This is a genomic window from Pandoraea bronchicola (assembly GCF_902459805.1).
Classification (GTDB): Bacteria; Pseudomonadota; Gammaproteobacteria; order Burkholderiales; family Burkholderiaceae; genus Pandoraea; species Pandoraea bronchicola.
On record NZ_CABPST010000003.1, the window covers coordinates 455,929 to 511,647 of the forward strand.

The window sequence follows — 55,719 nt, forward strand, 5'->3', positions numbered from 1 at the left end:
TTGACGCCGTTGAAATCGACATCGCCGCACAGCTTGCCTTCGTCGTCACGATTCATACCCACGTCGATCACCGCTGCGCCCGGCTTGACCATGTCGGCCGTGACGATGTTGCGCCTTCCCACGGCGGCGACGATTACGTCGGCATTGCGGGTGTGAGCGGCCAGATCGCGCGTCTTGCTATTGCAGATCGTGACGGTGGCACCAGCCTGAAGCAGCATCATCGCCATCGGCTTACCAACGATGTTGGACGCACCGATCACCACGGCCACGGCCCCACGCAGCGGGAAGTCCACCGATTCGAGCATTTTCATGCAGCCATACGGCGTGCAGGGACGGAACAGGGGCGCGCCGGTCATCAGGGCGCCGGCGTTCGAGACGTGGAAGCCGTCGACATCCTTTTCCGGGGCGATGGCCTCGAGCACCTTGTGGCTGTCGATGTGTTTGGGCAGGGGCAGTTGCACGAGGATGCCGTTGATCTTCGGATCGCGGTTGAGTTCGTCGATACGGGCAAGCAAGGCGTTCTCCGTCAGGTCTGCCGGATAGCGGTCGAGCGACGAATACAGGCCGTTGTCTCCGCAAGCCTTGACCTTGTTACGCACATAAACCTGGCTGGCAGGGTCCTCTCCGACTAGAACCACGGCGAGACCGGGCTGATGGCCGCGAGCGGTGAGGGCGGCGGCGCGCGTGGCAACTTCAGCGCGAATGCGTTTGGCGAGGGCGTTGCCGTCGATGAGGGTGGCGGTCATGATGCGTGGGTATCGTGTGAAGGATGGGGGCTGGCCCAAAGGGCCGGATACGGCAGCGCCGGTCAGGCGGGTGACGGACGCAAAGACCGTATTATAACGGCGCGCCGAAACGGGCGGGAGAGGGGGAGCGGCCCGGAACGGGTATTCAGGTATCTGCCTTCAGCCGTTACCCGACGGTCTTGGGGACGAAGTGCTTCGTCAAACCGGCGTCGCTCGATGTCGCTGGCGAGCAACGCCATACGCAGACCGACCGGTCGGCGATCCTCCGGCCGGTAATCCGACACCTGTCGGTGCATTGACGAGGTGCCATGCCTGCAGCGGTCTGCGCCTTGCGCAGGGGGTAGTCAGGGTTAAGGGCGAGGTGATCCGCTTGAGCGCTTGGAGAGTGCAAGGCGGAGCAAATCGGCGACGGTATTGACGTTGAGCTTCTCCATGATGTTGGCGCGGTGCGCCTCGACCGTTTTGATGCTGATGCCAAGATCGTCGGCGATCTGCTTGTTCAGGCGGCCGGCAATAATGCGCTCAAGCACCTGATGTTCGCGGCTTGTGAGCTTGGAAAGCAGGTCCTCGGCGGCTTGCTGCTCACGTTGACTGCTGGCGTCTTGCCGGGCCTTGGACAGCATACGCTCGACTTGGGCGCGAAGTTCCGCCTCGTCGAAAGGCTTTTCGATGAAGTCCATCGCGCCTTTCTTCATCGTGTCGACCGCCATCGGCACGTCGCCGTGGCCGGTGACGAAGATGATCGGAATGTTGAAGCGGTTTTCGACCAGCTTTTCCTGTAGCTCCAGCCCGCTCATGCCCGGCATGCGGACGTCGAGAATCAGGCAGCCGACCTGATGTCCGTTGTAGTGCGAAAGAAATTCCTCTGCGCTTGCAAAGCCTCGCACATGGTAGCCATTGGCTTCGAGAAGCCAGCGAAGCGAGTCGCGGACGGCCTCGTCGTCATCGACAACGAAGACGGTTTCTTGGTCAATATTGCTGTTGGGTGTCGTCATAGTCCTCCCCCGGATCCGGATGTCGTATCGCCTTCTAACGGTAACAGAATACAAAATGTACAACCATTCCGCACGCCGTCGATTTCATTGTTTTCTACCCAAAGACGGCCGTGGTGCGATTCGATGATCGAACGGCAGATATTCAGGCCCATGCCCATGCCGTCCGACTTCGTGCTAAAAAACGGTTCAAACAATCGTTCGATGGTCGCTTCGTCGACGCCGGGTCCGTGATCCGAGACCTGGAATTCGACCGATTTGTCCCGACGTTCCACGTGCAGACGTACCGTAGAGTCCCGTCGTTGGCCCGGCGGCGGCGTGTAGCCGTGCATGGCCTCGGCGGCATTCTTGAGCAGGTTGACAATCACCTGCTCGATGAGCACCGGGTCGACGTTGATCTGCGGCAGCCCTGCCGGCAACTCGGTGACGATACGGATGCGGCGTTTGCGCGCCTCGATCTCGGCGAGGCCCACGGCATCTGCCACGATCTCATAAATCGATGACGGTTGGCGCTTGGGTTCGCTGCGTTTCACGAATGCGCGAATCCGCTTGATGATCATGCCCGCACGAACCGCCTGCTGGGACGTTTTCTCCAGCGCGGGCAATAGCGTTTCCGGCGACGTTCTGCCGGCGCGCACGAGGGCCGCAGTGCCCATGCAGTAGTTATTGATGGCGGCGAGCGGCTGATTCAGTTCGTGAGCGAGCGATGAGGCCATCTCACCCATCGTCGTCAGACGTCCCGTGAACTGCAGGCGCTCTTCCTCTTGACGGGCCAGTTCTTCGGCATGGCGCCGCGCAGTGATGTCGGTCGCCACCTGCAACTGCGCCAAATGGCCATCCACCCACTGAATATATTGGCGTCGGACTTCGAACCATTTCTGGTGCGTAGGCAGATAGATTTCCTGTGTCTCCGCGGCAGTGTCGGTGAGCGAGGCGGCAGGCAAACCGGCAAATGCATCAACCATGTCGATGTGGTCGAGCGAGGCCGGGGAGAGTTCGCCGCCGCCTGACAACTCCAGGTGGCCTTCTGGGCGCGTGCCGAACAACTGGCGGTAGTAGCGGTTCGCGAATAGCAGCTCGGCCTTGTCGACGGCGAGCACGGACACCGACGCGTCAAGGCTTTCGAGCACGGTGGTAAACCGTTCGTGGGCTGCGGCGAGTTCCTCGCGCGCTCGCTTCGGCTCGCTGATGTCGGTCAGCGACGACATCCAGCCTGTCTGACGGCCATGCGCATCCACGAGCGGCGAGACGAACATGCGTGCGTAGAAAATCGTACCGTCCTTGCGCTGCACACGAATTTCGAAACCGTGCGAGGGAGCCTTGCCACGCAGCGTCATGTCGATGCGGCGCTGCATCTCATGGATGTCATCCTTGGGCCAGTAAGGATAGGGCGGAGCCCGGTTCATGAGATCGGCCTCGTCCCAGCCCGTCATCCGGCAGAACGCGGGGTTCACATAGGTGATGTGGCCCTGAAGATCGAGCACGCGCATGCCGATCACGATGGAGTTTTCCATCGCACGCCTGAACGACGTCTCGTTGAACAGCGCCTGTTGTGCCTCGAACCGCTGGCGTGTATGCCGCCAGAGACTCCAGAGACTCCATAGGACGAAGCAGGACAACCCGGCAATCAGCCAGACGAGTGTGTTGTTGACGAAGTTGCCGACCGCTGGATACGAGTAGATCCGCACGGCAAGACTGTGGCCGGGTGGATCGAGCAGCAACTCGTACGAGACGTCGCGAGGCAGGGGCGGGCGTGTCGATGTCGTCGCCAGCTCGTTGTTGTGTGTGTCGATGAACGACACCTTGAATTTGTCGCCCAGCTCCTGCGGCAACTCGTGAATCAGCAGGCCCTCCACGGAGTACACGGCGCTGATCGTGCCGAGGAATTCACGCTCGCGCAGCACGGGGACCTGCACGACGATGTAGCTTGCCCCTGAGGCGTCGTAGATCAGCGTGGAGTAGGCCGAACGGCGCGAATCGCGCGCTGCGCGAAACGCGACCAGGAGCTCATCCTCCATCGGATGCTGAGCCGACCCCTGCAAACGCGAGGCGAATGGCGAGTCGGCCGGCACCGCCCACTTCGGGCGTTGGGATGCATCGAGCCAGTTCATGAAGACGATGTCCGCATGATTCTGCATCAGCTCGCTCGCCGTATTCTGAAAGTGCGCGACGTCCTGCGGCTTTGCCGCCGTATCGCGAGCGAGGGAGCTGATCTGGTCTTGAATGGCCAGCATATTGAGGCGGATCTGCTGCTGCGCCCATGCCACATTCCGATACAGCGTGTCCTGCTGCTGCTCTGTCTCTCGCCGATTCAGGCTCCACAGGATCAAACTCATCACCACGAGGAAGATCACAATGGAGACGAGCGGAACCAGCAGGTAGTAATGCGACTCCGCGAACCCTTGCAACCACCGGTTGGAGCGGGCAGGCGTAGTGGCGGACCGGGACGGCGGAGCGGAATTGGCAAGGCGTGGCGAAAGCATGGCGAGATTGTAGCGCAGGCCAGCCGGTTTCCCGCTGCCCGAACTTGATACGAATGCTTTTCGGATGTGTCCGATGTTTTTGGTAAGACGACAGCGCAAAGTGCTGCTGAGACCGATCGGTACGCTTCTAAATCGTGGTGTGATAGTGCCAGCAACCCCTTGATTTTATGTGCACTGCAGCAGAATTCCGTATTGTGAAATTTGCTATCGTAATCTGAAATTTCGCTTGCGGAGGCAGGAATAACCTTCGTACAATGCCCCGGTAAAAAAGCCGGTGGGCCCGTCCATGAAGCGGGTATCGACCGTTACGCCAACCCGCTAACGACAGACAAGGAGACACCATGTCCGCCGTACCTGAAGAAGCCCTGAAGATCGTGTCCCCTGCGGACGCTGATCCCCAAGAAACGCAAGAATGGCTGGCCTCGCTCGAAGGCGTGCTGGCTGCGGAGGGCCCGGAACGTGCCCACTATCTGCTCGAGAAGCTGATCGAGTTCGCCCGCATTAATGGCGAACATCTCCCGTTCTCGGCTAACACCCCCTATATCAACACCATCCCCGTCGACCAGCAGGCCCGTATTCCGGGCGATCAGGATATCGAGCACAAGATCCGCTCGTACACCCGCTGGAATGCGATCGCGATGGTGCTGCGCGCCGGTAAGGACACGAACGTCGGTGGCCACATCGCTTCGTTCGCCTCGGCAGCCACGCTTTACGACGTCGGTTTCAACCACTTCTGGCACGCACCGTCCGACAAACACGGGGGCGATCTGGTCTTCGTGCAGGGGCACTCGTCGCCGGGCGTGTACAGCCGCGCATTCCTGCTGGGCCGTCTGGAAATGACGCAGCTCGAGAACTTCCGTCAGGAAGTCGACGGCGGCGGTCTGTCGTCGTACCCGCACCCGTGGCTGATGCCGGACTTCTGGCAGTTCCCGACGGTGTCGATGGGGCTGGGCCCGATCATGGCGATCTACCAGGCCCGCTTCATGAAGTATCTCGAGTCGCGCAATATCGTGAAGACCGACGGCCGCAAGGTCTGGGCGTTCCTTGGCGATGGCGAGACGGACGAGCCGGAATCGCTCGGTGCCATCGGCATGGCTGGTCGCGAGCAGCTCGACAACCTCGTATTCGTGATCAACTGTAACTTGCAGCGCCTGGATGGCCCGGTGCGCGGCAACGGCAAGATCATCCAGGAACTCGAGTCGGAATTCCGTGGTGCCGGCTGGAATGTCATCAAGGTCATCTGGGGCAGCCGCTGGGATTCGCTGCTCGCACGCGACAAGAAGGGCCTGTTGATGAAGCGCATGATGGAGTGCGTGGACGGCGAGTACCAGACGTACAAGTCGAAGGATGGCGCCTACGTTCGCGAGAACTTCTTCAACACGCCGGAACTCAAGGCGATGGTTGCCGACTGGTCCGACGAAGACATCTGGGCGCTGAACCGCGGCGGCCACGATCCGCACAAGATCTACGCGGCCTATCAGTCCGCCACGCAGCACAAGGGTCAGCCGACCGTCATCCTGGCCAAGACCATCAAGGGTTATGGCATGGGCGAAGCCGGTCAGGCCATGAACATCACCCACCAGCAAAAGAAGATGCCGGTGGAGTCGCTCAAGAAGTTCCGTGACCAGTTCAAGCTGCCAATCACGGACGATCAGATTGCCGACGTGCCGTACCTGAAATTCGAGGAAGGCTCGAAGGAACTGGAATACATGCGCGCTCGCCGCATGGAACTGGGGGGCTACCTGCCGCAGCGCCGCACCAAGGCCGCTTCGCTGCCGGTGCCCGCACTGGCCGCATTCGACGCGCTGCTCAAGGCGACGGCCGAAGGCCGCGAGATCTCGACGACGATGGCGTTCGTGCGTATTCTCAATGTCCTGCTCAAGGACAAGGCACTGGGTCAGCGTATCGTGCCGATCGTGCCGGATGAGTCGCGCACCTTCGGTATGGAAGGCCTGTTCCGCCAGATCGGTATCTGGAGCCAGGTCGGTCAGCGTTACATCCCGCAGGATCAGGATCAACTGATGTTCTACCGCGAATCCGAGAGCGGTCAGATTCTGCAGGAAGGCATCAACGAAGCCGGTGGTATGTGCGACTGGATCGCTGCCGCGACGTCGTATTCGACGCACGGCGAGACGATGATCCCGTTCTACATCTTCTATTCGATGTTCGGCTTCCAGCGCATTGGCGATCTGGCATGGGCAGCCGGCGACATGCGCGCTCGCGGCTTCCTCGTGGGTGGCACTGCCGGTCGTACGACCCTGAACGGCGAAGGGCTCCAGCACGAAGACGGCCACTCGCTGCTGTGGGCGTCGTCGATCCCGAACTGCCTGCCGTACGATCCGACGTTCGCGTACGAACTCGCCGTGATCGTTCAGGATGGTCTGCGCCGCATGGTGCAGGATCAGGAAGACGTGTACTACTACCTGACCGTGATGAACGAAAACTACGCGCATCCGGCCATGCCGGAAGGCGTGGAGCAGGACATCCTGAAGGGGATGTACGCATTCCGTCGCGGTGCGGATGACAGCAAGGCACCGCGCGTGCAACTGCTGGGTTCGGGCACGATCTTCAACGAAGTCATCGCCGCTGCCGAAATGCTCAAGAACGATTGGGGTGTCGAATCGGATCTGTGGAGCTGCCCGAGCTTCACGGAGCTGGCCCGCGAAGGCAATGACGTCGCGCGCTACAATCTGCTGCACCCGACCGAGACGGCGCGTCTGACGCATGTCGAAAAGTGCCTGAACGACACCCGTGGTCCGGTCATCGCATCGACCGACTACATCCGCACGTACGCTGACCAGATTCGTCCGTTCGTGCGTGGCCGTTACGTGGTGCTTGGCACCGACGGCTATGGCCGCTCGGATACGCGTGAGAAGCTGCGTCACTTCTTCGAGGTGGATCGTAACTGGGTCACGGTCGCTGCCCTCAAGGCGCTGGCCGATGAAGGCACGCTGCCGGCGAGCAAGGTCGCCGAAGCGATTGCCAAGTACAACCTGGATCCGAACAAACCCAACCCGATGACCGTCTAAAGGCCGCTTCGCGCGGCGTGCGCGACCGTCAGCCGCCCCCTGGCGGCAGGCGGGCGCACGCCGCACGTCAAGCGCAGCCCCGAGGAGACTGTGGAAAATGAGTCAAGTGATCGAAGTGAAAGTCCCGGATATCGGTGACTTCAAGGACTTGCCCGTCATCGACGTGCTGGTCAAGGCGGGCGACAAGATCGATGCCGAGCAGGCCCTGATCACGCTGGAGTCGGACAAGGCCACGATGGATGTGCCAAGCCCGGCCGCCGGTACCATCAAGGCGCTGAGTCTGAAGGTCGGCGATGAAGTATCCGAGGGTTCCCTCATTCTGACGCTCGAGACGGCGAACGGCTCGGGCGCACAGGCCAGTGGAGCGGCTGCACCTGCGGCTGCCCCGCAAGCTGCCGCACCCGCCGCGGCGCCCGCAGCAGCCCCGGCAGCCGCACCCGCTGCCAGCGGTGCGACGAGCCAGATCGACGTAAAGGTGCCGGACATCGGCGGTTACGACAATGTCCCTGTGATCGATGTGCTCGTGAAGGTGGGCGACACCGTCACGGCTGAGCAATCGCTCGTCACGCTGGAATCCGACAAGGCGTCGATGGACGTGCCGAGCCCAGCGGCAGGTGTCGTCAAGGAATTGAAGGTCAAGGTGGGCGACAAGGTGTCTGAAGGCACGTTGATCGTTGTGCTCGAAGGCGCTGCACCGGCTGCCCCGGCCAAGGCCGCAGCGCCTGCGGCAGCCCCGGCTCCGGCCCAGAGCATCGCCCCGGCAGCGCCGGCGCCTGCCGCGGCTGCGGCACCTGCGGCCGCACCGGTGGCTCCCGCCCCCGTAGCAGGTCATCAGCCAATCAGCCACGCTAGCCCGTCGGTGCGTAAATTCGCCCGCGAACTGGGCGTGGACGTGACGCAGGTGAAGGGCACCGGGCCGAAGGGCCGCGTGGTCGCCGACGACGTGCGCAACTTCATCAAGAGCGCGCTCGCGGGCAACCGCCCGGCGGCCGCAGGTGCAGCATCGGCAGGGGGCGGCGAACTGAATCTGCTGCCGTGGCCGAAGGTCGACTTCTCGAAGTTCGGCCCGGTCGAGCCGAAGGCGCTCTCGCGTATCAAGAAGATCTCGGGCGCGAATCTGCATCGCAACTGGGTCATGATTCCGCACGTCACGAACAACGACGAAGCGGATATCGGCGAACTCGAAGCCTTCCGCGTGCAGTTGAACAAGGAAAACGAAAAGGCCGGCGTCAAGGTGACGATGCTCGCTTTCGTGATCAAGGCCTGTGTCCTGGCCCTGAAGAAGTTCCCGACGTTCAATGCGAGTCTCGACGGCGACAACCTCGTCTTCAAGCAATACTTCCATATCGGCTTCGCGGCGGATACGCCCAACGGTCTCGTTGTGCCGGTCGTTCGCGATGCGGACAAGAAGGGTGTGTTCGAAATCGCGCGTGAGACCTCGGAACTGGCCAAGCTCGCCCGTGAAGGCAAGCTCAAGCCGGATCAGATGCAGGGGGGCTGTTTCTCGATCTCGTCGCTCGGCGGTATCGGCGGCACAACCTTCACGCCGATCATCAACGCACCGGAAGTGGCCATTCTCGGCTTGTCGCGTTCGTATCAGAAACCGGTGTGGGACGAGCGCAAGCAACAGTTCCTGCCGCAACTGACGCTGCCGTTGTCGTTGTCCTACGATCACCGCGTGATCGACGGCGCCGAAGCCGCGCGCTTCAACGCTTACCTGGGCCAACTGTTGCAGGACTTCCGTCGCGCAATGCTGTAACAGGCAGACGCCGCCGGCTGCACGTAAGTGCAAACCGGCGGCGCTCGCGCGACAGCTTCAGGATCTGGACGGGGAGGGGCATCATGACCACCGTGGTAGTCGTCAAGAAGGCAGGTGAGATCGCCATTGCTGCCGATTCGCTTGTAACGTTCGGCGACACAAGACTCTCACAATCGTACGAGGAGAATCGCAAGGTTTTTCTCGTGGGCGATTCCTATGTCGGTCTTGCCGGCACGACCGCGCACTTTCCGGTCATGCGCGCCATTCTTTCCGGCATGGCAGACGAATGCCGTCTGCACTCGCGTGACGAAGTGTTCCGCACGTTCTGCCGCGTCCATCAGAAGCTTAAGGAAGAGTATTTCCTCAACACGAAGGAAGAGGAAGACGATCCGTACGAGTCGTCGCAGATCACCAGCGTGATCGCGAATCCGACCGGCATCTACGGGGTTTATTCCTACCGGGAAGTGTTTGTTTTCGATCGGTTCTGGGGGATCGGCTCGGGGCGCAACTTCGCGCTCGGTGCCATGTACGCCCTCTACGACCAGGATCTGAGCGCTAGCGCCATCGCCGAAGCGGGCGTGAAGGCAGGGGCAGAGTTCGACAAGAGTTCCGCCGGCCCGTTTCAGGTGCATGCGTTTCCGATCGATACCACCATCAAGTCATAAATGCGACAGGGAGACCCCGCATGAGTCTCATCGAAGTCAAGGTGCCGGACATCGGCGCAGAGGGCGTGGATGTCATCGAAGTGATGATCAAGCCCGGCGACAAGATCGCCAAGGAAGCATCGCTCATTACGCTGGAATCCGACAAGGCTTCCATGGAAGTGCCTTCCGAAGTGTCGGGCACGGTCAAGGAAGTGAAGATCAAGGTAGGCGACAAGGCTAGCCAAGGCACGCTGATCGCGCTTATCGAAGCCGACGACGCAGGGGCTGCCAAGGCCGCTGCCCCGGCTGCGGCGTCCGCACCGTCGACGCCTACGCCTGCTGCGCCCGCGGCAGCCGCCGCGCCCGCAGCGCAATCGAGTGCGCCGGCGCCGGTCGCTGCCAAGCATAGCGGCGGCGCTGACACCGAATGCGACGTGCTCGTGCTGGGCGCCGGTCCGGGGGGATACTCGGCCGCGTTCCGCAGTGCTGACCTGGGCCGCAAGACGGTGCTCGTCGAGCGCTATGCAACGCTTGGCGGCGTCTGCCTGAATGTGGGTTGCATCCCGTCGAAGGCGCTGCTCCACACAGCAGCCGTCCTCGAAGAGGCGCAGTCGCTGGGGCATCACGGTATCTCGTTCGGTAAGCCCGAAGTCGATCTCGACAAGCTGCGCGCCTACAAGGAAAGCGTTGTCGGAAAGCTTACGGGCGGTCTGGCCGGCATGGCCAAGATGCGTAAGGTGGAAGTCGTGCGCGGCGTGGGCAGGTTCCTCGACCCGAACCACATCGAAGTCGTGGCTGAAGACGGCAGCAAGCGCACGGTGAAGTTTGCGCAGGCCATCATCGCTGCGGGTTCGCAAGCGGTGAAGCTGCCGTTCCTGCCGGAAGATCCGCGCATCGTTGATTCGACCGGCGCGCTCGAGCTGCGTCAATTGCCGAAGAAGATGTTGGTCATCGGCGGCGGCATCATCGGTCTGGAAATGGCGACGGTCTACAGCGCACTGGGTACCGAGATCGACGTCGTGGAAATGCTCGACGGCCTGATGCAAGGGGCTGACCGTGATCTCGTCAAGGTCTGGGAAAAGATGAACGCGAAGCGCTTCGGCCGCGTCATGCTCAAGACCAAGACCGTGGGTGCCGAAGCCAAGCCCGATGGCATCTACGTGAAGTTCGAGGGCGAGGCTGCGCCGGCTGAGCCGCAGCGCTACGACCTCGTGCTGGTCGCTGTGGGCCGCAGCCCGAACGGCAAGAAGATCGGTGCCGAGAACGCGGGCGTGTCGGTGGGGGATCGCGGGTTTATCTCGGTCGACAAGCAGATGCGCACCAACGTGCCGAACATCTTTGCGATCGGTGACATCGTGGGGCAGCCGATGCTTGCTCACAAGGCCGTGCACGAAGCGCATGTGGCCGCGGAAGCTGCTGCGGGCGAGAAAGCTTACTTTGACGCCATCCAGATTCCATCGGTCGCTTATACCGATCCGGAAGTGGCTTGGGCCGGCAAGACGGAAGATCAACTGAAGGCCGAGGGCGTGAAGTACGGCAAAGCCGTGTTCCCGTGGGCGGCATCGGGCCGCGCTATTGCCAACGGCCGTGACGAAGGCTTCACCAAGCTGCTGTTCGACGAAGAGACGCATCGCATCGTTGGCGGAGCCATCGTTGGCACGCATGCGGGCGATCTGATTGGCGAACTGTGTTTGGCTGTTGAGATGGGCGCAGACGCAGTCGACATCGGCAAGACGATTCACCCCCACCCGACGCTGGCCGAATCGATTGGCATGGCAGCGGAGATTTACGAGGGGGTTTGTACCGACGTCCCGCCGGCTCGCAAGAAGTAACCCGCGTCGGCATCGACGCCTGGCATCGAGCATTTGCGATGCAGGCGTCGAGGCAATGCGATGCCGGAGCTTCGCAATCGCTCAGTCAGAAGCCATTGCGCAGACCGGAAGAAGGCCGTCATTCCGATTCGGGATGGCGGCTTTTTTGTGCTTATCGCGTCGGCGAAACGCTTCGCCGAGCGCTCGCCTCGCGAGTCGCCCATGACGTTCGGTCAACAGGGTCGCCGCGAGGAAGCGGGGGCGCTGAAAAAAGAAAAACCCGGCGTTCAGCCGGGTTCGAAAGGTACCTTCGGTACCGAGGAGACAACTGGGTGTCGCTGCATCAGCTTGAGACGCAGCGTCAGATTTTCAAGTGTCCCTCGTGACAGCGCTATAAAAGCGCTATCGATTACTTCTTGGCGCTGGCAGCACGCGAAGCCTGAGCCGCAGCCTTCGATGCGACGTTGGTCGCGGCAGCGAAGTTTGTCTCGGCGATTTCAACCGCTTGCTTGGTCGCCTTCTGCACGCTGTCGAACGCGCTGTTGGCAGCCGACAGGGCCGACTTGGCGAGTGCAACAGCCGATTCGGAACCAGCCGGTGCGTTCTTGGCCAGGTTGTCGAACAGCGCTTGCATATTGTGCGAGCCTTCGGCCAGTTGCGCTTCAGCCACCTTGGTCACTTCGGCTTGCGTCGACGAAGCGATTTCATACAGGTGACGGCCATACGCGAGTGCCTTTTCGGCAGCCGGTTGGACGAGGTTGGCTTGCAGGGCGAGCAGCTCTTGCGCGTCCTTCACAGCGAAAGCCTTCTGCGCGGTCGAAGCGGATTCGGCCAGCGATGCCTTAACGGCTTGCAGATTCAGCTCGACCAGCTTTTCAACGCCTTCGAAAGCTTTGTTGGTCAGACCAAACAGGGTTTCGAGGTTGGCTTTGTGGGCAGCAGCGAGTTGTTCGGGGGTCAGAAACGACATGGCGTTCTCCTATGGTGTCATACACAACATATCGACCCACTCCGTGTTCGCTGGTTGGTTCTCACCTTATTTCGGTGAAAACACGGTTGGGGCCTCTCAAATGGATGCGATTTCTTTTGTGCATCGCACAATTGCAAGTGTAGAGATATTTTGGTGAGTGTCAAGTCTTTTTTGTGCGCCGCACAAATTCAACAAAAGCTTACAAAATCAAAAGCTTGAGATCCCGTGGCGAAAGCATGGCACCGCATTGCGGCGAATTTTTTAGACAGCCCGGAAAGCCTTGATTGGTGCGGCTTCGCACCGTTTTGGCGCCCCGGCGCACCATGCGCGGCGATGGTACTATCGTCGGGTTCCGGCACTGGCGGAACGGTAACGCGCGCGAGATAACAACACCTTTTCGAGGGTGTCCCGAGCGTTTCCTCCACCGGTGTCGACGTCGTTCAACGCCTTTTTGCGTGCCGCACCCGCCGGCCACTCGTGTCGATGCAAGCGTTCTACAGCGACCATTTCGTCCTGCCATTGCCGCCCGGACATCGGTTTCCCATGGAAAAGTACGCCCGTCTGCGCGAGCGCGTTGCTGGCGAGTTGCCGGAAGTCGCATTAGCCGAGGCGTTTCCCGCAGACGACGTGATGCTGGGTCGCGCCCATTCGCTGGACTACGTGGCGCGCGTGAGCGCTGGCGAGTTGAATCCGAAAGAGCAGCGCGAAATCGGGTTTCCGTGGTCGCCGCAGATGGTCGAGCGTTCACGCCGGTCTGCCGGGGCGACGGTGGCTGCGTGCCGTGCAGCGCTCTGCGATGGCGTGGCGGCGAATCTCGCCGGGGGGACGCATCATGCCTATGCCGATCGTGGGGAAGGGTTCTGCGTGTTCAACGACGCCGCCGTGGCAGCGCGAACGATGCAAGCCGAACTCGGCCCTGATACGCGCGTCGCGGTCATCGATCTCGACGTGCATCAGGGCAACGGCACGGCGGCCATTTTCGAGCACGACCCGAGCGTCTTCACGCTGTCGCTTCACGGCGAACACAACTATCCGTTCCATAAGGCGAACGGCGATCTCGATGTGGCATTGCCGGATGGTTGCGGCGACGAGGAATATCTCGTGGCACTCGGTCACGCGCTGACCGATCTTTTTGCGCAGTTCACACCGTCGCTTGTGATTTATCTGGCCGGGGCCGATCCGCTGGAAAACGACCGGCTCGGCCGACTTGCCCTCACGCACGATGGGTTGCTCGCGCGCGACCGTCGTGTGCTGACTGCGTGCGCCGAGCGAGGGCTGCCGGTGGCCCTCGCGATGGCCGGGGGCTACGGCCGCGACATCGAACAGACCGTTGCCGCGCATTTCGGGACAATCCGTCTGGCTACTCAGTTTCAACGTGCGAGCCGCCGTTTGTATCGTGCGCCGGCGGGTGGTGCTCTCGTATGAACGAGCGTCAGACGGCATCGCAACATTCCACCCGTTCGGCCACGGGGCAAGCCGCGGCGAGCGCCACACGCTTTGGCATCTGGAGCGCGACCATGCCGTGGTGGTTCGTGCTGATCTGGAGCACGGGCTTCATCGTTGCCAAATATGGAATGCCGAATGCCGAACCGCTGACCTTTCTCGCGCTGCGCTTCGGCGCCACACTGCTGATCATGCTGCCCATCGCCGTATTGACGGGCACACCTTGGCCCGTGCGGCGCGCGAGTCCCGGGGCAGAGGGGGCGGCCGGGCGCATCGACTGGACGCTTATTACGCACCTCGCCGTCTCCGGCATTCTGATTCAGGCGGTGTATCTCGGCGGCGTATGGGCCGCGATCAAGCAAGGGGCGCCGGCAGGACTGGCGGCGCTGATCGTTGGCATTCAGCCATTGCTGACAGCGCTTTTCGCACGTGTGGTCGGTGAGCCCGTCTCGCGACGCCAATGGCTTGGGTTGCTGTGCGGATTCGTCGGCGTCGGGCTGGTCGTGGCCAACAAGGTCGGTGTTCGCGGCATCGGTGCGGGGGCTGTGACGTTGTCGGTCTTGAGCCTGTTCGCGATCACGGCCGGCACGCTCTATCAAAAACGCTTCTGCGCGCATTTCGATTTGCGCGTCGGTACGGTCGTGCAGTTCGGCGCGGCTTTCTTAGTGACGCTGCCTGCGGCGTGGGCACTCGAGACCATGCAAGTGCGCTGGAACGCCGAAATGATCGGCGCGCTCGCGTGGTCGGTGCTGGCACTGTCGATCGGTGCTATTTCGTTACTCTTCCTCCTGATCCGGCATGGGGCGGCGACCAAGGTCTCCAGCCTCATGTATCTCACGCCTCCGACCACCGCCGTCATGGCGTGGCTGTTGTTCGGCGAGACGCTGTCTCCTCTGAGTGCCGCGGGGATGGTCGTCGCGGCGCTTGGCGTCGCGCTGGTGATCGAGCGGCGGGCGGCGCCTGCCGCACCCGCATCGTAGACCGGGTCGCCCAATTCCGTTCATTGTTTGCCGCGAGCAAAAGCCATGAAACAAGAATATCTGCGTGCGCAAGCCGCACAGCCATCGCAAAGCGAGAGTCCCTCGGCAACTGGTCTGCCCGTGCAGCCCTTGGCTGGGGAAAGTACCCATCGTCCTGATGTCAACGATAACGCCGGGCTGCGCGTGGAATATGTTGACGAGGCGATTCGCAGCCGGCGCTCGATTCGGGCCTATCTGCCAACGCCGGTGCCGCAAGCTACCGTCGCCGAAATTCTCTCGGTGGCGTCGCGTGCGCCGTCGGGGAGCAACATCCAGCCGTGGCAGACCTATGTGCTGACCGGTGAGGCATTGAAGTCGCTTACGACACGTCTGCTGGACGCATTTAACGACCCGGCGCAGCGGTTGATGCATCAGGAAGAGTATGCGTACTACCCGCGCGAGTGGAGCGAGCCTTATCAGGCACGGCGTCGCAAGGTGGGCTGGGATCTCTACAGCCTGCTGGGCATCGGACGCGCCGATAAGGAGCGCATGCACGGGCAGCACGCACGCAACTTCACGTTCTTCGATGCGCCGGTGGGATTGATCTTTACGATCGATCGACATCTTGAGCAGGGGAGTTGGCTGGACTACGGCATGTTCCTGCAAAGCGTGATGGTCGCGGCGCGGGCACGCGGGCTCGATACCTGTGCCCAGGCGGCGTTTGCCACGTTCCATCGGGTCATTGCCGAGGCGCTGCGATTGCCGGAGACCCGGATGGTCGTGTGTGGCATGGCGCTGGGTTATGCAGACGCGGAGGCGGTCGAAAACCGGCTCGTCACGGAGCGTGCGCCCCTGGATCAGTGGGCGCATTTTTTGAACTAACGTATATCAAGAGGTTGGCGTAATTTGGCAAATTTTGGCGGTTGTGCAATTTCTCGCGTTGCGCTGCACAAAACTGCCAGATGCCGGTTTAAGTATTTCAGCTAAGTCATTCATATTGCTTATTTTTTCGGAAGTTACTAAACTTCTCCCAACCTCGTTGCCTGCCAACCTCACGCTACCCCCAATTTATGTACGCGATCACGACTCTTGCGCGTCTGTGCCGCTCCCGCCTCTGGGGTGCTGCCGTCGTGGCGATTTCGCTCGCCGCCGGTGCCCCGGCAGTCACTTACGCCGCTGGTAAGACGAGCGAATGCTCGCCCAAGACGGCCAAGACTGCTGCCCAGAAGCGCGCGTGTGCCAATCCCAAAGCGACGAAATCCGTCGCCGCTTCCCAACCCGGTGCCAAGCGTGCCGTTGCCACGACCGCTGCTCGCGAATCCAGGAGCGTGAAAGCGGGCGGCAAGGCGCGTAAGCTGGCCGCCGTCGATGACGACGGCGCCGCAGCCAAACGTGTCGCCGTCAAACGTGTCGTCTACAAGAACGGCAAGCGCCGTGTCGTGACGTCTTATCGCACCGTCAACTTTGCGCCGCAAGCGCCTGAGCGTCTGTCGACGGGCCGTGCGTTCGGTCTGCACGAAACGCCCGACGCGCTGGCACTGCGTTCCTCGGTGGCTTATGTGATTGATGAGCGCACCGGCGAATCGCTGTTCGACAAGAACTCGCAAGCGGTGCTGCCGATTGCCTCGATCTCGAAGCTCATGACCGCGATGGTGGCGCTCGACGCCGGTATCCCGATGACGGACGTCATGGAAGTGACGGACGAAGATCGCGATTATGAGAAGGGCACGGGCTCGCGCCTGTCGGTGGGCTCGCGCCTGTCGCGCGAAGATATGCTGCACATCGCGCTGATGTCGTCGGAAAACCGTGCGGCTGCTGCGCTGTCGCGTTATTTCCCGGGTGGCCGCCCCGCATTCCTGGCGGCGATGAACCGCAAGGCGAAGCAGCTCGGCATGAACGACACGCACTTCAACGATCCGACGGGGCTGTCGAGCCAGAACGTGTCGAGCGCTCGCGACCTCGTGAAGATGGTCAAGGCCGCTTATCAGTACCCGGCGATCCGCCGTTTCTCGACGGATACCAATTACGACGTCAATACCGGTCGTCGCGAATTGCACTATGTCAGCACCAATCACCTGATCGGTCATCCGGGCTGGGAAATTGGTCTGCAGAAGACGGGCTACATCAACGAAGCCGGTCAGTGTCTCGTGATGCAAGCCAATGTCGATGGCCGTCCGGTGATCATGATTCTGCTCGATTCGACCGGCAAGTATTCGCGCTTCGCCGACGCTACGCGCGTTCGCAAGTGGCTGCTCGAAGGCGGCGGTGCTACACCGCAACGCACGGCGGGCACGACGCCCACGGCTCAGGTCGCAACCAACAGCGAACACGCACTGTAAGCCGTGTCACGTTAAGTTGCGCGACGCCTGTCGGGCCAACGACCCAAGCAAAAGGCGCTCCCTCGGGAGCGCCTTTTGCTTTGTGCTGCGGCATACGCAAGGTTCGATACCTGTGCCGTGTTGACGCCTCACGCGAACGTGCGAGCCATGCGCGAGACCGTCGGCGCGCCGAGCGCCAGTGTGGCGCTCGATTCGGATGCGTGGAGCGGGGCGCTCCGGCTTACTCGGCCGTGGCGATCTGCGACTGGCCGCCGCCCACATCGGGGTTCGGCGGGTGAAAGCCGAGCGACGCCGAAATGAGCAGCGCGGTCTCGTTCAGATTGGCGAGCCACGCGTCCTGCAACCGGTCGGCAGGCGCGGACAGTGAAAGCCCGGCAACGAGCTTGCCGCTATCGTCGTAGATGCCTGCGGCAATGCAGCGCACGCCCAGCTCGAGTTCCTCGTTATCGCGCGCATAGCCGGACTTGCGCACGTGGCTCAGTTCGCGCTCGAGTTTTTGCAGATCGGTGATGCTGTTGCGCGTGTGTCCCGACAGACCGGTGCGCGTCGCGTACGCGCGTACGCGTGCCGCTTCGTCGGCGGCGAGGAAGAGCTTGCCGACCGACGTGAGATGCAAAGGTGCATGACCGCCGATGGCACGCACCACCTGCATGCCCGAGCGCTCGCTGTAGGCGCGTTCGATGTAGACGATTTCGTCGCCCTGACGTACCGACAGGTTGACCGTCTGCCCGGTGATGCGATGCAGGCCACGCATTGGCGTGAGAGCCGCATCGCGCACCGAAAGACGCGCTTTGACCAGATTGCCGAGTTCGAGCAGCCGCATGCCGAGACGGTACGTGCCCGGATCGCAACGATCGACAAAGCGGCAAGCCACCATGTCGTTCAGGATGCGGTGCGCGGTCGACGGATGAAGTTCGGTGGCCTGCGCCAGCTCCTTGAGACTGACTGGGTCGGCATGGCCGGCAAGTGCATCGAGCAGACGCATCATGCGCTCGATCACCTGAATGGACGTGCGCGACTCCGTGCCTTGACTACTTTCGTCTTTCATGGGGTAGGGCCGAGTTTCGTATAGGGTTGATTCTATATCATATTGTGAAAAATTCGCAGACTTCCCGTAGAGGACTTCTGCGAAAAAGCGGTTTCCAATACGCGGCGGCGACCCGTGGATTGCGCGTCCGGCGCGTCCGGCGAGGCGTGACGGGCGTGTCACGGGAGAGCGTCGTTGCCGCAGTAACCGTCGACCGAAACCGAAAGTGGTCTTGCGCTCGCGTGCCTATCATTCCCTTGCCATTTAATTCGGTGTCCGGTCGGATCGGAAGATGTGGCCAGCACCATAAAGGAGGCGCTGGGAATGTATGGGTATGTTTATGCGCCGGCGGCGTCATGGCCGCAGCGGAAGTGCGAACTGAAGCAAAAGGCCGCCGCGAACGGAAAGTCGATTGCCGATAAGCACGCGGAAATCGTCCGGCAGTTTCAGCAGATCGCAAACACAAAGGCGCAGTTGGGATTAAGCAGTGAGTCGATCGCCAAACTGGAGAGCGCCTTTTTTTCGACGTACAAGAAAGCGACCTCAGGGTATTGGGGAGGTGGGCTTTGGGATGGGTTCTACCGATACGCCTCCAACCCCAGCCGTCAGGGCTTGTACTTTCTGGTAGGCGAGCAGTTGCGTGATCGCGATATCGAAAGTCTTACGCCGTCCGCCCGCCGGTTTTCGATGATTCTGGGGCATTTGGCGGATGCGCTACGAAAGGAAGACGAGATCATGCGCAAGTGCGGCGAGATGATCGCGCGGTCGACGTCGCTTAGGAATGCGACATTTGAGGACATTGATGCGGAAAGGGCCGAGTACGCACAGATCGGAGCCGCGTGTATGGACGTGCTGGCCGAAATCGAGCAGTGCCTGGACGCGGCGCGCGAGACGACCAGACGGGGGGCCAAGGAAGTGTGGCCGGAGAAGAAGCACTTCGGGAAGCGCTTTGCGATTTCGGCCGCGCTGTATTGCATGGCGGGCGGCATTGCGATTGCGGGGCTGATTGCGTCGAGCGGCACGCTCGCCGTCGTTGGGGTGGTGCTCACGATGGTCATTCGTGTCGTCAGCCTCGGGAGCATTCGCGGCTTTGACCGTGAGCGGGGGTGGAAGTCGATCGAGAGTCTATTGGCGAGTACAAAGCAACTCATTGAAACGGAGGGGGCAACGATGAAGACGTACCTGGATATCAGTGACCGGCGTGCCGCGTTGGCGCGTGAGGATAGGGTGTGGGATCTGCTAACGGACTTGAGGACTCAGACGCGGGGCCTTAACGGGCGGGTCAGCGCCATGGCGGAACAAGTGAGTAGCGTCGTTTCCGGCATGGACTCTCTGCGCGACAACGTTGGGCAACGGTTCGATGCAATGGAGCAGCGGTTTGGAGCCGTGGAGCAGCGGTTCGGAGCGGTGGAGCAGCAGTTCGGGGCCGTGGAGCAGCGGTTCGGAGCCGTGGAGCAGCGGTTCGGAGCGGTGGAGCAGCGGTTCGGGGCCGTGGAGCAGCGGGTCGGGGCAGTGGAGCAGCGGTTCGGAGCGGTGGAGCAGCGGTTGGGGGCAGTGGAGGAGCGGTTCGGGGCAGTGGAGGAGCGATTCGGGGCAGTGGAGGAGCGGTTGGGGGCAGTGGAGGAGCGGTTCGGGGCAGTGGAGGAGCGATTCGGGACAGTGGGGGAGCGGTTCGGGGCAATGGAGCAGCGTTTCGAAACCATGGAAGTCGGTATGGAAACGGCGCTGACGACAGGCTTCAGCGGCGTTGAAAGCAAGCTCGATGATTTCAGAAGTGATCTGCAGCGCTTGTCGCGAGTACAGGAAGCCATGTCGGCGCGACTGGCGATGGCGATGCCGGCGACATATCCTGCTCAGGCTGCGCGCAGCAACCGGCCGATGCCCGAGCGGGCGAACTCGTGGAGCCCTTACACACACAGCAGTGCCCGCAGAGTGTAAGCGTCTGCGCGATATGCGGGAATCCACGCTGGGCCGGTCCGGCCCAGCGACTTATAATGGCGCATTATTCCCGAAAAGAGGATTCCCCCAATGCGCGTCGGACTCTTTGTCACATGTCTTATCGACATGATGCGTCCGGAGATCGGTTTCTCGACGCTCAAGCTGCTCGAGACCGCCGGCTGCGAGGTCGTGATTCCCGATTCCCAGACCTGCTGCGGCCAGCCCGGCTATAACTCCGGCGAGCGGGCCATCGCCCGCGATCTCGCCCAGAAATTCCTCGATGAATTCGAATCGTTCGACTATGTCGTCGTGCCGTCGGGATCGTGTGGCGGCATGGTCAAGGCGCATTACGGCGATCTCTTCGCCGACGACCCCGAACTGATGGGGCGCTACGAGCGGCTGCGTCCGCGCGTGTTCGAACTGACCGATTTTCTCGTCAATGTGTTGCACGTCGATGCCGTGCCCGGCGATTACAACGGCGAAGTCACTTACCACGACGCCTGCTCAGGACTGCGTGAGCTTGGCGTCAAGACGCAACCGCGCGCATTGCTCGCGAAAATGCCCGGCGTCAAGATGACCGAGATGAAAGACTGTCAGGCTTGCTGCGGCTTCGGTGGCACCTTTGCGCTCAAGTACGGCAACATTTCGACGGCCATCGTCGACGAGAAGTGCGCCAACATTGCCGCGAGCGGCGCGCCGGCTGTCGTGCTTGGCGACCTCGGGTGCATGCTCAACATCGAAGGGCGACTGCGCCGCACCGGCGACACGAAGACGCGCGTATTGCACATCGCCCAGGTGCTCGCCGGCGATGCCTGAGTTTGCCGCAGTCCTTCCGACATTCACGCCCGTGCGCGCGGTGACGCGTGCCGGCAGCCATCACTTCTCGTGAGTCGCGATGCAAGTTCAATCGATGCAGTTCAAGGCGCGTGCCGGGCAGAAGCTCGCTGACCAGCGTCTGCAAGCCAACCTCAAGAAGCTGTCGACCAAGTTTGTGACAGCGCGGGCGACCGCCATCGAAGAGATCGACTTCGAAGCGACGCGCGAGGCCCTCAAGGAGCGTCGCAATCGCGGGATCGAGGCGCTCGACGTCTGGCTGGAAATCTTCGAGCGCGAAGCCACGCGACGCGGCGCGACGGTGCTGTTCGCGGAGTCGACGCAAGACGCCGCACGCCTGATTGCCGAGATCGCCCGCAAGCATGACGTGAAGAAAGTGATCAAGTCGAAGTCGATGGTCACTGAGGAGTTGCAGCTCAACAAGGTGCTCGCTGATATGGGCGTGCAGTCGGTCGAGACAGATCTGGGCGAGTACATTCTTCAGATCAACGACAACGAGCCGCCGTCGCACATCATCGCACCGGTCGTGCACAAGGATAAGGACGAAGTCGCTGACCTGTTCGCCCGCGTTCACCACAAACCGCGTCTGACCGATATTCCGGCAATGACGCGTGAAGCGCGCGAGATGCTGCGCCCGCAGTTTCTGTCGGCCGATATGGGAGTGACCGGTGGCAACTTCCTCGTGGCGGAAACGGGCTCCGTGGCCGTGGTGACCAATGAGGGCAACGAAGGCATGTGTACGATCATGCCCCGCGTGCATGTGGCGGTGACGGGCATCGAGAAGGTGTTGCCAACGCTCGAGGATCTGGCGACGGCGATGCGGCTGCTGCCGCGCTCGGCGACCGGGCAGGGGACGTCGAACTATTTCTCGCTGCTGACCGGCACGCGAGCCGAGGGCGAAGTCGACGGCCCCGACCACATGTACTTCGTGCTGGTCGATGGCGGGCGCACGGGCCTGATCGGTGGCGCGTTCCAGGAGATGTTGCGTTGCATTCGCTGCGGCGCCTGCATGAACCATTGCCCGGTCTATCAGAAGATTGGCGGGCATGCATACGGCTGGGTGTATCCGGGCCCGATGGGGTCGGTGCTCACGCCGAGTTATGTCGGGCTCGAGAAGACGCTGGATTTGCCGCAGGCGGCGACGCTGTGCGGCGAGTGCAATCGCGTCTGCCCGGTGGGGATTCCGATTTCCGATCTGCTGCGCAAACTGCGCGAGCGTCAGGTCGATCGTGGTCTGCGCCCCTGGCAGGAGCGCGCGGCGCTGGCTGCGTGGGCATTTGCGGCGCGTCGTCCGCGTCTCTATGCCGCGCTCTCGGGTCTGGGGTCGTGGGCGTTGAGGCGGATGGGGCGCGATCGCGGCAGCATCTCGAAGCTGCCGTTCGGCGGTGGTTGGACCGACACGCGTGAAATGCCCGCCCCGAGCGGCAAAACGTTCCGCGCGATGTATCGAGAGCGGCGTGCGCCGCGATGAGCGAGCCGTGATGTTGAATCACCGGTGCCGTCAATGCACCGGTGACGAAGCCAAAAAGCCGGACCCCGAATGTCATGGGCAGACAACAGGGGCTCCGGCTTTTTTTGTGCCCGCGAGGTTCAGCTTCGGGCCGGTAACGCGAGACGCTTTTCGATGCGCCGCTGCAGTGCCGACAATCCGGTCGACAGAACCCAGTAGATTGCGGCACACGCGAGATAGAGCGGCAGCGGCTGATACGTCGACGCAATGACCTCCTGCGCTGAGCGCAACAACTCCGTCACGGTAATGACCGAGACCAGCGATGTGTCCTTGATCAGGCTGATGAGGCTGTTGCCGAGGCTCGGTACGGCGATCCGCAGGGCTTGCGGCGCGATGACGTAGCGCAGCGTCTGCCAGTAAGACAGGCCGAGACTGTAGGCCGCCAGCCATTGGCCACGCGGCATGCCTTCAAGGGCGCCTCGCATGCTCTCCGACAGGTAGGCGCCGACGTTCAGACTGAGCGTGAGGACACCGGCCGGTGTCGGGTCGAGGGAGATGCCGATGCCCGGCAGGCCGTAATAGATCACGAAGATCTGCACGAGCAGCGGGGTGCCGCGCATGATGCTGACGTAGGCGCGGGCGATACCACGAAGCACGCGGACTTTGCCGATGCCCATGATTGCCACGATGACGCCGATCGCCAGACCGAACACCATCGACATCAATGCGAACTTGATCGTGAGCACCGTGCCCTGCAACAGCACCGGCATGGATTGGGCAGCGAGTTCGAATGGATTCATGGGGGGATTTCGGATGGTAAATCGTGGGCCGGAAAAACGACGGCCGGCACTCGCGTCATTTGCGTAGTGCCGGCCGTGATGCGACCGAGGCGTGTCGCTGCGCGGCTTGCGTATTACTTCGCCGGCTTGGAGACGTCCTCACCAAACCACTTTTCCGCGAGCTTGGCGAGCGAGCCGTCCTGCTTCATGCTCGAGAGTGCATCGTCGATGGCCTTCGCGAACTTCGGATTGCCCTTGCGGAACGGAATGCCGACCGATTGGTTGGCGCCTTGCAGCACCGCCCCGGGACGCAGCGGCAGGTTCGACGTCTTGATGAGATACGCCAGCATCAGGCGATCGTTGAGCGCGGCATCGATGCGACCGGCAGCGAGATCGCGCAGATACTCGGGCGCGCCCGGGTAGGTGCGCACGTCGATGCCAGGCACTGCTTTCGCGAGCTTGTCGTAGTTACTGCCGAGACTCACGCCGAGCTTGTGGCCCTTGAGGGCGTCGAGCGAAGTGAATTCGCGCTTGTCGTCCTTGCGCTGAATGAGCTGGGCGGCAGAGTAGGTGTACGGCTGGCTGAAGTCGAGCGACTTCTGGCGCTCATCGGTGATGGCGACCTGATTGACGATGACGTCGAACTTGCCCGCCACGAGTCCACCGATAATGCCGCTCCACTCCGTCGTCACGAACACGGGCTTGACCCCGAGACGCCCGGCGACGGCCTTGGCGACATCGACATCGAAGCCGTCGAGCTGACCGTCGGTGCCGCGATAGTTGAACGGCGGGTAGGTGCCTTCGATGCCGATTTTCAGCACGCCTGCGGACTTCACGGTGTCGAGCAGATCGGCGGCGCGGGCGGGCGTGGTGCCCATGAGCGCCGCTGCGGTCAGCGGTACGAGGCACAGCGTCTTGAGCCAGGCTTTCATGATGATGAAGTCTCCCTGAGGCAAATGAAGGGTGCTGCGTTCAGCCGCTCAGGCCTTGCGCAGCGCTTGCACGCATTCTCGCACCAGCTCGGGGCCGCGGTAAATCAGGCCGCTGTAGACCTGAACCAGGCTGGCCCCGGCGTCGAGCTTGGCCTGTGCGTCGGCACCCGACAGAATGCCGCCAACGCCGATGATCGGCAACGCACCGCCCAGCTCGGTGGCGAGCGCGCGGATCACGCGATTCGAGGCGCCGAAGACCGGGCGCCCTGACAGACCGCCCGTTTCGTTGGCATGCGGCAGGCCCGCCACCGCTTCGCGCGAGAGCGTCGTGTTGGTGGCGATCACGCCGTCGAAGCCGTGACGCGTGAGTGTGCCGGCGATGACCTTGATCTGTTCGTCGTCGAGATCCGGCGCGATCTTGAGTGCGATCGGCACGTACTTGCCGTGGCGATCGGACAGTTCGCGTTGCTTGTCCTTGAGCTTGCCCAGCAGGGCGTCGAGTTCATCGCCGCCTTGCAACTGGCGCAGATTCTTGGTGTTGGGCGACGAGATGTTGACCGTCACATAGGTGGCGTATGGATAAACCTTCTCGAGGCAGATCAGGTAGTCGTCGACGGCGCGCTCGATCGGCGTATCGGCGTTCTTGCCGATGTTCAGGCCCAGCGGTCCTTTGTAGCGCGCCGATTGCACGTTCTGAAGAAACTGCTCGACGCCACCGTTGTTGAAGCCCATGCGATTGATGATCGCTTCGGCTTGCGGCAGACGGAAAATGCGCGGCTTCGGATTGCCCGGCTGCGGGCGCGGGGTCACGGTACCCACCTCTACGAAGCCGAAGCCGAGGGCAGCGAGACCGTCGATGCAACTGCCGTCCTTGTCGAGGCCCGCGGCGAGGCCGACGGGGTTCGGGAAGCGGATGCCCATGACCGTGCGCGGATCTTCGGGCAGCGTCTGACCGATGAGACCGGCCAGCCCGAGCGAGGCGGCACTGCGCAGCGTGGCCAGCGTCAGATGGTGGGCTTGTTCGGCATCAAGGCAGAACAGGGCGCGACGGGCCAGAGGATAGAGGGGCGCAAGCACGATGTCGGGTTCGGCAGAATCGGAAAGTCGCCATTTTACCGGTATCCGGGTCGCAGAGCGCGTCTTTTTCTACGCTCTGCGTACTCTTGTTTTGCGTGGTGTCAGGTAAGGGATGAACGCGATGCGCACTGCTGCCGTTACTGGCCAGCAGCGTCGAGCATGGCTTCCGGCATGTCTTGCCACTGACCATCGAGCAGGCCCTGCAACGGCCGGAAGTTGGCCTTGTAGACCATCTTGCGGCTCGCCTGAATCCAGTAGCCGAGGTAGACGTGAGGCAGGCCGAGGGCTCGCGCCTGTTCGATCTGCCACAGGATGTTGTATGTGCCGTACGACGCCCCTTCGACGTCGGGATCGAAGAACGTGTAGACCGACGACAAGCCGTCGCTCAGGATGTCCACCATGCTGATCATGCGCAGCGTGCCTGCTCCCTGATGGCCGGGTGGCTCGCGGAATTCCACCAGACGGGAGTTCACGCGGCTTTGCAGCAGGAACTGCTCGTACTGCTCGCGGCTGTCGTGGTCCATGCCGCCGCCCGCATGACGCCGTGACTGATAGCGCATGTAGAGCTGGTAATGCTCTTCGGTGTAGTGCAGGCCCGACACGTTGACGGCGAGGCCGGCGTGGCGTCGCCAGATGCGGCGTTGTGTTCGGTTTGGCGTGAAGCGGGCGATTGGCACGCGCACCGGAACGCACGCGCGGCACCCGTCACAGTACGGGCGGTACGTGAAGACGCCGCTGCGACGAAAGCCCGCGCGCACGAGTTCGCTGTACACGTCCGAATTGATCAGGTGGCTGGGCGTGGCGACCTGCGAGCGCGCCGTATGATTGTCGAGATAGCTACAGGGGTAGGGCGCCGTTGCGTAGAACTGAAGGGCAGACAGCGGGGAGAGCGGCAGTTCGTTCGGATGGGTCACTGCGAAACCTCGTGAGCCTTATCTGCTGCGTTCCCGTAGGCCAGTGCGCTGAGCATCTGCTTATCCAGACGCCAGACCGGCGCGGGGGCCATGACCGCCTTATGCACATGCGTCAGAAATGTCTCGCGGGGAATTTCGCCGCCGCCGAGCGATGCCAGATGGGCGGTACTTTGCTGGCAGTCTATCATCTCTATTGCGTGTGTGCGTGCAAACGCAACGAGTGCCGCGAGCGCAATTTTCGACGCGTCGGTGCGCTTGGCGAACATCGATTCGCCGTAGAACATGCGTCCGAGCGCCACGCCGTAAAGGCCGCCCACGCGCTCCCCTTCATAGAACGTTTCCACGCTGTGGGCGAGGCCCGCGTCGTGCAGCGCGCGGTAGGCGGCGACGATGGCGGGCGTGATCCATGTCCCGTCCTGGCCGCGTCGCGGTGCTTGCGCGCAGGCCTGCATGACGGCGGCAAAGTCGGCGTCGAGGCGGATCTCCCAGGCGTCGTCGCGCAGCACGCGGCGCAGCAATTTGCGGAAGTTATGGCTGACGACGAAGTTCTCGGGCCGCAGCACCATGCGCGGGTCGGGGCTCCACCAGAGAACGGGCTGGCCCTGCGAGTACCACGGGAAGATACCGTGCCGGTAGGCGGCGAGCAGGCGTTGCGGCGAGAGGTCGAGCCCGGCCGCGAGCAATCCCGGCGCGTCGCTCGATGCGTCGAGCGCTTCGTCCACTGCCGGGAAGGGATCGTTTGCTTCTAGCCAGACGACCATGGTGACGTTAGCGCTCCGCAGCTTCGGGCGACATCAGGCGGGGTGCGACGACGGCGCGCTCAGACACGCAGCATCGGCGTGAGGATGTCCTCGGTGTGCGCCGTATGGACGGGCAGCGGCGGCACCGGCGAACCGGGCATGGCGTCGTCTTGCGAGGCTTCGATGTGGACGCCGAACGCCCCCGCCCGACGGTCTTCGAAGAAGAAGCGCAGCGTCTTTCCCACGGTCGGGAAGGCGATCTCGTCCCAGGGAATCTCGGCTTCCGAGAACAGGGCAACTTCAAGGCTCTCTTCGCCGGCGGCAAACTGCGGTTCGCGCATCTGAGCCAGGTAGAAGATATGAACCTGATTCACGTGCGGCACGTTGAGCAACGAGAAGAGGGCGCCGACTTCGACGACGGCGCCGGCTTCTTCGAGTGTCTCGCGTGCTGCGGCCTGCGACGTCGTCTCGCCAATCTCCATGAAGCCCGCGGGCAGCGTCCAGTAACCGAGGCGCGGCTCGATGGCGCGTTTGCACAGCAACACCTGATCGCCCCACACAGGCACCGTGCCGAGCACGTTGCGCGGGTTCTGATAGTGGATGGTGCCGCAATCGATGCAGACATGCCGCTCGCGATTGTCGCCGGGCGGAATGCGCAACTCGACCGAATGGCCGCAGGCGGAACAGAATAAGATGGGAGGACGTCGGTTCATGGTTGCTGCGAGTGTATCATCGGCAACGCGCGCTGTGCGGCGACGCAAACGGCGTGCCGGGGCAACCCATGCAGCGAGAGGGTGCGGCGGCCTCTCGGAGGCACGCAAGCTCACGTCAGAAAAATATTCCGCCAGTCATGTTGCACTGCGATGGCAAATGCCATATAATCTAATTCTTCAGACGCGGGGTGGAGCAGTCTGGCAGCTCGTCGGGCTCATAACCCGAAGGTCACAGGTTCAAATCCTGTCCCCGCAACCAAATTTTAAAGCCTGATTTCCACAAGAAATCAGGCTTTTTGCGTTTTGCCTCTGTCGCGGACTTGCTATCGGTGTACGTGTCCGATGCGCTGTGCGCGTTATTCAAGATATCCACTCGCGGCTTTCCATGTCAGGCATCTTCACCACGAACGAAGACGAATTCGACGCCATCACCGAGCTTTGGGAGGCGTCCGTGCGCGCGACGCACGATTTCCTGAGCGACACCGATATTGCCTGGCTGCGTCCGCGCATCCGCAATAATTACCTTGGTGCTGTCACGCTGCGCGTGTTTCGTGACGATGGGGGCGTCCTTCGCGGTTTTCTGGGGGTGGCAGAGGGCAACGTCGAGATGTTGTTCGTCGCGCCTGACGCCCGCAGACAAGGCATTGGTGCCGCTTTACTGGCGTATGCCGTGCGAGAACTCGATTGCACGAGCGTCGACGTCAATGAGCAGAACCCGCAGGCGCTGGCGTTCTATCGGCGCGAGGGGTTCGAGGTGACTGGCCGATCGGAACTCGACGGGCAGGGCCGTCCGTTCCCGCTGCTGCACATGCGACTCGCTAACGCGAAGCTGGCAACAGGCGCTGCTTGATCTTCGCGCCGAAGACGTTCACCGCGAGGCCGGTCATGACGAGTGCCGCGCCCGCGATTTGCGGTCCGGCGAGTTGCTCGTCGAGCAGCAGGGCGGCGGAGGCGAGTCCGATGATCGGCACGAGCAGCGAGAACGGCGCGACCTGACTGGCGGGGTAGCGCGTCATCAGTCGGCCCCATAGCGAGTAGCCGACGAGCGTTGCGACGAAAGCGAGGTAAGCGATGGCGAAGATCGACGCCGCAGAGATATGCGAGAGCGAGTTCGCGATTTGTTGCGGGCCCTCGAACCAATAAGAGAGCAGGGCGAAAGGAATCGGCGGAATCAGGCTGGCCCAGACAACGAGGCCGACGAGATCGACCTTGCCGATCTTTTTCGTGACGATGTTGCCCGTCGCCCAGCTAAACGACGCACAAAGCGTAAGTACGAAGCCGAGCAGCGTCATTGCACTGCCGCCCTGCATGCCGATGACGGCAAGGCCTGCTGCTGCGATTAGCAGGCCGGCGACGTTCTGCGCACGAAAGCGTTCGCCGAGGCACAGCACGGCGAGTCCCAGCGTGAAGAATGCTTGCGCCTGTAGCACGAGCGACGCGAGGCCGGCGGGCATGCCGACGTACATTGCAGTAAACAAGAGGGCGAATTGCCCGAACGAGATCGAAGCGCCGTAGGCGATCAGCCAGCGCCACGGCACTTGCGGACGTTTGACAAAGAAGATCGCAGGGAAGGCGGCGAGCAGGAAGCGCAGTGCGCCCAGCAGCATGGGGGGCACGCCATGCAGGCCGACCTTGATCACGACGAAGTTCACGCCCCAGGCGAGTACGACGATAAGTGCCTGCAACAGATCCTTCGGTGCCATGCTGGCGTCTCCTTGTGCGGCATTGGTGTCATGGGCGAAGGCGAAAGTGTACTCTTGGGGCGTCGACGTGTCGTTCGAAAAAACCGTCCGATGGCACGCGGGGCCGGGCCGAGGGGCTTCGCGCGGGGCAGGCGTACCCTGAGGGCATGACGTATACTTTGCGTTTTGTTGATCAAGAGACGTCGTCTTGCCAGACAGGGTGGCGTTTGCCGTATCTGAGGAATTTGCATGAACCTGCCTGCCCGCCGCGTCAGCGTCGCGCCGATGATGGATTGGACGGATTCGAACTGTCGCGTTTTTCATCGTCAGCTTTCGCGTCACACGTGGCTGTATACCGAGATGGTCACGACCGGAGCGCTGTTGCACGGCGACGTCGCGCGTCATCTCGACTTCGATGCGGTGGAGCATCCCGTCGCTTTGCAGCTTGGCGGCAGCGAGCCGCAGGATCTCGCGCGCGCGGCGAAGCTCGGTGAGCAGTGGGGGTATGACGAGATCAACCTGAACTGCGGTTGTCCGTCTGAGCGTGTGCAGCGGGGCGCGTTCGGTGCCTGTCTGATGGCCGAGCCGGCGTTGGTGGCCGACTGTGTGAAGGCGATGCGTGATGTGGTGCAGGTGCCGGTGACGGTCAAGCATCGCATTGGGATCGACGACGTCGAGTCGTTCTCATTCGTCGAGGACTTCGTCGGCAAGATTGCCGAGGCCGGTTGTACGACATTCATCGTGCACGCGCGCAATGCCATCCTGAAGGGGCTGAGCCCGAAAGAGAATCGCGAGATTCCGCCGCTCAAGTACGACTATGCGTATCGTCTCAAGCAAGTCTTCCCGCAACTCGAGATTCTGATTAACGGTGGTGTGAAGACGCTGGATGAAGTTGCACTTCATTTGCAGCATGTCGACGGCGTGATGTTGGGCCGCGAGGCGTATCACAACCCTTACGTGCTGGCACAAGTCGACGCCCGCTTCTATGGCGACACGTCCCCGGTGAAATCGCGCGAGGAAGTGGAAGACGCGTTAATCGAATACGCGGCGGCGCAAGTGGAGAAGGGCCAGTATCTCGGTGCGATCACGCGTCATGCGCTGGGCCTGTATCGTGGCGTGCCGGGCGCACGCGGATGGCGTCGTGTGCTGTCAGATCCGAAACGTCTGAAGGCCGGCATCGGGGCATTCGAAGAGGCTCGTGCGCAGCTGCGTGCGGGTGCGGCTTCCGAGCGAGACGATGCGGAGTCGCTTGCGACAGCATGACGTTTTGCGGTGACGGATGACGTTGCCATGCGAGCGTTCGCCGCGTGAGAAGACGATGTCGCGCATCGATCGTGCACGAGAGAGAAGAAATATTTCGAAGCAGTGAAAAAAGTGCTTGGCAGCGCAATAAAAACGTCGCTATAATCTTGTTTCTGTTCAGCAAGTCAAGTTGCTGATCACGGCGGTGGCCGTAGCTCAGTTGGTAGAGTCCTGGATTGTGATTCCAGTCGTCGTGGGTTCGAGTCCCATCGGTCACCCCAAAATTCCTTGCTTTCCCCGGTAGTAACCACTTCGTTTGTCAACGAAATCCCCGATTTGTCAATTTGCTCACTTCGTCGGTGACGCTTTTCTCACGCGTCTGCGATCATAGTGCCGCATCGTCGTGCCCGGGTCTGCGTGTGCCGCAAAGTCGAACACGTCAGCCTCTCTGCGCTCGAGCTTTTCCGTGATCGCGACTGGTCGGCCGTCGTTAAGCGTGAAGTACGCCGAGTGCCCAGAGATCAGATATGCCGCTCGCCTCTTCAGGTCATCCCATTCCGCGCGTACCGCTGGGTCGAACGTCGCAATCCATGCAAATTGCGCATCTTGCCAAACGCTTCCCCACCCGCTGCGCGTGTAGGCTTGCCCCGTTCGATTTCCAAACAGAGCCATGCCGGGAATGCGGCGCCCTTGTTGTGCGCGTTTGACGACCGTGCTCAGCCGAGGCGACCACGCTCGCAACTTCATTACCCTTTCCTCGCCGCGTTTCCGTTTGGCGCTTTCAACGATCACGCCGTCGTCCCGAACTCCTGAACGGTGAAACGGGCGAACCTCAGCCGCACGAAATCCGGTGAGATAGGCGAACATGGCCGCGCACCCCATCGTCTTGAAGGGGAGGTCTTGCCGGATGGCCCACAGGTAAAACCGTGTCACTTGGCTGGCCGTGACGTCGCGACGAACCACATCCGTCTCGTTCAGCATAAGCCCGACAAAAGGATTCACGTCGATCACTCCCCAGCGAACCGCATAGTTGCAGATCGTCTGCATGGCAGCCATGTCCTTGTTTGCGCTCGCCGGCGCACCAGCGGCGGCGCGGGCGTCCAGGTATTGATAGCCGTGCAACATCTTGAGCGACGTCGGCGACATACGGCCGAAGAACTTCGTGAGGTTGGCATACCGCGACTTGCGAACGGCAATCCCGTCCTTGCTTTGATCGCGGTAATGTTTCGGGTCGTAGTCCTTCTGAAAGCGGTCGATCATGTCGCCCACCGAGCCGGCCACAATCTGTCCGGCTTGAATGTCCAGTGCGCGACGCTTTGCCGAAGACTCTGCGACACCTATGGCAGCCCTGTCACCAACCGGCGCAGTCGCCAGTGTCTCGCCGCGCCCGTCCGGATACAGGTAGATGAATGACACTTTCGTCACACCGGTTCGCTTATAGAGGCGTGGAACCGACGTCCGCTCCCTACGCGGTGGCGAAGGCTTGGAGATTCGGCGTTTCATCATGCTTTCTATCTTCAATTTCGTGTGCGATTCCCAACTTCTTGTCGCGGTATGCGCGCGCCACTTTGGGCAGCCCGTGGCTGTCGACCACGTAGCGCCAGCGGTGGCTGTCGAGCCATTTCATCATCATCGATCGCTGGTTCGGTTTGCATCCGATCAACTCGGCCAGTTCATGTGCGCTGAGGTAATTGTTCATCACTCAGTTCTCCCTCGTTGCCAGCCACAAACACCCCTGCCAGTCATCCCAGAACACCTGACAGTCATCCAAGCTCGCACCCCATGCCTCCGCCGCTTCGAAAGCGGTCACGATGGCCTTTTCGGGTTCGTCGTTGAGGATGTGGGCGATGGGTTGCCGCTCGGGGACCTCGATTCCCTTGCTGGTCCAATAGCGCTTCTCGTTCATCGTGTGTTCGGCGAAGTCCTTCGTGATGTATTTGCTCAAATACGCGGCCAGCTTGTGGTGCTGCCCCTTTTGGCGGAACGGATTGGAAACTCGGACGTAGCCGTTGTCGTTCCCGACGATTGAAATCCAGATCGCACGCAGCACGCGGTAGTTCTGGCGCCCCTTCACGGCGATGTGCAGATGCCATGCACCGCGCTTCTGACGTTCGGGGACTGCGACATATTGGAAGTCGAGGAGCTTCGCCAAACGACGCCGCAGCTTGTCATAGTCGCGTTTGAGACGCTCTTTGTCTTGCATGTTCTCCCGGTATGTCAGCGTGATCATGCGATCCGCGTGCATGGCCTTACAGCGCAATCTGACTCGCCGTTTAGCCCGCTTGGCTGCCACAAGCCGGTTGTCTTCCTTCTTCTCCGATTCGCCGCGCTTTGCCTTGGGTATCGTGTGAAGCTGCTGCGCCCGCATATAGCGGTCGAACTGCGTAACGACGATCTCGAGCACTCCCTCTCCGAAGTCCCGGCCACCGACGAGATACTCGCGACGGAAGGGATAATCACTTACACTCGTTTCTAGCATGGCAACTCCTGATTGTCGTGTTGATGTACAGGCCTCGAACCGTTCCTGCGGTCGGGGCCTTCTCTTTTTTCGGGGGGAGTGTTCTTGCCTTTGCGGGCGGGTCTTGCCGGGTGTTTGTACGTTAAGTGTTACTGATATAAATATAGGGGCGCGCTTCGCGCGCCCCCGCCGTCCTCGACCCTGCGGGCGGCGGGGGCGGCCGACGCGGCGCTCTTTCTGACCTCAGTGCCACTTCACGCGCGGCGCCGACGGCAAAGCGGTTTTCAGTGAGGGGATGTGCGGTTGACGTTGCGGCTTCGGCCGGCGTTGGCGGTACCACCCGCTGCTCGGTCGCGCGGGTCGCGCTGGGTCGCGCGTCATCGGCCCGGACTTCGCTGTGAGGCTCGTGGGCACTCTCGGCTTCGGCATCGGCGCCGACACTCCCGACGCTAGATTCCCTCACTCGCTCGACCTGGAGCATCAACAGGATTTCAGTGTTCGAGGTGGCGTCGCTACGACTGTCCAGAAAGCGCGGCAGGAAAGCCAAGCCCGTGCGGTTGTCGGTGGTCTTGTTGGTCGTGAGCCCGCCCATGAGGATCACGTCACCGTCATGCAGACTGATTTCAGTGCTGACTTCTCGGGTGTTGAGCGTTGGCGAGTTGTTCACGCCCGTTGTCGTTTTCACGAAGTCACTGATTTGCTGAGTGACTCGCAGATCGATGATTCGGTCTTTGACGGTTGGGGCCAGTTCGAAGATGACACCTGACGAGTGGTATTCGACCGACTGCACCGGTTCACCGCCGCCGCGCGGATAACTCACAGACTTGAGGATAGGCACCTTCTGGCCGACAGTGAGACGTCCCCTAGCTCCCGAGCGTATGCGCAGATTCGGGCTGTTGATGACCTGGAAACGGGTGTCTTTTGCCAGCGCCGAGAAGATCGTGGAGAAGTCGCCCGCTTTCAAGCGGATGGCGTTGCCGAACTTGTCCCCATCTACCGAGACCTCAATACCGAGCCCCTTCGTGAGCAGATCTAGCGCGAGTTGGAAGGCAGAGCCGCGTTCGCTGCTGTTGACGACCTCATACGCCGCCGCCCGCACGCTGACCTCGCCCATTGGCGTGTCCAGTTGGGGCAGCAGACGTTTGAGCACGGCGATTTCATCCAGCGTGCCATGAAACAGCAGTGTGTCGCCGCGCTGATCGATCAGGGACGCCGCAGAGCCTTCCGGGGCATTGCCGCCCACACGAGCTTCTGCAGGGGCTGACACCGGCCGATTCACGGTGAACTGACCACGGAACAACGGGCTGACCAATCGCGCAAGGTACGCCGTGTCGCGATAGTGGGGACGGTAGACGAACGCGTCTCTGTTAGGTTCGGCCTGTTCCTCGATGTCCAGGCGTTTAAACACGAAGTCAACGCCGGAACGAGTCTCGACCGCGAACCCAAGAGATTCCAGAAACAATGCGAGGAACGCCTTCAGGTCGCCATGCTTGGTGTCGTATCTGAAGGACACAAGGCGCTGATCTTGCAAAACCTCCGGCGCGATGACATAGGGCGTTTTGACAGCCTCGCCATAGAGCAGCGTAACGAGTTGTGAGACGTTTACGAGTTGGAAATCGAACGCGCCATTGCTTGGCTTTTTCAGCCGCGCCAAGGGAGGGGGCTCCATTCGCTTTTGTCGTAACTCTGCCTCTAGCATCGGCCGGCTGGAATAATCCAGCGGCGAGTATTCGTCTTGCGGCATGAACCCATTGAAGTCGATGGGCGCGGGCACGATCTTAGTATCGTTGGCAAAAGCTACCGCGCACGCGAGCAACAGAACCGATGCGAATAATCGCCGCTTCATTGCGCGTCCCCCATAAAGCTCGAGCTTGTCCGGCTCCCTGACCAGACCGTGACGCGCCTGCCGTCAATGGTGCCAATGGTGGCAATGCCGTGGTTCTGAAACATGGACGGAGATTCAACGCGCAGACGGCCCGTGCTGTCGGCGACAACGACGTGACGCTCGCTACCGATGGTGTATCGACCGGCGACGCGCCAGTCAGTGCTGAACGTGGGGTCGTAACGAGGCAGGGCGCCTTGCTCGTTCGATGCAGCAGCAGTGGGTGTTTTGTTTGCCCCTGGCAGATGCTCACCGCGAAAGAAACCAGTGATGTACCACGCACTTACGCCAACAATGCAGAGCATCAATACGAAGATGAACCAGATCCGAACGTTCGCGAGCTTGTTCTGACACTTGTCGATGGCTTTCTCTTTTCCCTTGCCACCCGCGTAGGACTGGTACAGCGGGAAAATTGCTTTGCTGTAGCGCTTGGAGAATGTGTCGACGCGGGTGGACTTCGTGATCTTGCCGCCTTCGTACATCTCCACGCGGTAGTTCTGGTTCAGGCCCAATTCCTTGAGCTTCTTCGTGACAAACGTCATTTCGACAACCGAGCGCAATTGCCGGTGAAGATCGCCTATCGACTGGATCATGAGCGCCACGTCGCACGCCACACCGGTCTCAGGGTGCACATAGTGGCGATGCATGCGGAAGAAGCGCATATGTTCGGGCGCGAGCTTGTTGCCTATCGACCAGAAATTCCATGCTTCATCGATAGCGACAAGATCGCCTGGCAAAACGATAGACGGCGCATCAGGCTTTGTTTCGTCGGGGAAGAATCCCTCACGTGTCACGTCATCGTTAGTGACAGAGATGATCGTGCCCAACCTGTCCGGTTCGGCCTTTTTGACGTCGATACAGTAGTCCCGAATGGCGTCCGGCTGGATACCGTCGATGTTGGTCACTACCCGACGACCTGCTATGACGGCCGGTACGATGACGCTGCTAACCACTTCATAACTCTTACCTGACCCCATCAAGCCTGTATATGCGTTGATCGCCATGTGTCACCCCATCAACGGAATGCGGCGCAGCATGAACCGGTTTGCCATCGCAGCTAGGACGAGCGGCATGCCTTCAGGGAACGCCATGAGTTCGAGCCAGTACCAGACCGACGGCGGAATGCTCACAAACGCGTTCGATAGCGTGTCTGCCTTGGGCAGAATGCCAGCTCCTTTAAGCACCTCAATGAATCCCGTTGTGACAAACCACAGGGCGAAGAACGTGCCGAATTTCACGACCACGCCCCGCAAGATGAATTGCAGGACGGAGTTGAAGGCCGAGGTGAATGCTTCGAATAGGGTGCTCATTGCGGCCTCACGCGGCAAGGAGAATGGTCAGGGCAATCAGAACGAAGACTGCGAGCATCACTGTGCGAATCGTCTTTCGATGGCGCTCTGCGATATCGCACATCGCGTCCATCCTGATACGCGTCTGGAAAACGTCGAACACCGGGCGCGGGCACGTCGCGGTGTGCGACGGAGTTCGCCAACTTTTGAAATCGGGCAGCAAGCCGAGAATTGGCGAGAGGATCGCGTTCGGCGTTGGCGGAGACTCCAAGCCAGGTGCCCCAACATCGGGAGCAGGGCCTGCGTCGACCAGTACCGGATTGATCACATTGACGCCGGGAGTGTTGACGACATTAACGTCTCTCGACAGTGGGTCACCGGGGCGTTCTCGGTCCTTGCCGCGATCATCGGGGCGAACTCGCGGGTCGGGATCTCGCCGACCGTCCGGCCACACGCGATCCGGCCGGATTTGCACCTGAATTGGCACTACGCGCTCATAGTCGGGCGTCGGGCGTGAGAAGACGTCCACGAGCCGAGGCACGGCATCACGGCTCTTTTCGTCCATCCACGCCTTCACTTCTTGTGGGGTAATCGGGGCGGTCATTCGATACGGCACCCCCTTGTAATCGCTGCGTTGACTGGCGATAGCGGCGAGAGCGTTGGCGACATCGGCAACGAATTTCGGATTGAGCGGAAGATCCAGTACGTCCTTGGATAGGCTGTCAAAAGACTCATCCAGCGACTTAAATGTCTCTCGCCTCTCCTGCGGGCCATATTCCGTTGGGTCTAAGGGTTCGGGGCGCCACTGCGAAACATTCAAGTCATCGAAGAACGTGTTTTTCTCGGGGCTTCGCACCCATTCGCACGTTTCAGTCGTCACTGTCCGAGTGCAAGTGGGCCATTTGAATGGGTCTGGGGCGCTTTTTGCGGCTTCTGGACAATTTGGTGCAGTCAAATCCAACTCTGAGCCGAAGACCGTTTTACATTGCTCAGTTTCGTGCGACCGGAACGAGTGAGTGTTATGCAACTGCCCGTCGGCGTCGTACTCGTCAACAATTCGCACACGCAGGTTTCTAAACGTCTCCCCGTCGTTCTTGAGCTTGGTTTCGAAGTAGACCAAGAAGAACTTCTCGACGTCGGCGCGGTTGAGTACCAATGCCCTCAGGCCATCACCAGAAATGCGATACCAACCGCCTAGATTCCCGGACAGTTCCGGTTCCGGGGGATATTTCGCACACGGTGCACCAGCCTTGCAACTTGATTCGCGGTACACATTTGCCCCCGCTGCGGCCATGGCATCCCAAGGGTCATTTTTCACATTGATGTGCGTTGCCTTGTATGCGGGCGGTTCGTATGGTTTCAGATGGGGGGGAATGGGAATATCGACTTTTCGTGTCAGCTCAAGCGTCCCATCGCCCATAGCGCTAATGCTGACTTCGGTCTTGCCGATCTTTCCGGCGACTAGCTCTCCCAACTGAGCGCCTATCAGCGTCGTCGCCAAGCCGAACCAGGTTGGCGCACCCGCCGCCATCAGCATCCGCTCGCCCAGCGTGGATTCCGTATGTTCGGTTGCAACCAATGACATCGCCCGATGGGTTGCTTCGATACGGGGATCACTTTCAGGAATCCCATCCCGTTCCGCCGCCTTCTGAGAGACGAGGGCGACGACCTGATTCAGTGTGAATGTCGCGAAGCCACCCATGAGTGGATTGGCCTCCACGTCTGACGCGCTATTTGCGATGAAGGCGACCCCCAGCGCCACGACTAGAAGTTTCTTCATCACATGCTCCGCAGGCCTTGAACGACCGCCCATCCGCAGGCGATACCCCACGCGAAAAACGTCAGATTCCAGAGTTCTTGTGAAGGCATTGGGAGTCCTTGGGGTAGCGGATGGACGGGCGGATTTCGAAAAGTGATGCGTTGAATCGACAACTACGCAACGTTTTCGGGAGCAGGCTCTTGGCACGCAGTGGGACTTCCGTCCGCGTTTCGCTGCGCCCCATGCCTTCTGCGCAGCCAGTCGAAAACGTCGATCACGACTTGGCCGATTACCGTCCCAAGGAATCCGCCAATGAATGACAGCACCGCGGAGTAGGACATTAGGATTTGCAAGTGCTCAAACATCTTTTGTTCCATAGGAGACCTCAATGAATGCATTTGGTGAGTACGGCCCCATTGTTCAGAACGCTGTACTGGGTTTTATCGCTTTGGCCCTTGCAATTGCGGCTGGGGTAAGTGGCTGGATCGCATTGCAAACAGATCCATTCCAATGGTGGCTGGCAGGAGTAACTGCGGCGCTTGCCCTCGCCTGCGCTATCGTCGTCATGAACGTGAAACTCTCTGCGGGCGAGATCATGAACGGGAAGCGTCCGGATCGCTTCCCTGAGTCACATCACGCTCAAGCGCCGCGAATCATGCCGAGAATCACCTTGGCGCTTTTGATTGCGACATAAACGCCCGCCAGCAAGCCGGCGATAGCGATCACCCCCGTTGCCACGCTCGCGAAGCTGATTTGACCGGTGATCGCCGACACATCGAAATTCATGGCCCCACCGCCGCCGCCACCTTCAGCGAATGCCAGAGCAGGAGCGGCGACCAAGGCAAGACCCGCGGTAGTGCGGGTGCCCAGCCGTTTGAGTCGTGCAAGTTGCGTTTTCATGCGATTTCCTTACTTGAGAAATACCGGAGTGCGTCCGGTGCGCTGGCTTATCCCCGGCGTATGAAGCCGAGAATTGCGCCTACATGGGCACTTACGACGTACAGTCCTACAACCGTCGTGAAGGCCAATGTCCAGAACCCCGCCATTTGTGCGACGTCAGCCGATGTTGGTGATGCGTTTGATGATGTTGGGACGACTGCCACAACGGCGAAGTACTGGCCGTTTTCGGGCGGGCATAGTTGACGATCGGTCGGTGTCACCACCATCGACTGGTGAACGGGTTTGCAGCCCAATACGCGTGCGCTTTGTTCGCTCACTGTCATCCCCCTCGATTGATGTTGCGCAGGATCTGCCACGCGAACTTGGAGCAGGCCGGTTGCGGTAACTCGAGCGCTTCATAGGCGAGGTCGAGCGCACCCGCGAGAACCTGCACGGTTTCGTAAAGCAGCGCGGCTGCTTCGAGCATGCGGCCGAAGCGTTCGGTGTCATCCGCGCGAATGCCGCCAATGCGGGCGATACACATGCAAGTGCCGTCAGTGGCGGTCACGGTGCGGTTGATGAGGTCAGTGGGGGCTGTCATATCGGGACCTATACGGTTGCGGCTGTCATTGACGCTTGAGCGACTGGCTCATGGCCGAGCGCATGCATGGGGGCAGCAGATGGCCGTCGTAATCCATGATTCGGGCGACGAGCGCGCGCATGGTTTTGCACACGAATTGAATGCCGTCAGGACGCGTCCAGATGAAGCCCTTACCGGCTTTGATGAGGCGACGCAGAGGCAGCTTGAGGCGCAGTTGACGCCACGGACGGAAGGTAATCGGGAGAGGGCGCGGCGCACGCCGCTGTTTGAGTCGAGCGGGACAGAGGCCGCCGAATAGGTCGAGAGACAGTTGGTGAAGCATCGCAACCCCCAATTCCATCACGGCCGCTTAGCGGTGACGGTGCAAAGAATCTGGCGGGGGGCCGGATATGACTACAGGTTGTCGTCTTTTAGATAGACGACGTGAGGCTAGGCAAAGCTATGCGGCGGCAGAGGCGGTAGCCTTCGCAGCGGCGGTAGCCTTGGGAGTCGCGGTCGGGCGGGCGTCACTTACGTAGGGGTGCAACGCTACAATGCGCGGGACAAGGTGACAATCCATCGACTGCGTCATAGCGAACTCGGCGAAGTACTCGCCCTTCGGGGTTTCTTTGGCGAACTCGGGCAGAGTGATTGTGCCAACGATGCGCCGAGGGCCATCGCTTGAGTTTGGCCACAGGATGCATTGCGCAGTACGCATGTCATAAGGACGGCCGGTTTTGCTGGATATGCCCTCGCGTCGTACAACGTTGATGATGCTGACCCTCTGCTTTTCGATTGGAGAGGTAGGGTTGGCACCATCTCCGAAGGGTTGCAGCGCGACAATGCGCGGGACAAGCTGGCCCTCAAATGATCGTCCGAAAGCGAATTCCGCAAGGTATTCGCCTTCGCGCGAATCTTTGAGTACGTCGGGAAGTGTGATCAAACCAACAACGGAGTCGTCTCCCTCGCTAGTCGTTTGCCAGAGGATGCAATCCGCTATGCGCATGTCGTAAGGACGGCCGGTTTTGATGGATACGCCTTGTCGTCGGGTGACTTCGAGGATGGTGAGCTTTTGCTTGCTGGTCATAAAGACTCCTGAGTTGGTTGGTCTAAAACGACTCGAACGAAGTTCATATGCACACCGAATAATAGTGCAGATTTCTGCACCAGTGAGATTATGCGCACCGATATCGGAATTCGCCTAAGGGAAGAGCGACTACGACTGGGCTACTCGCAGACGGAGTTCGCCGCGCTTGGAGGAGCATCCAAGCGCTCGCAAATTGATTGGGAATGCGGAAAGACGTCACCGACCGCAGAGTTTCTAGCCGCTCTTGCGGCCGCTGGGGTGGACGCGTTGTACGTACTGACAGGTGCGCGCTCGAAAACGGTAGATGCGTCGCTCACTTGGGAGGAGCAGGCGCTGCTCGACAACTACCGGCACAGCACCCCCGATGATCGAGCGGTTATCCGGAGGATGGGACTTGCTCTATCGAAACCGGCCATCCGAAAGCGGCGCAATGGAACGACCGGCGAAGACTAAGCCAAAAGCCGAAATTATCCCTTTCAAAACGAGGGCTTAGAAAGAATCTGACCCCGATCAATAGCGCTTACCGGCATCAATTGCATGCGTCTCGCTGTTGGCCAAATTTAAAAAGTGCCCCCCAAACGTAAGATAGAACGAGGCACTTCGTATGGTATGGCCGATCATTTTCGGATTAGTGGCAGTACTCATCATCACTCTCGCGGTCGTCGTCGCATGGCGCCATGCGCGCGACAAAATATCGCAGTCTAGACGCGAGCCTTGCACGATCGATGTGGAAGCATATTTCGCTGTGGCGCCGCTTACAAAATCAGAGCAGGCGTTCCACAAGTTTTTGAAGACATGTTTGCCACATCAAACCTTGTTCGCGCACGTCGCCGTTGGAAAGATGGTGCGGACGAAGTGGTGGGCTTCAGACTTTCATCATCAGCGTATCGCTGATTTATCCGTCGATTTTCTGATCTGTCGACCCGATAACACAATCATTGCTGCCATTGAACTCGGTGACGCGTCACGCGATACACCTGAATATCGCCACCGCGCTGCGAAGTTGGAAGCACTCATGCAAGCTGTCGGTGTGCCGATGATCCGTTGGGATGTTCGTCGCCCTCCAGGCTCGTTGGAGGTGAGAAAAATAATAGAAGAGATCTCGAATCTTTGAGCACGGTGAACTCCTCCGCAAAGTTGGAATGACGATTGGCGAAGGAATTTAGTCGAACGAATGCCAGACACAGGCGTTCAATTTTCGTGTGACGCCGAGCTTGGTCTCTTTTTTCAGTTCACTTATGCCCGTAATTCAATTCAAGAGGCGCTCACTAATTGCTCGTCTGCTCCGGGCGCTCTCCCGGAAAAGACGCCGGCGAGGACACGCCTTGGGGCGCTTGAATCGCGCGAAGACGTACTACGACCCGAAACAATTTCGACGTCGTATCTAGCACGAAAAGTACGACCGACATTCATCAGCCAATGTCGCAGTGGAGCGGCCCACCGCATTGGATGGGCCGCAACAGCGGTTACCGCACCAACCTCGGTTTCCCACCCCGTTTCGCCGCGTGAAGAATGACGTGGGGCCCCATTAACCCATCTGTCGCCACCATTGCTTCCGCGAACGTCTCGAAGTAAATCGCGTGCTCGGGGTCGGATACATGCGCTCGCCTGATTTCTCCCGCTGCCTCGTCCCATGCGTAACCGAGGTACTTCCTGTATTCGTGGAACCAGACAACATGCCCTTCACGCGTCAACGACTTGGGGAGGTCGAGCCCGCCGTTTCCTCCATCCTTTCCGCCATTGTCGTTTGAATCGCTCATCAAAGTCTCCTTAGATGCCAGTGGATTTAGCCGTGTTAGCGGCTGAAATCATCATCGCAGGAGTGCTGTGCCCTGAGTTTCAGTAACTTCCGAATATTCTGAGTGCTCGGTCGGGACTCGACAAACAACTCCCGTTCCCGACATCAGGCCGGGCATGCAACTTGATAACTATTATCAATAGTGATAAAATTCCACCCATTCCAGCCACGCCCCCTAACGGAGGAAATCATGATTAGCGCTGAACTCGGGCGACAACTTGAGAGCTACATTGCAGAGCTTGTGGTGACGGGCCGTTACGGCTCGAAGAGTGAGGTTTTGCGCGAAGGCGTGCGACTCATTCAGGATCGTGAGACCCAGCTTGCTGCGCTCGATGCCGTTGTTGAGAAGGGTATCGCCGACGCGCAAGCAGGCCGGGGCCAACCGGCCGCCGACGTGTTCGACCGTCTCGAAAAGAAGTATCAGGCAATGGTGAACGACAAGGCATGATCGTTCACTTACTGCCCGAAGCTATCGTCGACCTCGAATCAATTGGTGACTACATCGCGCGGGACAATCCGCGCCGTGCCGTGACGTTCATTCAGGAGCTGCGAGACAAGTGCTTGAGTCTTGCTGAGATGCCGCTAGCGTTCCCCGTGGTGCCGCGTTATGAGCGTTACGGTATCCGCCATCGCGTCTACGGCAACTACCAGATCTTCTATCGTGTGGTCGAGTCGGACGACCGAATTGACGTCGTCCATATCCTCCACAGCGCTCGTAACTACGCCGCGGTTCTGTTTCCGTGAGCCGATGCCGGTGAGGCACGTAGGGGGAGGATCGCGCGGCCAATCACTCACCCAACCGCGCCTAATACCGGCTCGTAATCTCCGCGCAGAGGCCCAAATTTTTGTGCTGAATTTTTGCGCAGACTATTGGAGGGTGTCTTTGGGACACACTGGCAAATACGGCTTCAAGCATTGGCCCCTCTCTGTCGATTTTTTTGTCAACGGGCGGCCGGAAAGCCTTGTCGCACCGTTGCATGTCCAGCTATGAGAATTGACAATCGGGACACCCTAACCGCCTAGAAAACAAAGAAGAATTGCTATTTGATAACCGGATTGTGATTCCAGTCGTCGTGGGTTCGAGCCCCATCGGTCACCCCAAAATTCCCTTGTAGTTCATCACGTTTCAGCATCACGCCAATCCCCGTTCGGGGGAAATTTCCGGTAGATTTCAAGTCTTTCCGCCTCACTGTGCCCCAGTTGCGCAAGTATTTCTCGCAGCGCGGATCGTTCGGATAGGGCGGTCGCGCGCCATCCGTCTGCCCATGTGTAGTGCGAGATGCCGACGGGTTTTTCTTCGCAGCTCAATTCAAGCGTGACTCCCCACCTGTTCCTATCCGGCGTGACTTGCGATAGGCAGCCGCTACGCAGCGCGCTCGAATCCGGCGTGGTCCCTTCTCAAAGTTTGATCTATGTCTAATGCGGCGCTCGACGCCCGCCGCCGGCGCGAGCGGGGGCGCTCATAATGGATTCGTCATGTTCTCATGACCCTGTCTTCCCGGATCGTCATGGTGCCCCATGCGACCCGGTTTCGGGACCCACCCGTCTGGTGGGTCTTTTTTCGTCTGTTCCTTTCGTCGTCGCGTATTTGGCGTAACGCCCCGATGTCACCCGTTGAATTCGAACGTGCTACGATTTTTCGAAACGTGCGGCGTTTTTCGACTTTCAGGACACAGCGGAGACAGCAATGAGTCACTTCCTGCACGGCGGCCTCGGACTCGGCAATGACGGCGAGTTCGTGCGTTTTTACGTGAACGTCGACGGCAGCGTCTTCAACTGTCAGATCGGGCGGGCTGCGCTCAATCGTCTCGCAAAAGCAGACGCCACCGGTGAAGCACTCTTTGATCAGTTCATGGACGCCGAGGACGAGATCGTCGAACTTGCCGCGAGGGCCATCGCCAACGGTGTGCGCACCGACCCCATCGTCGTCGACGTGCCCTGAGCCCGTTCGGTGCAAACCAAGCCAACAGAACCAGCCGAACTAGCCGAACCAACTTTTTCGCGCCGAACACTCGCAATTCCATTCGCCGCGACGTTTCCTGTATCTCGCCAACCGGAGTCTGTCATGAGCTACACATCACATGAGCAGGTCTACGAATACCGCGCGGGTTATCAAATTCGCGTCCGCGCTTTTCAGAACGAGTACGCCGGACCATGGGACTATCTGGTGCAGGTCATTCGGCACGGCCATCCGGAAGGGCCTGAGGTGCGCTCACCCGACGGGCATCGCGATAATCGCGTTGACGCCGAAATGGCAGGGCGCAAAGCGGGGGAGCGCATTGTCGATGAGTTGCTCGGCGACGACACGTACGTCTGACGTCCACCGAAGCTCGCTTGGGTTGGCCGGTCTCACTTCTCCGGCGCTGCGCCGGTACGTTGCCAGTGACCGTCTGCCGAGAGGCAAGCGAGCCCATCCTCAGCCAGCTTCTCCAGATGCGCGTGCAAGGAGCGTCGTGCGACAGCGTGGCGCGACGCGGGTACGTCCGCGTACACCACCGGTATGAGCACGTCGATCGTGGCCGGCCCCAGTTGTTCAAGCGCATCGAGCGTGCGCGATTCGCGCGCTAACCGATGAGCGATGAGCCGGGCAATTCGCTGTGCCGGCTGGTCCATCACGAAGCCATGTCCCGGAGCGAGCCACTCGGGCGCAAATGCAGCCAGCTTCTCCAGCGACGCCAGATAGGTCGCCATATGCCCGTCAGGCGGGTTGATGACGACAGTCGATCCTTGCATGACGTGGTCGCCGGTGAAGACCATCTTCGCCATGTCCAGCCCGTAGCACAGGTGATTGGATGCATGCCCCGGCGTATGAATCGCTCGCAGGAGGCGGCCGTCCGGCAACGTTACGGCGTCGCCGTCCGTGAGCGTGACGTCCGGCACGAACGCCGTGTCTTGTCCTTCGTCATGACGCGCGCGCATGCCGAACGTCGTCGCCCCCGTCTTCTCTTTCAGCAGGCGCGCGCCGGGTGAATGATCGCGGTGCGTGTGCGTGACGAAAATCTGACGGATGTCCCCGGGGGCGGCACGCAAGATCGCGTCGATATGCGCCGGGTCATCGGGTCCCGGATCGATGACAGCCCACGTGTTATCAGGACCACCACCCAAAAGATAGGTGTTCGTGCCGGGGCCGGTCATCATGCCCGGATTCGGCGCGGCGAGACGCAGCACGCCAGGCATCAGCGTCACCACCTGCCCGGGCGTGATCTCGTAGCTGCCCGTGCCTTGTTCATGCGGATCGATCAGTGTCAGTTCGCCCCACGCCGGCTCGCCGGGGGCGACCGGCCAGCGGCCGCGCTTGCCATTGGCAAGACGCGGTTGAATGCGCGGCACAACATCGAGCGCCCCCGCGGCGGCCATCGCCCGGTCCGCCGTCCCCATGGCGTCCAGCCATTGCAGCAGCTTGCGTGTGGGTGGCAGCAGGCGTAGTTGATCGGCATGTGCAAGGGCGTACTGAGGGCGCATCCATCGATGTGCCGCCGTCTCGTTCTGGTCGACCTCGACCTGCTGGCCCTCGGGCAGCATCGCCAGAAAGAATCGCGTATCGAAACGCTTCGGCAAGCCCAGCGGCGTAACCCAGTGACTCAAATAGTGCAGACGTTGCGGGGCGAGCCGCACGTCGAACGAGCGGCACAGCGAGGCAATGTCTACGCGCCCGTCGTGCAGTGCCTCACGCTCGCCGCGCATCGCGCTCAGGCGGCGTTCGTCAACCGGCGCCCCCGATGCATCGTCCGCAAACAGCACCCCCGTTTCCTCGAAGCATTCCCGCATCGCGGCCACGTAGTAATCGAGGCCGCCCCCCGGCAGTTGCAGACGCCGGCTGGCGGTCGCGTCGTCGAGTCCGTCGCACGCGACGTGGCCCAGCCGGTCGTCAGCATCCACTACGCCGCCGGGGAACACGTAGGCATTGGAACTGAAGTCGGTCGCTCGCACGGCGCGCCGTAATAGCAAGACCTCCATGCCGCTTGCCCGCTCGCGCAGCACGACGAGACTGGCGGCCATTCGCAGGCTGGGGGGTACCGGGTGCGGTTCGGGGCGATCGGACATGAGGCGTGCGGCCGCAAGCCGCGCTAAAACGGGAAGTGCCTAGTTTGCCATTGGAAATCACCCGCCGCAGGCGGGGCTACCCCCGATGTGCGGCGCGAGCGGTGTGTGCGTTCTGTGCGGTGCGTGGCGCGGCTAGTGAAGTGCCATTTACACGGCGTCATTGGCGGCATGCACGGACACCGTCATGGCAGGCTCGGCGCCGCCGTATTGGGGTGACGGCATGCGCGCCGCAACGTCTTGCAGCCATTGCATCGTCGCGTCGGGTTGCGTGACGGGCAACATGTGGCCGCCGTCTACGAGCGTCAGTCGAACGCGCTCACTGGCGAGCGGCATGCGCTCGCCTTGCGCACGGTAATCGAGAATGCGGTCGTCGCGTCCGTAGAGGATATCGACGGGGACCGGCAACGCAGCGTAACGTGCTGCGAGCCCGGGCATGTCGCGTTGCGCGGCGAGGATGTCGACGCTACTCGATTCGAAATTGCCCGGACGGTACCCCAACACGCCACCCCCGCGAATGAGGAAGTCCTTTGGGGCGTCTTCCGGACCGAAGACATACGTGAGTGTCGTGCGGCCCGTCATCATGCCGATAGGCACGGCGAGGGTGCGCCCGACCCAGCGGCGCCACCACGCGCTGCGAATGACCAGCGCCCGAAAGGCGGCCGGCACTTCGGACACCGGTTGCGTCAGCGGCGCGATCAGCGCTAGTGCCCCTACGCGTTGCGGATGATCGAGGGCCAGCGCCAGCGACACCGCGCCGCCCAGCGAGTGCCCCACCACAAGCGGACGCTCGAGCGCCAGTGCGTCGATCAATCGGGCAACGGCATTGGCCTGCGAGGCGATTGCACCATTGTCTTGTGCGGCACGCGTCGAGTAGCCGGACCCGGGGCGGTCGACGAGCACGACGCGATGTGTGCGCGCCAGCGCCGCGAGCGGCAGATAGGCGAAGTTGCGCAGTTGACCGCACAGGCCGTGAATGAACACGACGGCCGGGCCACGACCGAAATCGACGTAGTGCAGGCGTTCGCCATCGATATCGAGATATTGGCCATCGGGCGGCACGGCCGCTTCTGCGCGACGCGCAACGCGACGCGTGAAGCGCATCAGCACGACCACAACGGCGGCAAGCGCAATGACGAGGCAACCGAGCAAATAGGCGATGAGCATGATGTCGTGTCGATCAGCAGGTAATGTCAGACAGGCCGCATCCTAACAAGACGCGGCGCGAGTTGGCCATGGCGGGAGCGCGTTGCGCGTCTTGGCACGCGCGAGCTAACGTGTCGCCGATGCCACGCCACCCGGCGTATTCGACGCCCGCGCGAGCGTGTCCGGCGCGACCGATTGCGTCGCGCGACGCTCGAAGTGCATCGCACCGTCGTCGACGCTGCCCCAACGCATCAGCCGCAAGTCGCGCAGGTAACTCTGATAGAACACCCACGGCTTGCGTCGACCTTGCTTTGGCAGCACACCCGCGGCGCGTTGAATATAGCCCGACGACAGGCCGATGGCCGGTATCTCGCCACGCTCGCCCTCGCGCAGACGCGGCACGCACGTGTCTGCGCCATGCGTATTCATATGATGGATCAGGCGGCAGACGTATTGCGCGATCAACTCGGCTTTGAGCGTCCATGATGCATTGGTGTAACCGAAGACCGATGCAAGGTTGGGCACATCGCTGTACATCATCCCCTTGTAAGAGACCGAGTCGGAGAGCACCACAGGCTTGCCATCGACCAACAGACGGGCACCCCCCATCAACTGCACGCGCAGGCCGGTCGCCGTCACGACGATATCGGCGTCGAGCGTCTTGCCGCTCTTGAGAGCCAGCCCGTTCGCGGTGAAGGAGGCGATCTCGTCGGTCACAATGGCTGCCTGGCCGCTGCGCAGCGCCTTGAAGATATCGCCGCTCGGCGCGAGGCAAAGCCGTTGATCCCACGGGTTATAGCGTGGCGTGAGATCGCGTTCGACGTCGACATGACCTTGTGCCTGCCGTGCCGCGCGACGAATCAGCACGCGTCGGATCGCGTGCGGCCAGCGGCGCGCCGCGTTGTAAAAGCCGAGCGTGATGAGGACATTCTTCATGCGCACGACGCGGTGCGCCACGCCCGCCGGCAGCCACGCGCGCAATCGTTCGGCGACGCCGTCGCGCTGCGGCATCGACAGGATGTAGCTCGGCGAGCGCTGCAGCATGGTGACGTGTGCTGCCGTCGCCGCCATGCTCGGCAGCAGTGTCACCGCCGTGGCGCCGCTGCCGATGATGACCACGCGCTTATCGCGATAGTCGAGATCCTGCGGCCAGTGCTGCGGATGGACGACGGTGCCGGTGAAGGCATCCATGCCCGGCCAGGTCGGCGCATGTCCGGCGTCGTACGCGTAGTACCCGCTGCACATAAAGAGGAAACGGCAGGTGAGCGACTGCGTGTCCTGATGGCCGTCGGCGTGCGTGCGTTCGATGTCCAGCGTCCAGCGCGCGATGCTCGAATCCCAGCGGGCCTCTCGGACTTTGTGGCCGTAGCGGATCCGGCCGTCCAGCCCCTCGGCATGCGCCGTGTCTTTGAGATAGTCGAGAATCTTGCCTCCATCGGCAATGGCCTGATCGCTGGCCCACGGACGGAAGCTGAAGCCGAGCGTGAACATGTCGGAGTCGGAGCGCACGCCGGGATAGCGGAAGAGGTCCCACGTGCCCCCCAGCGACTGACGCGCTTCGAGCATGGCGAACCGTGTGCCCGGACAGCGCTCGCGCAGATAATGCGCGGCAGCGATGCCGGAGAGTCCGGCGCCCACGATGATGACGTCGAGATCCGTGGCGACGCTGGCAATGTCGGTGGCTGTCGTGTTTGCCGTCATGGCGATGTCCTCCGGCCGTCGGTTATTTGGTTGCCGTGGAGCGAGCCGCGGCGTCGCGCTCGTTCGACGATGGCTTGCGCGCCATCGCGCTGCGCCGGTAGAACCAGACCACCATGGCCTGATAGCTTGCGCCAAGCAAGCGGGCCAGCTTGTCGACGCGACGTGCATCTGCGCCTACGAGTACCCGCCGCGCGTTGCGCTCGACGCCCGCGAGGATCTGTCGTGCGGCGGCGTCGGCACTCGTGACGTCGATGAGCTTGTTGGCGCGCCGCCGGTGCGTTTGGGCGTCCACGCCGGTGAGCGTGGAGATGCTGTCGTCGATACGCGAAGTTTGTACGATATTCGTCGCAACGCCCCCCGGATGCACGCAGGTGCACGAGACGGGCGCACGCGCCAGATCGAGTTCCATTCGAAGGGCTTCGGTGAAGCCGCGCACGGCGAACTTGCTGGCGTTATAGGCGGATTGGGTGGGCATGGCGATGATGCCGAACAGGCTCGACGTATTGACGATATGCCCTTCGCCAGACGTCATGAGGTAGGGAAGAAACGCCTGCGTGCCGTGGACAACGCCCCAGAAGTTGATGTTCATCAGCCACGTGAAATCGTCCTCACGCAGGGTTGCAACCGGCACCGACAGCGAGACGCCCGCATTGTTGAAGACGAGATTGACCTTGCCGTGGGCCGTGGCCGTCTCGCGGGCCCAGGCGAAGACCGCGTCGCGATCGGCGACGTCGAGGCGTTGGGCCGTGACGCGCACGCCCAATGCACGGCATGCGGTGGCGGTGTTCGCCACGCTGCTCTCGTCGATGTCCGATAGCGCGAGATGCGCGCCGCGCCGTGCCAGCTCGAGCGCCAGTGAGCGGCCCATGCCAGACCCTGCACCCGTGATGGCCGCCACTTTGTCCGTGAACGTCTGCATTGCGCTGTCTCCGATGCGGGCCACGTCGATATCCCGTTGGGTGACGGAGATCGCGTTGCCTATAATTTGGTGATACGTGTCACCACTTTAGTTTTCTGTCCGGGTGATGTCAAATAGCGAAATGGAACAAGGACTCGAATCGAGAGATGCCGCATCGACGGCATCGCCATCTGCCGGGCCCGACGCGCCGCCGCCATCCGCGCCGGGCGGGCGGCGCTATGGCGGGGTGGGGCCGGCACAGCGGGAGCAGGCGCGTCGCACCGCGCTCATTGACGCCGCGACGGAAGTGTTCGGCACGGTGGGGTTTCGTCGCGCCACAGTGCGCTCGGTGTGCCGTCTGGCCAAGCTCAACGACCGCTACTTCTACGCGGCGTTCGAGAACATGGAGCATTTGCTGCGAGCGACGTATGCGCATCACGCGCAGACCTTGCTCGGCGAGTTGCAGGCGGCCATCGCCGCAAGTGCACCGACGCTCGACGCGCGACTCGACGCGGGTCTGCACAGCTTTTTCGCGTTTCTGCGCAATCCGCATGCGGCGCGCGTCTTGCTGCTCGAAGTGATGGGCGTGAGCCCGGAGACGGACCAGGTCTATCACCGCTATATCTCCGAATTCGCGAAGCTGATTCTGGGGATGGCCAACGTGCCGCCATCGGCCAGCGAGGACGCGCAAGCGCAAGCGAGAATCGTCGGCTTGGCGTTGGTGGGCGCCATGACCAACGCGGGCACTGCCTGGGTACTGATGGGCTATCAGGACAGCGAGGCATGCATGGTGGCGAGTTGCCGCCGCGTGCTGCGAGGCGCGCTTGTTTGACGACGCCGTCGGCGCAGCGGCGGTCATGCTCGCTACAATACGACTTTCGCGTACGACGCCAACGCGCGCCGGCGCTTCTGATTTCTCACTCCTCAAAGGTCGAAAATGACCACTATCGGAACACCGCTGTCGCCGAGCGCGACGAAGGTCATGCTGTTGGGTGCGGGCGAACTCGGCCGTGAAGTGCTGATTGCGTTGCAGCGTCTCGGTGTCGAGACGATTGCCGTGGATCGCTACGAGAACGCGCCGGGGCAGCAGGTCGCGCATCACGCGCGCACCATTGCGATGACCGATCCCGAGCAACTCAAGGCGTTGATCGAAGCCGAAAAGCCGGACCTCGTCGTGCCGGAGATCGAAGCCATCGCCACGCCGGTGCTCGAAGCGCTCGAAGCGGACGGCGTGGTGCGCGTGATCCCGACGGCTCGCGCGGCGCGTCTGACGATGGATCGCGAAGGCATTCGCCGTCTGGCTGCCGAGACGCTGGGGTTGCCGACGAGTCCGTATGAGTTCTGCGATTCGCTCGAGCAATTGCAGGCTGCCATCGATGGCGGGATCGGCTATCCGTGCATCGTCAAGCCTGTGATGAGCAGTTCGGGCAAGGGCCAGAGCAAGATCGACGGCCCCGCCGACGTGAAGGCGGCATGGGATTACGCGATGGCCGGTGGTCGCGTCAGCCATGGACGCATTATCGTCGAGGGCTTCATCGATTTCGATTACGAAATTACGCTGTTGACCGTGCGCGCGCGTGGCGCCGACGGTCAGGTTGAGACGCACTTCTGTGCGCCTATCGGTCACAAGCAGGTGAGCGGCGATTATGTCGAGAGCTGGCAGCCGCATCCGATGTCGTCGGTGGCGCTCGAACGTGCACGTCTGATCGCGCGCGATGTCACGAACAACCTCGGCGGGCAGGGTATCTTTGGTGTGGAACTGTTCGTGAAAGGCGACGACGTGTGGTTCAGCGAAGTCAGTCCGCGTCCGCACGACACGGGCATGGTCACAATGATTACCCAATGGCAGAACGAGTTCGAGTTGCACGCGCGCGCGATTCTTGGCCTGCCGGTCAACACCACGCTCAAGACGCCGGGCGCGAGTGCCGTCATTTACGGCGGCGTGGATGCGACGGGCATCGTGTTCGACGACGTGGATCGCGCATTGCAGGTGCCGCAAACCGACATCCGTCTGTTCGGCAAGCCGGAGAGCTTCGTGAAGCGCCGCATGGGCGTTGCGCTTGCGTACGACAACGATCTGGACGTCGCACGCAGCAATGCCCTCGAAGCTGCCAGTCGTGTGAAACCGCGCGTGGCCTGATCTTGGGCTGATCATTTCACACTGACGCACTGACGCACTGACGCACTGACGCACTGACGCACTACACGGGCGTTGCGGGCTGTGGCTCGCGACGCCCGTTTTTTTATTTCGGTGATTGCGAAGCACAACTGTTAAGTTGTATCGTGCAACTATATTGTCGTGATTTTCAGCGAAATCCAATGGGAGCGTTTGCATAGTGAGCCCCGATCCGTCGTTGGTCGAAGCCATTCGCGCCGTATCGCGCGAGATGGTCCGGGAGTTGGGTTTCATGGGCGGCGATTTTGCCGGGACCGATCTTTCACCATCCGCTGTCCACGCGCTCATAGAGATCGAGCGCGGGGGTGTCACGGCCCGTGACCTTGGGGCTCGACTTCATCTCGAGAAGTCGAGCGTCAGCCGGATGCTGCGCAAGCTGGTGCAATCCGGCGATATTGGCGAAGCGATCGCGGAACACGATGCGCGCGTGAAGCGGCTCTTTCTGACGCCAGCCGGAAAAAAGCGCGTTGCGGGGATTCATGCGTTTGCTCGCGCGCAGGTCATCGAAGCGCTGGGACGCCTCGAGCGCGGGCAGGATCGCATCGTGCTGGAAGGGATGCGGCTTTATGCCGCTGCGTTGGTGCAACGGTGACGCCTGCGTGCATGGGCACGTGGTGGAGTCCCGGAAACGTTGCCCGGGCGCAGCAGTCCTGGAACAACGTCTGATGAGGTCATGACCATGAACGATTCTCCCTCGCTTACCGAACCTGACGACCTTGCCGAGCTTGCCGGGCCGGCACCCGTCGGCGTGCCAGCCAGACGGCTTGATGGTCGCGTGTGTCTCGTCATGGGCGGGACCAGTGGTATCGGCCGCGCCACGGCCTTGCGCATGGCTCAGGAGGGGGCGCGTGCCGTGATCGTCACCGGACGGCGCAAGGCACTCGGCGATGCGCTTGCCGATGACATCAGACGGCTAGGCGCGCAGAGCTTGTTCGTCACCGCAGATCTGACGCGTGAGGCCGATATCACCAGCACGATATCGCAGACGATGACGCAATTCGGCCGGCTCGATGCGGTGTTCAACAACGCCGGCTTCCAGGAGCCGCGCGCGCGATTGGCCGATCAGACCGACGACGTCTACTCGCAGGTGTTCGATACCAATGTCCGCGCCGTCTTTCATGCCATGCGTCATGAGATTCCGGCACTGCTGGCGTCCGGTGGCGGCACCCTTGTCAACAACACGAGTGTGAGCGGCGTGCGAAACCCTAACGCGGGGCTCGCGCTCTATGGTGCCTCCAAGGCTGCGCTCAATTCGCTTACACGCGCCGCCGCGATGGAGTATGCGTCTTATGGCATTCGCATCAACGCAGTCGCGCCAGGCCGTGTGGTGACCGCCATGATGCTCGCCTCGGGAATCGCAGATATGCGCAGCGTTGCGGCGGGCCTGCCGCTCAGGCGGATGGGACATCCGGAGGAGGTGGCTGCCGCCGTCGTGTGGCTGAGTTCAAGTGAGTCCAGTTATGTCGTGGGACACGTTCTGGCCGCAGACGGTGGTTTCCTTGCGGGATGATTTGCGGCGTGCTCAGGCACGCGGCACGGTAATTCTCTGCGCCCGGCTGTGCGGTGCATCGAAGTCCTGAATACCTGCCAAAAACGGAAAAACCCCGCATGAGCGGGGTTTTCAGTTCGGGCAGGCCTTGCGGCACTGCCCGAGGCGCGTCGATCGCCTTAGCGATCAGCAGCGAAACAACCGTCCCTTAGATGGGCTGGATGTTGCTGGCTTGACGGCCCTTCGGTCCCATCTTCACTTCGAAGCTGACCTTTTGGTTTTCTTGCAACGACTTGAAACCCTTCGATTGGATTTCCGAGAAGTGAGCGAAGAGATCTTCACCACCTTCGTCCGGCGTAATAAAACCAAAACCCTTGGCGTCGTTAAACCACTTGACGGTACCAGTTGCCATTTCTTAAATCCTTAAAGTTTTCAAATGAGCGAGCGAGAAGCTCAGCGAGCGCATGACATTAAAGCTGATCAGGTACAACCGAGTTGACGCAGAGGGCGACATTAGATGACACAAGACTCGCCATACAACGTTCATGCACCCGTTTTTTTACGGGAAAGGTGGGAAGGTGTCAAGCAGGGAAACTTTAGATTGTTGATCCACGCCAGTTTCAACCGATTTTTCGTTGCATTGCGACATGCATTCGGCATAGCCGGGCGGCCGGTCGGACAGGCCTTGCGATGTCACGCCCGCGACCCTGTCGTTTCGGGCTGCCAGACGTAACGCAGTGCCGGCAGCTCAATGCCCGGCGACACCGCAATCGGATGAACGGCGCCCGCGCGACCTCCCAGCCGGTCGTAGAAGTGCCGGGCACGTGTATTGCGCGCAAGCACCCAGAGATAAAGCGCAGCCTTGGGATCAACGGCACTCGCCCAGTCCCTTACCTGATAGAACAAGGCCCGGCCAATGCCCTGGCCCTGCCATGCGGCAGCCACGTGAAGGTTGTCGAGCAGGATGCCATCGCCGCCCGACAACGCGCACACGAATCCAGCGAGCGGTGCATTCGCCACGTCGGGGCACGCTTTCCATATACGCATTGCGGTATCGTCGACGCGCGTCAGCCGCTCGCGCCACAACGCAGTGTGTTCCTGTATGAGATGATCGCGCATATGTTCCGCCGGAAGCATATGCGCATACGTCGTTTGCCAGCTGTGTGCGTGCAAGTCGGCGATGCGCGCAACGTCCTGCATCGTCGCTGGCAGGATACGGGGCGCCGTCATGCCAATGTTCCCGTCGACCGGGAAGTGTGCCGGACGAAATGAGAACGGCAGCCGTCAAAAATGACGGGGGAAAAAATATCGTTAGGTAAGGGGTCCGAAAGTGTGTCTTGTGGCGTGGACGCAACGCGAACGCTGGCTTGCCGGGATGTCATGAACATGTCACCGCGCTATGCGGTTTGAGCGAAAGGGAACGAAAGGACGAACTGCGTTGCTGCGCGTTGTCATCCAGCGTTCACTATAGCGCGGTACACGATCTCACGTGTGCGAATGCGGATGCCGCTGGCTGGCCATCGTCGGGCGAGTCCGGTGCGTCGTTTTGGGCGGCATTGTGTGACGTGTCTTCACGGTCTTCTTCTTGCCGTGCAGCGTCTTGTTGACGTGCGCCTTCTTGTGCGCGGATACCTTCATCGCAGACTTCGTTGCGGCGTGGTGGTGGCGATGCTTCGAGGACGAGGCATGCGTACTGGCGTGATGGCCGGACTGGGTGTGGAGGGCGGGAGCGGCGAATGCCGAGGCCGAGAACATCGCAAACGTTGCCAGCGCGAGAGCGACGCCGACGTTGCGCAGGGTGCGCGGGTAGAGCATGGACAACAGGGTCTCCGTAGGTTTGAGTGCTGGCGAGTGCGGCGGGTGCGCCGCGTTGCCGCCGGCCGATCAGGCTGGACCGCGCCACTGATTTGTCACTGACAGTGCGCGCGAGCGGCCGGGATTGTAGGGCTGCAAAAATGACTTGTCGAGATGGCCGGCCGACCGTCCGAATGCTGTTCCGGCGCTTGGCCTACGATTTTGGTGCGCTGCCACAT

The 55,719-nt window shown here is 61.2% G+C and carries 55 protein-coding genes and 2 tRNA genes (1 of these 57 only partly in view); 26 read left to right on the plus strand and 31 right to left on the minus strand.

The window, feature by feature from the left end; all coding sequences use genetic code 11:
* The 3 genes from folD to PBR20603_RS09690 form a co-directional block, all read right to left on the minus strand.
* Positions 1-746, minus strand: partial view of a bifunctional methylenetetrahydrofolate dehydrogenase/methenyltetrahydrofolate cyclohydrolase FolD gene (gene folD / locus PBR20603_RS09680; RefSeq protein WP_150559301.1) — the 5' portion only. 109 nt of this gene lie to the left of the window's left edge; only the first 746 of its 855 coding nucleotides appear in the window; the start codon lies at positions 744-746; its stop codon lies off the left edge, out of view.
* A gap of 350 nt (positions 747-1,096) precedes the next feature.
* Positions 1,097-1,741, minus strand: coding sequence for a response regulator transcription factor (locus PBR20603_RS09685; protein ID WP_107337388.1), 645 nt, complete (start codon positions 1,739-1,741; stop codon positions 1,097-1,099).
* Positions 1,738-4,221: a PAS domain-containing sensor histidine kinase gene (locus PBR20603_RS09690; RefSeq protein ID WP_246174500.1), complete on the minus strand. Its 2,484-nt coding sequence runs from the start codon at positions 4,219-4,221 to the stop codon at positions 1,738-1,740. Before PBR20603_RS09690 ends, PBR20603_RS09685 begins: the two co-directional genes overlap by 4 nt.
* Before the next feature lie 341 nt (positions 4,222-4,562).
* Here PBR20603_RS09690 and aceE point away from each other — a divergent pair, with 341 nt between their 5' ends.
* From aceE to lpdA, 4 genes are all read left to right on the plus strand, one after another.
* Complete coding sequence (gene aceE / locus PBR20603_RS09695; protein WP_150559302.1) at positions 4,563-7,250, plus strand: pyruvate dehydrogenase (acetyl-transferring), homodimeric type; 2,688 nt, start codon at positions 4,563-4,565, stop codon at positions 7,248-7,250.
* Between the two features lie 97 nt (positions 7,251-7,347).
* Complete coding sequence (gene aceF / locus PBR20603_RS09700; RefSeq protein ID WP_150559303.1) at positions 7,348-9,009, plus strand: dihydrolipoyllysine-residue acetyltransferase; 1,662 nt, start codon at positions 7,348-7,350, stop codon at positions 9,007-9,009.
* Between the two features lie 83 nt (positions 9,010-9,092).
* Positions 9,093-9,674, plus strand: a complete 582-nt coding sequence (locus tag PBR20603_RS09705; RefSeq protein WP_010807268.1) for an Ntn hydrolase family protein — start codon at positions 9,093-9,095, stop codon at positions 9,672-9,674.
* A 20-nt stretch (positions 9,675-9,694) separates the two neighbouring features.
* Complete coding sequence (gene lpdA, locus PBR20603_RS09710) at positions 9,695-11,485, plus strand: dihydrolipoyl dehydrogenase (protein ID WP_150559304.1); 1,791 nt, start codon at positions 9,695-9,697, stop codon at positions 11,483-11,485.
* 388 nt (positions 11,486-11,873) lie between these two features.
* Here lpdA and PBR20603_RS09715 read toward each other — a convergent pair whose 3' ends face one another.
* Positions 11,874-12,434: a phasin family protein gene (locus tag PBR20603_RS09715; RefSeq protein ID WP_150559305.1), complete on the minus strand. Its 561-nt coding sequence runs from the start codon at positions 12,432-12,434 to the stop codon at positions 11,874-11,876.
* A gap of 483 nt (positions 12,435-12,917) precedes the next feature.
* On the opposite strand from PBR20603_RS09715, the gene PBR20603_RS09720 reads away from it, so the two are divergent.
* The 4 genes from PBR20603_RS09720 (at position 12,918) to pbpG (ending at position 17,175) form a co-directional block, all read left to right on the plus strand.
* Complete coding sequence (locus tag PBR20603_RS09720) at positions 12,918-13,859, plus strand: histone deacetylase family protein (RefSeq protein WP_150559306.1); 942 nt, start codon at positions 12,918-12,920, stop codon at positions 13,857-13,859.
* Positions 13,856-14,857, plus strand: a complete 1,002-nt coding sequence (locus tag PBR20603_RS09725; protein WP_150559307.1) for a DMT family transporter — start codon at positions 13,856-13,858, stop codon at positions 14,855-14,857. The genes PBR20603_RS09720 and PBR20603_RS09725 overlap by 4 nt, the downstream gene beginning before the upstream one ends.
* Before the next feature lie 45 nt (positions 14,858-14,902).
* A complete protein-coding gene (locus PBR20603_RS09730; RefSeq protein WP_150559308.1) occupies positions 14,903-15,718 on the plus strand; it encodes a nitroreductase in 816 nt (271 codons plus the stop codon).
* Between the two features lie 188 nt (positions 15,719-15,906).
* Entirely contained in the window at positions 15,907-17,175 is a 1,269-nt protein-coding gene (gene pbpG, locus PBR20603_RS09735; protein ID WP_150559309.1) for a D-alanyl-D-alanine endopeptidase, read from the plus strand.
* 220 nt (positions 17,176-17,395) lie between these two features.
* On the opposite strand, the gene PBR20603_RS09740 is transcribed toward pbpG, so the two are convergent.
* Positions 17,396-18,223: an IclR family transcriptional regulator gene (locus tag PBR20603_RS09740; RefSeq protein WP_150559310.1), complete on the minus strand. Its 828-nt coding sequence runs from the start codon at positions 18,221-18,223 to the stop codon at positions 17,396-17,398.
* A 273-nt stretch (positions 18,224-18,496) separates the two neighbouring features.
* On the opposite strand from PBR20603_RS09740, the gene PBR20603_RS24115 reads away from it, so the two are divergent.
* The 3 genes from PBR20603_RS24115 (at position 18,497) to PBR20603_RS09755 (ending at position 22,445) form a co-directional block, all read left to right on the plus strand.
* Entirely contained in the window at positions 18,497-20,140 is a 1,644-nt protein-coding gene (locus tag PBR20603_RS24115; protein ID WP_174977860.1) for a hypothetical protein, read from the plus strand.
* A gap of 90 nt (positions 20,141-20,230) precedes the next feature.
* The gene (locus PBR20603_RS09750) at positions 20,231-20,956 is read left to right on the plus strand and encodes a (Fe-S)-binding protein (protein ID WP_150559311.1); all 726 of its coding nucleotides are present in this window, start codon (positions 20,231-20,233) and stop codon (positions 20,954-20,956) included.
* A 79-nt stretch (positions 20,957-21,035) separates the two neighbouring features.
* On the plus strand, positions 21,036-22,445 hold the full coding sequence (locus tag PBR20603_RS09755; RefSeq protein WP_150559312.1) for a lactate utilization protein B: 1,410 nt from the start codon (positions 21,036-21,038) through the stop codon (positions 22,443-22,445).
* A gap of 119 nt (positions 22,446-22,564) precedes the next feature.
* Here PBR20603_RS09755 and PBR20603_RS09760 read toward each other — a convergent pair whose 3' ends face one another.
* The 6 genes from PBR20603_RS09760 to PBR20603_RS09785 all read right to left on the minus strand — a co-directional run bounded on the left by PBR20603_RS09760 (position 22,565) and on the right by PBR20603_RS09785 (position 27,561).
* Positions 22,565-23,224, minus strand: coding sequence for an amino acid ABC transporter permease (locus tag PBR20603_RS09760; RefSeq protein WP_150559313.1), 660 nt, complete (start codon positions 23,222-23,224; stop codon positions 22,565-22,567).
* 113 nt (positions 23,225-23,337) lie between these two features.
* Positions 23,338-24,135 carry a cystine ABC transporter substrate-binding protein gene (locus tag PBR20603_RS09765; RefSeq protein ID WP_150559314.1) on the minus strand — a complete coding sequence of 266 codons (798 nt, stop codon included), beginning with the start codon at positions 24,133-24,135 and terminating at the stop codon, positions 23,338-23,340.
* 48 nt (positions 24,136-24,183) lie between these two features.
* A complete protein-coding gene (locus PBR20603_RS09770) occupies positions 24,184-25,212 on the minus strand; it encodes a quinone-dependent dihydroorotate dehydrogenase (protein WP_150559315.1) in 1,029 nt (342 codons plus the stop codon).
* 137 nt (positions 25,213-25,349) lie between these two features.
* On the minus strand, positions 25,350-26,126 hold the full coding sequence (locus PBR20603_RS09775; protein WP_150559316.1) for an arginyltransferase: 777 nt from the start codon (positions 26,124-26,126) through the stop codon (positions 25,350-25,352).
* Positions 26,123-26,887, minus strand: coding sequence for a leucyl/phenylalanyl-tRNA--protein transferase (gene aat / locus PBR20603_RS09780; RefSeq protein ID WP_150559317.1), 765 nt, complete (start codon positions 26,885-26,887; stop codon positions 26,123-26,125). Before aat ends, PBR20603_RS09775 begins: the two co-directional genes overlap by 4 nt.
* Before the next feature lie 59 nt (positions 26,888-26,946).
* Positions 26,947-27,561, minus strand: coding sequence for an NUDIX hydrolase (locus PBR20603_RS09785; RefSeq protein ID WP_246174521.1), 615 nt, complete (start codon positions 27,559-27,561; stop codon positions 26,947-26,949).
* A 200-nt stretch (positions 27,562-27,761) separates the two neighbouring features.
* Here PBR20603_RS09785 and PBR20603_RS09790 point away from each other — a divergent pair.
* A tRNA-Met gene (locus PBR20603_RS09790) sits at positions 27,762-27,838 on the plus strand.
* A gap of 126 nt (positions 27,839-27,964) precedes the next feature.
* Positions 27,965-28,429: a GNAT family N-acetyltransferase gene (locus PBR20603_RS09795; RefSeq protein ID WP_150559319.1), complete on the plus strand. Its 465-nt coding sequence runs from the start codon at positions 27,965-27,967 to the stop codon at positions 28,427-28,429.
* Here PBR20603_RS09795 and PBR20603_RS09800 read toward each other — a convergent pair.
* A complete protein-coding gene (locus tag PBR20603_RS09800; RefSeq protein WP_150559320.1) occupies positions 28,398-29,282 on the minus strand; it encodes an EamA family transporter in 885 nt (294 codons plus the stop codon). The genes PBR20603_RS09795 and PBR20603_RS09800 overlap by 32 nt on opposite strands.
* A gap of 228 nt (positions 29,283-29,510) precedes the next feature.
* Here PBR20603_RS09800 and dusA point away from each other — a divergent pair, with 228 nt between their 5' ends.
* Complete coding sequence (dusA, locus tag PBR20603_RS09805; protein ID WP_150559321.1) at positions 29,511-30,524, plus strand: tRNA dihydrouridine(20/20a) synthase DusA; 1,014 nt, start codon at positions 29,511-29,513, stop codon at positions 30,522-30,524.
* A gap of 184 nt (positions 30,525-30,708) precedes the next feature.
* Positions 30,709-30,784: transfer RNA gene (locus PBR20603_RS09810), tRNA-His, on the plus strand.
* A 67-nt stretch (positions 30,785-30,851) separates the two neighbouring features.
* On the opposite strand, the gene PBR20603_RS09815 is transcribed toward PBR20603_RS09810, so the two are convergent.
* From PBR20603_RS09815 to PBR20603_RS09845, 7 genes are all read right to left on the minus strand, one after another.
* The gene (locus tag PBR20603_RS09815; RefSeq protein ID WP_150559322.1) at positions 30,852-32,009 is read right to left on the minus strand and encodes a site-specific integrase; all 1,158 of its coding nucleotides are present in this window, start codon (positions 32,007-32,009) and stop codon (positions 30,852-30,854) included.
* Positions 31,969-32,202, minus strand: coding sequence for a DUF4224 domain-containing protein (locus PBR20603_RS09820; RefSeq protein ID WP_010807236.1), 234 nt, complete (start codon positions 32,200-32,202; stop codon positions 31,969-31,971). Before PBR20603_RS09820 ends, PBR20603_RS09815 begins: the two co-directional genes overlap by 41 nt.
* 3 nt (positions 32,203-32,205) lie before the next feature.
* Positions 32,206-32,982, minus strand: a complete 777-nt coding sequence (locus tag PBR20603_RS09825; protein WP_174977861.1) for a rolling circle replication-associated protein — start codon at positions 32,980-32,982, stop codon at positions 32,206-32,208.
* 121 nt (positions 32,983-33,103) lie between these two features.
* A complete protein-coding gene (locus tag PBR20603_RS09830; RefSeq protein WP_174977862.1) occupies positions 33,104-34,735 on the minus strand; it encodes a type II secretion system protein GspD in 1,632 nt (543 codons plus the stop codon).
* A 68-nt stretch (positions 34,736-34,803) separates the two neighbouring features.
* On the minus strand, positions 34,804-35,847 hold the full coding sequence (locus PBR20603_RS09835) for a zonular occludens toxin domain-containing protein (RefSeq protein ID WP_150559323.1): 1,044 nt from the start codon (positions 35,845-35,847) through the stop codon (positions 34,804-34,806).
* 3 nt (positions 35,848-35,850) lie between these two features.
* On the minus strand, positions 35,851-36,153 hold the full coding sequence (locus PBR20603_RS09840) for a DUF2523 family protein (RefSeq protein WP_150559324.1): 303 nt from the start codon (positions 36,151-36,153) through the stop codon (positions 35,851-35,853).
* 7 nt (positions 36,154-36,160) lie between these two features.
* Positions 36,161-37,912, minus strand: a complete 1,752-nt coding sequence (locus PBR20603_RS09845; RefSeq protein ID WP_150559325.1) for a hypothetical protein — start codon at positions 37,910-37,912, stop codon at positions 36,161-36,163.
* A gap of 367 nt (positions 37,913-38,279) precedes the next feature.
* On the opposite strand from PBR20603_RS09845, the gene PBR20603_RS09850 reads away from it, so the two are divergent.
* The gene (locus PBR20603_RS09850) at positions 38,280-38,585 is read left to right on the plus strand and encodes a hypothetical protein (RefSeq protein ID WP_150559326.1); all 306 of its coding nucleotides are present in this window, start codon (positions 38,280-38,282) and stop codon (positions 38,583-38,585) included.
* On the opposite strand, the gene PBR20603_RS09855 is transcribed toward PBR20603_RS09850, so the two are convergent.
* From PBR20603_RS09855 to PBR20603_RS24505, 4 genes are all read right to left on the minus strand, one after another.
* Positions 38,531-38,791: a major capsid protein gene (locus tag PBR20603_RS09855; protein ID WP_150559327.1), complete on the minus strand. Its 261-nt coding sequence runs from the start codon at positions 38,789-38,791 to the stop codon at positions 38,531-38,533. The genes PBR20603_RS09850 and PBR20603_RS09855 overlap by 55 nt on opposite strands.
* 319 nt (positions 38,792-39,110) lie before the next feature.
* Positions 39,111-39,371 carry a hypothetical protein gene (locus PBR20603_RS09860; protein ID WP_150559328.1) on the minus strand — a complete coding sequence of 87 codons (261 nt, stop codon included), beginning with the start codon at positions 39,369-39,371 and terminating at the stop codon, positions 39,111-39,113.
* A gap of 25 nt (positions 39,372-39,396) precedes the next feature.
* The gene (locus PBR20603_RS09865) at positions 39,397-39,693 is read right to left on the minus strand and encodes a hypothetical protein (protein ID WP_150559329.1); all 297 of its coding nucleotides are present in this window, start codon (positions 39,691-39,693) and stop codon (positions 39,397-39,399) included.
* 117 nt (positions 39,694-39,810) lie between these two features.
* Positions 39,811-40,437, minus strand: a complete 627-nt coding sequence (locus PBR20603_RS24505) for a hypothetical protein (protein WP_343041923.1) — start codon at positions 40,435-40,437, stop codon at positions 39,811-39,813.
* A 90-nt stretch (positions 40,438-40,527) separates the two neighbouring features.
* Between PBR20603_RS24505 and PBR20603_RS09880 the strand changes: the two genes are divergently transcribed.
* Both PBR20603_RS09880 and PBR20603_RS09885 read left to right on the plus strand, forming a co-directional pair.
* On the plus strand, positions 40,528-40,890 hold the full coding sequence (locus PBR20603_RS09880) for a helix-turn-helix domain-containing protein (protein WP_150559330.1): 363 nt from the start codon (positions 40,528-40,530) through the stop codon (positions 40,888-40,890).
* A gap of 151 nt (positions 40,891-41,041) precedes the next feature.
* Positions 41,042-41,551, plus strand: coding sequence for a DUF2726 domain-containing protein (locus tag PBR20603_RS09885; protein WP_150559331.1), 510 nt, complete (start codon positions 41,042-41,044; stop codon positions 41,549-41,551).
* A gap of 352 nt (positions 41,552-41,903) precedes the next feature.
* Here PBR20603_RS09885 and PBR20603_RS09890 read toward each other — a convergent pair whose 3' ends face one another.
* Positions 41,904-42,197: a hypothetical protein gene (locus PBR20603_RS09890; RefSeq protein WP_150559332.1), complete on the minus strand. Its 294-nt coding sequence runs from the start codon at positions 42,195-42,197 to the stop codon at positions 41,904-41,906.
* Positions 42,198-42,425: 228 nt separating this feature from the next.
* Between PBR20603_RS09890 and PBR20603_RS09895 the strand changes: the two genes are divergently transcribed.
* From PBR20603_RS09895 to PBR20603_RS09910, 4 genes are all read left to right on the plus strand, one after another.
* A complete protein-coding gene (locus tag PBR20603_RS09895) occupies positions 42,426-42,683 on the plus strand; it encodes a type II toxin-antitoxin system ParD family antitoxin (RefSeq protein ID WP_010807223.1) in 258 nt (85 codons plus the stop codon).
* Positions 42,680-42,979 (plus strand): type II toxin-antitoxin system RelE/ParE family toxin, encoded by a 300-nt coding sequence (locus PBR20603_RS09900; RefSeq protein WP_150559333.1) that lies wholly within the window; start codon positions 42,680-42,682, stop codon positions 42,977-42,979. Before PBR20603_RS09895 ends, PBR20603_RS09900 begins: the two co-directional genes overlap by 4 nt.
* A gap of 943 nt (positions 42,980-43,922) precedes the next feature.
* Positions 43,923-44,177 (plus strand): DUF1488 family protein, encoded by a 255-nt coding sequence (locus tag PBR20603_RS09905; RefSeq protein WP_150559334.1) that lies wholly within the window; start codon positions 43,923-43,925, stop codon positions 44,175-44,177.
* Between the two features lie 123 nt (positions 44,178-44,300).
* Complete coding sequence (locus PBR20603_RS09910; RefSeq protein ID WP_150559335.1) at positions 44,301-44,552, plus strand: hypothetical protein; 252 nt, start codon at positions 44,301-44,303, stop codon at positions 44,550-44,552.
* Between the two features lie 32 nt (positions 44,553-44,584).
* On the opposite strand, the gene PBR20603_RS09915 is transcribed toward PBR20603_RS09910, so the two are convergent.
* The 4 genes from PBR20603_RS09915 to PBR20603_RS09930 form a co-directional block, all read right to left on the minus strand.
* Positions 44,585-46,279, minus strand: a complete 1,695-nt coding sequence (locus PBR20603_RS09915) for an MBL fold metallo-hydrolase (RefSeq protein ID WP_150559336.1) — start codon at positions 46,277-46,279, stop codon at positions 44,585-44,587.
* 147 nt (positions 46,280-46,426) lie between these two features.
* Positions 46,427-47,443 carry an alpha/beta fold hydrolase gene (locus tag PBR20603_RS09920; RefSeq protein WP_150559337.1) on the minus strand — a complete coding sequence of 339 codons (1,017 nt, stop codon included), beginning with the start codon at positions 47,441-47,443 and terminating at the stop codon, positions 46,427-46,429.
* Between the two features lie 105 nt (positions 47,444-47,548).
* A complete protein-coding gene (locus tag PBR20603_RS09925; protein ID WP_150559338.1) occupies positions 47,549-49,123 on the minus strand; it encodes a flavin-containing monooxygenase in 1,575 nt (524 codons plus the stop codon).
* A gap of 22 nt (positions 49,124-49,145) precedes the next feature.
* Positions 49,146-50,042: an SDR family NAD(P)-dependent oxidoreductase gene (locus tag PBR20603_RS09930; protein WP_150559339.1), complete on the minus strand. Its 897-nt coding sequence runs from the start codon at positions 50,040-50,042 to the stop codon at positions 49,146-49,148.
* Positions 50,043-50,148: 106 nt separating this feature from the next.
* On the opposite strand from PBR20603_RS09930, the gene PBR20603_RS09935 reads away from it, so the two are divergent.
* From PBR20603_RS09935 to PBR20603_RS09950, 4 genes are all read left to right on the plus strand, one after another.
* Positions 50,149-50,853 carry a TetR/AcrR family transcriptional regulator gene (locus tag PBR20603_RS09935; RefSeq protein WP_150559340.1) on the plus strand — a complete coding sequence of 235 codons (705 nt, stop codon included), beginning with the start codon at positions 50,149-50,151 and terminating at the stop codon, positions 50,851-50,853.
* A 105-nt stretch (positions 50,854-50,958) separates the two neighbouring features.
* Entirely contained in the window at positions 50,959-52,161 is a 1,203-nt protein-coding gene (gene purT, locus PBR20603_RS09940; RefSeq protein ID WP_150559341.1) for a formate-dependent phosphoribosylglycinamide formyltransferase, read from the plus strand.
* Between the two features lie 196 nt (positions 52,162-52,357).
* Positions 52,358-52,789: a MarR family winged helix-turn-helix transcriptional regulator gene (locus PBR20603_RS09945; RefSeq protein WP_150559342.1), complete on the plus strand. Its 432-nt coding sequence runs from the start codon at positions 52,358-52,360 to the stop codon at positions 52,787-52,789.
* A gap of 87 nt (positions 52,790-52,876) precedes the next feature.
* Positions 52,877-53,707: an SDR family NAD(P)-dependent oxidoreductase gene (locus PBR20603_RS09950; protein ID WP_150559343.1), complete on the plus strand. Its 831-nt coding sequence runs from the start codon at positions 52,877-52,879 to the stop codon at positions 53,705-53,707.
* A gap of 187 nt (positions 53,708-53,894) precedes the next feature.
* Here PBR20603_RS09950 and PBR20603_RS09955 read toward each other — a convergent pair whose 3' ends face one another.
* The 3 genes from PBR20603_RS09955 to PBR20603_RS09965 all read right to left on the minus strand — a co-directional run bounded on the left by PBR20603_RS09955 (position 53,895) and on the right by PBR20603_RS09965 (position 55,507).
* Positions 53,895-54,098 carry a cold-shock protein gene (locus PBR20603_RS09955; protein ID WP_150559344.1) on the minus strand — a complete coding sequence of 68 codons (204 nt, stop codon included), beginning with the start codon at positions 54,096-54,098 and terminating at the stop codon, positions 53,895-53,897.
* A gap of 281 nt (positions 54,099-54,379) precedes the next feature.
* Entirely contained in the window at positions 54,380-54,916 is a 537-nt protein-coding gene (locus PBR20603_RS09960; RefSeq protein ID WP_150559345.1) for a GNAT family N-acetyltransferase, read from the minus strand.
* A gap of 255 nt (positions 54,917-55,171) precedes the next feature.
* On the minus strand, positions 55,172-55,507 hold the full coding sequence (locus PBR20603_RS09965; RefSeq protein ID WP_150559346.1) for a hypothetical protein: 336 nt from the start codon (positions 55,505-55,507) through the stop codon (positions 55,172-55,174).
* Between the last annotated feature and the right edge of the window lie 212 nt (positions 55,508-55,719).

Excerpts from the sequence above, each read along its gene's own strand:
- PBR20603_RS09685 (WP_107337388.1), bottom strand. The coding sequence starts at position 1,741 with ATGACGACACCCAACAGCAATATTGACCAAGAAACCGTCTTCGTTGTC.
- PBR20603_RS09690 (WP_246174500.1), bottom strand. The coding sequence starts at position 4,221 with ATGCTTTCGCCACGCCTTGCCAATTCCGCTCCGCCGTCCCGGTCCGCC.
- aceE (WP_150559302.1), top strand. The coding sequence starts at position 4,563 with ATGTCCGCCGTACCTGAAGAAGCCCTGAAGATCGTGTCCCCTGCGGAC.
- aceF (WP_150559303.1), top strand. The coding sequence starts at position 7,348 with ATGAGTCAAGTGATCGAAGTGAAAGTCCCGGATATCGGTGACTTCAAG.
- PBR20603_RS09705 (WP_010807268.1), top strand. The coding sequence starts at position 9,093 with ATGACCACCGTGGTAGTCGTCAAGAAGGCAGGTGAGATCGCCATTGCT.
- lpdA (WP_150559304.1), top strand. The coding sequence starts at position 9,695 with ATGAGTCTCATCGAAGTCAAGGTGCCGGACATCGGCGCAGAGGGCGTG.
- PBR20603_RS09715 (WP_150559305.1), bottom strand. The coding sequence starts at position 12,434 with ATGTCGTTTCTGACCCCCGAACAACTCGCTGCTGCCCACAAAGCCAAC.
- PBR20603_RS09720 (WP_150559306.1), top strand. The coding sequence starts at position 12,918 with ATGCAAGCGTTCTACAGCGACCATTTCGTCCTGCCATTGCCGCCCGGA.
- PBR20603_RS09725 (WP_150559307.1), top strand. The coding sequence starts at position 13,856 with ATGAACGAGCGTCAGACGGCATCGCAACATTCCACCCGTTCGGCCACG.
- PBR20603_RS09730 (WP_150559308.1), top strand. The coding sequence starts at position 14,903 with ATGAAACAAGAATATCTGCGTGCGCAAGCCGCACAGCCATCGCAAAGC.
- pbpG (WP_150559309.1), top strand. The coding sequence starts at position 15,907 with ATGTACGCGATCACGACTCTTGCGCGTCTGTGCCGCTCCCGCCTCTGG.
- PBR20603_RS09740 (WP_150559310.1), bottom strand. The coding sequence starts at position 18,223 with ATGAAAGACGAAAGTAGTCAAGGCACGGAGTCGCGCACGTCCATTCAG.
- PBR20603_RS09750 (WP_150559311.1), top strand. The coding sequence starts at position 20,231 with ATGCGCGTCGGACTCTTTGTCACATGTCTTATCGACATGATGCGTCCG.
- PBR20603_RS09755 (WP_150559312.1), top strand. The coding sequence starts at position 21,036 with ATGCAAGTTCAATCGATGCAGTTCAAGGCGCGTGCCGGGCAGAAGCTC.
- PBR20603_RS09760 (WP_150559313.1), bottom strand. The coding sequence starts at position 23,224 with ATGAATCCATTCGAACTCGCTGCCCAATCCATGCCGGTGCTGTTGCAG.
- PBR20603_RS09765 (WP_150559314.1), bottom strand. The coding sequence starts at position 24,135 with ATGAAAGCCTGGCTCAAGACGCTGTGCCTCGTACCGCTGACCGCAGCG.
- aat (WP_150559317.1), bottom strand. The coding sequence starts at position 26,887 with ATGGTCGTCTGGCTAGAAGCAAACGATCCCTTCCCGGCAGTGGACGAA.
- PBR20603_RS09795 (WP_150559319.1), top strand. The coding sequence starts at position 27,965 with ATGTCAGGCATCTTCACCACGAACGAAGACGAATTCGACGCCATCACC.
- PBR20603_RS09800 (WP_150559320.1), bottom strand. The coding sequence starts at position 29,282 with ATGGCACCGAAGGATCTGTTGCAGGCACTTATCGTCGTACTCGCCTGG.
- dusA (WP_150559321.1), top strand. The coding sequence starts at position 29,511 with ATGAACCTGCCTGCCCGCCGCGTCAGCGTCGCGCCGATGATGGATTGG.
- PBR20603_RS09815 (WP_150559322.1), bottom strand. The coding sequence starts at position 32,009 with ATGATGAAACGCCGAATCTCCAAGCCTTCGCCACCGCGTAGGGAGCGG.
- PBR20603_RS09820 (WP_010807236.1), bottom strand. The coding sequence starts at position 32,202 with ATGAACAATTACCTCAGCGCACATGAACTGGCCGAGTTGATCGGATGC.
- PBR20603_RS09825 (WP_174977861.1), bottom strand. The coding sequence starts at position 32,982 with ATGCTAGAAACGAGTGTAAGTGATTATCCCTTCCGTCGCGAGTATCTC.
- PBR20603_RS09835 (WP_150559323.1), bottom strand. The coding sequence starts at position 35,847 with ATGGCGATCAACGCATATACAGGCTTGATGGGGTCAGGTAAGAGTTAT.
- PBR20603_RS09840 (WP_150559324.1), bottom strand. The coding sequence starts at position 36,153 with ATGAGCACCCTATTCGAAGCATTCACCTCGGCCTTCAACTCCGTCCTG.
- PBR20603_RS09845 (WP_150559325.1), bottom strand. The coding sequence starts at position 37,912 with ATGAAGAAACTTCTAGTCGTGGCGCTGGGGGTCGCCTTCATCGCAAAT.
- PBR20603_RS09850 (WP_150559326.1), top strand. The coding sequence starts at position 38,280 with ATGAATGCATTTGGTGAGTACGGCCCCATTGTTCAGAACGCTGTACTG.
- PBR20603_RS09855 (WP_150559327.1), bottom strand. The coding sequence starts at position 38,791 with ATGAAAACGCAACTTGCACGACTCAAACGGCTGGGCACCCGCACTACC.
- PBR20603_RS09860 (WP_150559328.1), bottom strand. The coding sequence starts at position 39,371 with ATGACAGCCCCCACTGACCTCATCAACCGCACCGTGACCGCCACTGAC.
- PBR20603_RS09865 (WP_150559329.1), bottom strand. The coding sequence starts at position 39,693 with ATGCTTCACCAACTGTCTCTCGACCTATTCGGCGGCCTCTGTCCCGCT.
- PBR20603_RS24505 (WP_343041923.1), bottom strand. The coding sequence starts at position 40,437 with ATGACCAGCAAGCAAAAGCTCACCATCCTCGAAGTCACCCGACGACAA.
- PBR20603_RS09880 (WP_150559330.1), top strand. The coding sequence starts at position 40,528 with ATGCGCACCGATATCGGAATTCGCCTAAGGGAAGAGCGACTACGACTG.
- PBR20603_RS09885 (WP_150559331.1), top strand. The coding sequence starts at position 41,042 with ATGGTATGGCCGATCATTTTCGGATTAGTGGCAGTACTCATCATCACT.
- PBR20603_RS09890 (WP_150559332.1), bottom strand. The coding sequence starts at position 42,197 with ATGAGCGATTCAAACGACAATGGCGGAAAGGATGGAGGAAACGGCGGG.
- PBR20603_RS09895 (WP_010807223.1), top strand. The coding sequence starts at position 42,426 with ATGATTAGCGCTGAACTCGGGCGACAACTTGAGAGCTACATTGCAGAG.
- PBR20603_RS09900 (WP_150559333.1), top strand. The coding sequence starts at position 42,680 with ATGATCGTTCACTTACTGCCCGAAGCTATCGTCGACCTCGAATCAATT.
- PBR20603_RS09905 (WP_150559334.1), top strand. The coding sequence starts at position 43,923 with ATGAGTCACTTCCTGCACGGCGGCCTCGGACTCGGCAATGACGGCGAG.
- PBR20603_RS09910 (WP_150559335.1), top strand. The coding sequence starts at position 44,301 with ATGAGCTACACATCACATGAGCAGGTCTACGAATACCGCGCGGGTTAT.
- PBR20603_RS09915 (WP_150559336.1), bottom strand. The coding sequence starts at position 46,279 with ATGTCCGATCGCCCCGAACCGCACCCGGTACCCCCCAGCCTGCGAATG.
- PBR20603_RS09920 (WP_150559337.1), bottom strand. The coding sequence starts at position 47,443 with ATGCTCATCGCCTATTTGCTCGGTTGCCTCGTCATTGCGCTTGCCGCC.
- PBR20603_RS09925 (WP_150559338.1), bottom strand. The coding sequence starts at position 49,123 with ATGACGGCAAACACGACAGCCACCGACATTGCCAGCGTCGCCACGGAT.
- PBR20603_RS09930 (WP_150559339.1), bottom strand. The coding sequence starts at position 50,042 with ATGCAGACGTTCACGGACAAAGTGGCGGCCATCACGGGTGCAGGGTCT.
- PBR20603_RS09935 (WP_150559340.1), top strand. The coding sequence starts at position 50,149 with ATGTCAAATAGCGAAATGGAACAAGGACTCGAATCGAGAGATGCCGCA.
- purT (WP_150559341.1), top strand. The coding sequence starts at position 50,959 with ATGACCACTATCGGAACACCGCTGTCGCCGAGCGCGACGAAGGTCATG.
- PBR20603_RS09950 (WP_150559343.1), top strand. The coding sequence starts at position 52,877 with ATGAACGATTCTCCCTCGCTTACCGAACCTGACGACCTTGCCGAGCTT.
- PBR20603_RS09955 (WP_150559344.1), bottom strand. The coding sequence starts at position 54,098 with ATGGCAACTGGTACCGTCAAGTGGTTTAACGACGCCAAGGGTTTTGGT.
- PBR20603_RS09960 (WP_150559345.1), bottom strand. The coding sequence starts at position 54,916 with ATGACGGCGCCCCGTATCCTGCCAGCGACGATGCAGGACGTTGCGCGC.